At 70.9% G+C, this 57,671-nt stretch carries 48 protein-coding genes and 1 pseudogene (1 of these 49 only partly in view); 20 read left to right on the forward strand and 29 right to left on the reverse strand.

All coding sequences use genetic code 11. The features are described from left to right. From fsxC to Apa02nite_RS04130, 4 genes are all read left to right on the forward strand, one after another. A protein-coding gene (gene fsxC / locus Apa02nite_RS04115) for an FxsC protein (RefSeq protein ID WP_203823901.1) crosses the window boundary here: on the forward strand, positions 1–87 show its 3' portion. 1,104 nt of this gene lie to the left of the window's left edge; the window shows 87 of its 1,191 coding nt (coding positions 1,105–1,191); its start codon lies off the left edge, out of view; the stop codon is at positions 85–87. A gap of 49 nt (positions 88–136) precedes the next feature. Beyond that, positions 137–4,051 (forward strand): FxSxx-COOH system tetratricopeptide repeat protein, encoded by a 3,915-nt coding sequence (fxsT, locus tag Apa02nite_RS04120; protein ID WP_203823902.1) that lies wholly within the window; start codon positions 137–139, stop codon positions 4,049–4,051. Between the two features lie 285 nt (positions 4,052–4,336). Beyond that, positions 4,337–4,492 (forward strand): hypothetical protein, encoded by a 156-nt coding sequence (locus Apa02nite_RS04125; RefSeq protein ID WP_157441073.1) that lies wholly within the window; start codon positions 4,337–4,339, stop codon positions 4,490–4,492. Continuing rightward, a complete protein-coding gene (locus Apa02nite_RS04130) occupies positions 4,493–5,665 on the forward strand; it encodes an FxsB family cyclophane-forming radical SAM/SPASM peptide maturase (protein ID WP_203823903.1) in 1,173 nt (390 codons plus the stop codon). On the opposite strand, the gene fxsT (Apa02nite_RS04135) is transcribed toward Apa02nite_RS04130, so the two are convergent. The 8 genes from fxsT (Apa02nite_RS04135) to Apa02nite_RS04170 all read right to left on the reverse strand — a co-directional run bounded on the left by fxsT (Apa02nite_RS04135) (position 5,660) and on the right by Apa02nite_RS04170 (position 17,201). Further along, positions 5,660–9,604, reverse strand: coding sequence for an FxSxx-COOH system tetratricopeptide repeat protein (gene fxsT, locus Apa02nite_RS04135; protein WP_083970786.1), 3,945 nt, complete (start codon positions 9,602–9,604; stop codon positions 5,660–5,662). The two genes, Apa02nite_RS04130 and fxsT (Apa02nite_RS04135), sit on opposite strands and share 6 nt — an antisense overlap. A gap of 61 nt (positions 9,605–9,665) precedes the next feature. Further along, entirely contained in the window at positions 9,666–10,910 is a 1,245-nt protein-coding gene (locus Apa02nite_RS04140; protein ID WP_203823904.1) for a TIR-like protein FxsC, read from the reverse strand. 184 nt (positions 10,911–11,094) lie between these two features. Continuing rightward, on the reverse strand, positions 11,095–11,787 hold the full coding sequence (gene urtE / locus Apa02nite_RS04145; protein WP_203823905.1) for an urea ABC transporter ATP-binding subunit UrtE: 693 nt from the start codon (positions 11,785–11,787) through the stop codon (positions 11,095–11,097). After that, positions 11,787–12,521: an urea ABC transporter ATP-binding protein UrtD gene (gene urtD / locus Apa02nite_RS04150; RefSeq protein ID WP_203823906.1), complete on the reverse strand. Its 735-nt coding sequence runs from the start codon at positions 12,519–12,521 to the stop codon at positions 11,787–11,789. Before urtD ends, urtE begins: the two co-directional genes overlap by 1 nt. Then, positions 12,518–13,621 (reverse strand): urea ABC transporter permease subunit UrtC, encoded by a 1,104-nt coding sequence (gene urtC, locus Apa02nite_RS04155; RefSeq protein ID WP_239164115.1) that lies wholly within the window; start codon positions 13,619–13,621, stop codon positions 12,518–12,520. The genes urtD and urtC overlap by 4 nt, the downstream gene beginning before the upstream one ends. 55 nt (positions 13,622–13,676) lie before the next feature. Then, entirely contained in the window at positions 13,677–14,564 is an 888-nt protein-coding gene (gene urtB / locus Apa02nite_RS04160) for an urea ABC transporter permease subunit UrtB (RefSeq protein WP_067683802.1), read from the reverse strand. Between the two features lie 54 nt (positions 14,565–14,618). After that, positions 14,619–15,875: an urea ABC transporter substrate-binding protein gene (gene urtA, locus Apa02nite_RS04165; RefSeq protein ID WP_203823907.1), complete on the reverse strand. Its 1,257-nt coding sequence runs from the start codon at positions 15,873–15,875 to the stop codon at positions 14,619–14,621. A gap of 273 nt (positions 15,876–16,148) precedes the next feature. Next, positions 16,149–17,201: a substrate-binding domain-containing protein gene (locus Apa02nite_RS04170; RefSeq protein ID WP_239164116.1), complete on the reverse strand. Its 1,053-nt coding sequence runs from the start codon at positions 17,199–17,201 to the stop codon at positions 16,149–16,151. A gap of 61 nt (positions 17,202–17,262) precedes the next feature. On the opposite strand from Apa02nite_RS04170, the gene Apa02nite_RS04175 reads away from it, so the two are divergent. From Apa02nite_RS04175 to Apa02nite_RS04190, 4 genes are all read left to right on the forward strand, one after another. Next, entirely contained in the window at positions 17,263–17,691 is a 429-nt protein-coding gene (locus Apa02nite_RS04175) for a MarR family winged helix-turn-helix transcriptional regulator (RefSeq protein ID WP_203823909.1), read from the forward strand. A gap of 117 nt (positions 17,692–17,808) precedes the next feature. Next, positions 17,809–20,295, forward strand: a complete 2,487-nt coding sequence (locus Apa02nite_RS04180; protein WP_203823910.1) for a rhamnogalacturonan lyase family protein — start codon at positions 17,809–17,811, stop codon at positions 20,293–20,295. 42 nt (positions 20,296–20,337) lie between these two features. Further along, a complete protein-coding gene (locus Apa02nite_RS04185) occupies positions 20,338–21,537 on the forward strand; it encodes an extracellular solute-binding protein (RefSeq protein ID WP_203823911.1) in 1,200 nt (399 codons plus the stop codon). Next, positions 21,534–21,875: a hypothetical protein gene (locus Apa02nite_RS04190; RefSeq protein WP_067683787.1), complete on the forward strand. Its 342-nt coding sequence runs from the start codon at positions 21,534–21,536 to the stop codon at positions 21,873–21,875. Before Apa02nite_RS04185 ends, Apa02nite_RS04190 begins: the two co-directional genes overlap by 4 nt. Here the strand turns inward: Apa02nite_RS04190 and Apa02nite_RS04195 are convergent. Then, complete coding sequence (locus Apa02nite_RS04195; RefSeq protein WP_203823912.1) at positions 21,872–22,720, reverse strand: hypothetical protein; 849 nt, start codon at positions 22,718–22,720, stop codon at positions 21,872–21,874. The two genes, Apa02nite_RS04190 and Apa02nite_RS04195, sit on opposite strands and share 4 nt — an antisense overlap. Positions 22,721–22,741: 21 nt before the next feature. Beyond that, on the reverse strand, positions 22,742–23,182 hold the full coding sequence (locus Apa02nite_RS04200; protein WP_203823913.1) for a protein-tyrosine phosphatase family protein: 441 nt from the start codon (positions 23,180–23,182) through the stop codon (positions 22,742–22,744). Between the two features lie 37 nt (positions 23,183–23,219). On the opposite strand from Apa02nite_RS04200, the gene Apa02nite_RS04205 reads away from it, so the two are divergent. The 3 genes from Apa02nite_RS04205 (at position 23,220) to Apa02nite_RS04215 (ending at position 28,164) form a co-directional block, all read left to right on the forward strand. Then, positions 23,220–24,437 (forward strand): MFS transporter, encoded by a 1,218-nt coding sequence (locus Apa02nite_RS04205; RefSeq protein ID WP_203824135.1) that lies wholly within the window; start codon positions 23,220–23,222, stop codon positions 24,435–24,437. Between the two features lie 160 nt (positions 24,438–24,597). After that, on the forward strand, positions 24,598–26,241 hold the full coding sequence (gene argS / locus Apa02nite_RS04210) for an arginine--tRNA ligase (protein WP_203823914.1): 1,644 nt from the start codon (positions 24,598–24,600) through the stop codon (positions 26,239–26,241). 120 nt (positions 26,242–26,361) lie between these two features. Then, complete coding sequence (locus Apa02nite_RS04215) at positions 26,362–28,164, forward strand: bifunctional metallophosphatase/5'-nucleotidase (protein ID WP_203823915.1); 1,803 nt, start codon at positions 26,362–26,364, stop codon at positions 28,162–28,164. A 21-nt stretch (positions 28,165–28,185) separates the two neighbouring features. Here the strand turns inward: Apa02nite_RS04215 and Apa02nite_RS04220 are convergent, their stop codons facing one another. From Apa02nite_RS04220 to Apa02nite_RS04235, 4 genes are all read right to left on the reverse strand, one after another. Then, positions 28,186–28,830 carry a hypothetical protein gene (locus tag Apa02nite_RS04220; RefSeq protein WP_203823916.1) on the reverse strand — a complete coding sequence of 215 codons (645 nt, stop codon included), beginning with the start codon at positions 28,828–28,830 and terminating at the stop codon, positions 28,186–28,188. A gap of 83 nt (positions 28,831–28,913) precedes the next feature. Beyond that, a complete protein-coding gene (locus Apa02nite_RS04225; protein ID WP_203823917.1) occupies positions 28,914–29,774 on the reverse strand; it encodes a MerR family transcriptional regulator in 861 nt (286 codons plus the stop codon). A 49-nt stretch (positions 29,775–29,823) separates the two neighbouring features. Then, complete coding sequence (locus tag Apa02nite_RS04230; RefSeq protein WP_203823918.1) at positions 29,824–31,260, reverse strand: protein kinase domain-containing protein; 1,437 nt, start codon at positions 31,258–31,260, stop codon at positions 29,824–29,826. A 207-nt stretch (positions 31,261–31,467) separates the two neighbouring features. After that, on the reverse strand, positions 31,468–31,995 hold the full coding sequence (locus Apa02nite_RS04235; protein WP_203823919.1) for a hypothetical protein: 528 nt from the start codon (positions 31,993–31,995) through the stop codon (positions 31,468–31,470). A 293-nt stretch (positions 31,996–32,288) separates the two neighbouring features. On the opposite strand from Apa02nite_RS04235, the gene Apa02nite_RS04240 reads away from it, so the two are divergent. Further along, positions 32,289–32,639: an STAS domain-containing protein gene (locus Apa02nite_RS04240; RefSeq protein ID WP_067683762.1), complete on the forward strand. Its 351-nt coding sequence runs from the start codon at positions 32,289–32,291 to the stop codon at positions 32,637–32,639. A gap of 34 nt (positions 32,640–32,673) precedes the next feature. Here the strand turns inward: Apa02nite_RS04240 and surE are convergent, their stop codons facing one another. The 4 genes from surE to Apa02nite_RS04260 all read right to left on the reverse strand — a co-directional run bounded on the left by surE (position 32,674) and on the right by Apa02nite_RS04260 (position 38,054). After that, positions 32,674–33,540: a 5'/3'-nucleotidase SurE gene (gene surE / locus Apa02nite_RS04245; RefSeq protein ID WP_067683759.1), complete on the reverse strand. Its 867-nt coding sequence runs from the start codon at positions 33,538–33,540 to the stop codon at positions 32,674–32,676. Further along, a complete protein-coding gene (locus Apa02nite_RS04250) occupies positions 33,537–34,481 on the reverse strand; it encodes a PfkB family carbohydrate kinase (RefSeq protein ID WP_239164117.1) in 945 nt (314 codons plus the stop codon). Before Apa02nite_RS04250 ends, surE begins: the two co-directional genes overlap by 4 nt. A 332-nt stretch (positions 34,482–34,813) precedes the next feature. Continuing rightward, entirely contained in the window at positions 34,814–36,937 is a 2,124-nt protein-coding gene (locus tag Apa02nite_RS04255) for a HelD family protein (RefSeq protein ID WP_203823920.1), read from the reverse strand. A 166-nt stretch (positions 36,938–37,103) separates the two neighbouring features. Beyond that, positions 37,104–38,054, reverse strand: a complete 951-nt coding sequence (locus Apa02nite_RS04260; RefSeq protein ID WP_203823921.1) for an alpha/beta fold hydrolase — start codon at positions 38,052–38,054, stop codon at positions 37,104–37,106. 169 nt (positions 38,055–38,223) lie between these two features. Here Apa02nite_RS04260 and Apa02nite_RS04265 point away from each other — a divergent pair, with 169 nt between their 5' ends. Continuing rightward, complete coding sequence (locus tag Apa02nite_RS04265; RefSeq protein ID WP_203823922.1) at positions 38,224–38,838, forward strand: carbonic anhydrase; 615 nt, start codon at positions 38,224–38,226, stop codon at positions 38,836–38,838. Positions 38,839–38,909: 71 nt separating this feature from the next. Here Apa02nite_RS04265 and Apa02nite_RS04270 read toward each other — a convergent pair whose 3' ends face one another. After that, positions 38,910–39,236 (reverse strand): hypothetical protein, encoded by a 327-nt coding sequence (locus Apa02nite_RS04270; RefSeq protein WP_067683747.1) that lies wholly within the window; start codon positions 39,234–39,236, stop codon positions 38,910–38,912. 243 nt (positions 39,237–39,479) lie between these two features. Here Apa02nite_RS04270 and Apa02nite_RS04275 point away from each other — a divergent pair, with 243 nt between their 5' ends. Both Apa02nite_RS04275 and Apa02nite_RS04280 read left to right on the forward strand, forming a co-directional pair. Beyond that, the gene (locus Apa02nite_RS04275; protein ID WP_067683744.1) at positions 39,480–39,971 is read left to right on the forward strand and encodes a DUF3145 domain-containing protein; all 492 of its coding nucleotides are present in this window, start codon (positions 39,480–39,482) and stop codon (positions 39,969–39,971) included. Positions 39,972–40,008: 37 nt separating this feature from the next. Further along, on the forward strand, positions 40,009–41,754 hold the full coding sequence (locus Apa02nite_RS04280; RefSeq protein ID WP_203823923.1) for a glycoside hydrolase family 3 protein: 1,746 nt from the start codon (positions 40,009–40,011) through the stop codon (positions 41,752–41,754). A gap of 85 nt (positions 41,755–41,839) precedes the next feature. Here Apa02nite_RS04280 and fabF read toward each other — a convergent pair whose 3' ends face one another. The 5 genes from fabF to Apa02nite_RS04305 form a co-directional block, all read right to left on the reverse strand. Next, complete coding sequence (gene fabF / locus Apa02nite_RS04285) at positions 41,840–43,066, reverse strand: beta-ketoacyl-ACP synthase II (protein WP_203823924.1); 1,227 nt, start codon at positions 43,064–43,066, stop codon at positions 41,840–41,842. A 1-nt stretch (position 43,067) separates the two neighbouring features. Beyond that, positions 43,068–43,310, reverse strand: coding sequence for an acyl carrier protein (locus Apa02nite_RS04290; protein ID WP_014441425.1), 243 nt, complete (start codon positions 43,308–43,310; stop codon positions 43,068–43,070). Between the two features lie 65 nt (positions 43,311–43,375). Further along, a complete protein-coding gene (locus Apa02nite_RS04295) occupies positions 43,376–44,326 on the reverse strand; it encodes a beta-ketoacyl-ACP synthase III (protein ID WP_203823925.1) in 951 nt (316 codons plus the stop codon). Positions 44,327–44,357: 31 nt separating this feature from the next. Then, positions 44,358–45,287: an ACP S-malonyltransferase gene (locus Apa02nite_RS04300; RefSeq protein WP_203823926.1), complete on the reverse strand. Its 930-nt coding sequence runs from the start codon at positions 45,285–45,287 to the stop codon at positions 44,358–44,360. A 154-nt stretch (positions 45,288–45,441) separates the two neighbouring features. Then, a complete protein-coding gene (locus Apa02nite_RS04305) occupies positions 45,442–46,650 on the reverse strand; it encodes a PucR family transcriptional regulator (RefSeq protein ID WP_275412428.1) in 1,209 nt (402 codons plus the stop codon). 232 nt (positions 46,651–46,882) lie between these two features. Here Apa02nite_RS04305 and Apa02nite_RS04310 point away from each other — a divergent pair, with 232 nt between their 5' ends. Both Apa02nite_RS04310 and Apa02nite_RS04315 read left to right on the forward strand, forming a co-directional pair. Further along, entirely contained in the window at positions 46,883–47,101 is a 219-nt protein-coding gene (locus Apa02nite_RS04310) for a hypothetical protein (RefSeq protein WP_067683729.1), read from the forward strand. A 124-nt stretch (positions 47,102–47,225) separates the two neighbouring features. Beyond that, positions 47,226–47,831 carry a TetR/AcrR family transcriptional regulator gene (locus tag Apa02nite_RS04315; RefSeq protein ID WP_203823927.1) on the forward strand — a complete coding sequence of 202 codons (606 nt, stop codon included), beginning with the start codon at positions 47,226–47,228 and terminating at the stop codon, positions 47,829–47,831. Positions 47,832–47,891: 60 nt separating this feature from the next. Here the strand turns inward: Apa02nite_RS04315 and Apa02nite_RS04320 are convergent, their stop codons facing one another. Both Apa02nite_RS04320 and gltX read right to left on the reverse strand, forming a co-directional pair. Continuing rightward, positions 47,892–48,536: a hypothetical protein gene (locus Apa02nite_RS04320; protein WP_239164118.1), complete on the reverse strand. Its 645-nt coding sequence runs from the start codon at positions 48,534–48,536 to the stop codon at positions 47,892–47,894. Positions 48,537–48,907: 371 nt separating this feature from the next. Beyond that, positions 48,908–50,317 carry a glutamate--tRNA ligase gene (gene gltX / locus Apa02nite_RS04325; protein ID WP_203823929.1) on the reverse strand — a complete coding sequence of 470 codons (1,410 nt, stop codon included), beginning with the start codon at positions 50,315–50,317 and terminating at the stop codon, positions 48,908–48,910. A gap of 108 nt (positions 50,318–50,425) precedes the next feature. Here gltX and Apa02nite_RS04330 point away from each other — a divergent pair, with 108 nt between their 5' ends. Then, positions 50,426–50,959, forward strand: a complete 534-nt coding sequence (locus tag Apa02nite_RS04330) for a dihydrofolate reductase family protein (protein ID WP_203823930.1) — start codon at positions 50,426–50,428, stop codon at positions 50,957–50,959. A gap of 6 nt (positions 50,960–50,965) precedes the next feature. Here the strand turns inward: Apa02nite_RS04330 and Apa02nite_RS04335 are convergent. Beyond that, positions 50,966–51,426, reverse strand: a pseudogene (locus Apa02nite_RS04335) (methyl-accepting chemotaxis protein); the annotation flags it as partial. Between the two features lie 20 nt (positions 51,427–51,446). On the opposite strand from Apa02nite_RS04335, the gene Apa02nite_RS52580 reads away from it, so the two are divergent. Beyond that, positions 51,447–51,755 (forward strand): hypothetical protein, encoded by a 309-nt coding sequence (locus tag Apa02nite_RS52580; protein ID WP_203823931.1) that lies wholly within the window; start codon positions 51,447–51,449, stop codon positions 51,753–51,755. Between the two features lie 83 nt (positions 51,756–51,838). Here the strand turns inward: Apa02nite_RS52580 and aceE are convergent, their stop codons facing one another. Together aceE and Apa02nite_RS04350 are read right to left on the reverse strand one after the other, a co-directional pair. Continuing rightward, the gene (gene aceE, locus Apa02nite_RS04345; protein ID WP_203823932.1) at positions 51,839–54,577 is read right to left on the reverse strand and encodes a pyruvate dehydrogenase (acetyl-transferring), homodimeric type; all 2,739 of its coding nucleotides are present in this window, start codon (positions 54,575–54,577) and stop codon (positions 51,839–51,841) included. 174 nt (positions 54,578–54,751) lie between these two features. Next, entirely contained in the window at positions 54,752–55,165 is a 414-nt protein-coding gene (locus tag Apa02nite_RS04350) for a YjbQ family protein (RefSeq protein WP_067683707.1), read from the reverse strand. Positions 55,166–55,320: 155 nt separating this feature from the next. Between Apa02nite_RS04350 and Apa02nite_RS04355 the strand changes: the two genes are divergently transcribed. Then, a complete protein-coding gene (locus Apa02nite_RS04355) occupies positions 55,321–57,603 on the forward strand; it encodes a transketolase C-terminal domain-containing protein (protein ID WP_203823933.1) in 2,283 nt (760 codons plus the stop codon). Positions 57,604–57,671: the final 68 nt, after the last annotated feature.

Consider the following 57,671-nt stretch of genomic DNA (forward strand, 5'->3'; position numbering starts at 1 on the left):
CGGCGGGCGTACCGGCGGGGCTGGGGGGAGCAGCGGCCGGACCCGTCCCGGGCCGGGGCGCGACGTCCGGTGCTGGAGGGACCGTGACCAGGGCCCCGGCGAGCTGCGCGGAACACCGAGTTGGGGGAGGGACCACATGACGCTGCGGAACGGCCAGATCATCACGTTCTACTCGTTCAAGGGTGGCGTCGGCCGGACCATGTCGCTGGCCAACGTCGCGTGGATCCTGGCCAGCACCGGTCGGCGGGTGCTCACTGTGGACTGGGACCTCGAGTCGCCCGGCCTGCACCGCTACTACGCGCCGTTCCTGGCCGACCGCGATCTTCGCCAGTCGCCCGGTGTCATCGACGCGATCACCCGGTTCGAGCAGCGGGCCGGTGAGGCGGCGGCCCGCGGCGAGAGCCTGCGGCCGGAGGAGATCCGGCAGCTCGCCCGGATCCAGGAGTACGCGACGTCCCTCGAGCGCTACGAGTTCCCCCGGGGTGGATCGATCGACTTCGTCCCGTCCGGCCAGCAGGTGCCCGAGTACTCGCACACGGTCAGCAACTTCGACTGGGAGACGTTCTACACCCGGCTGAACGGCGAGGAGTTCCTGCACCACCTGGCGGAGAACATGCGCAGCCACTACGACGTGGTGCTGATCGACAGCCGGACCGGGCTGAGCGACAACGCCGGCATCTGCACCGTCACGCTGCCGGACGCCGTGGTCAACTGCTTCGCGTACAACAACCAGAGCATCGAGGGCGCGCTCGCGGTGGCGAACACCATCCGCCGGCTGCGGCCCAGCATCCGGATCTTCCCGGTGCCGAGCCGGGTGGAGGACGGCGAGACCGCCAAGCTCAACCGGCGCCGCGCGCTGGCCCAGCAGCAGTTCCGCGAGTTCGTGGCGACGCTGGGGTACGCCGATCCGAGCAAGTACTGGGGCCAGGTCGAGCAGCCCTACAAGCCGTTCTACGCGTACGAGGAAACGCTCGCCACCTTCGGCGACCGCCCCTACCAGGAGAACGACCTGCTGGCCGCGTACGAACGGCTGGCCGGCGAGCTGGTCGGCGAGAAGTGTGAGCTGGGCGAGATCTCCGAGGCCATCCGGCTCGGCTGGCTCTCCGAGTTCGAGCAGCGCGGCGCGGTGAGCCCCGGCCCCGCCCTGATCTGCTACACCCCGCGTGACCGGATCTGGGCCGAGTGGATCGCCTATCAGCTCCGGCTGGCCGGGCAGCGCAGCGTCCTGCAGGACGTCAACGCGCCGGTGGACGCGGCCGAGGCCCTGGCCCGGGCGGACTGCGCGGTCGTCCTGCTCTCCCAGGAATCGGTCCGGGTGCCGCAGCTGGAGAGCTGGTGGCGGCTGACCGTCCGGCGCGACATCCCCGGTCACGGCCGGTTCCTCGTGCCGGTCCGGGTGGACGGCGTCCGCCCGCCGGAACCGTTCGCCGACCGCGAGCCGGTGGACATGTTCAACGTCCCGGAGCGGGCGGCCCGCGACTCGCTGCTGGCCCGGCTCGACATCCGCGACGCGGGGGTCGGTCATCTCGGCATCTCCGGCGGCCCGCACCCGCGGTTCCCGTTCGAGCCGGCCCGGGTCTGGCGCGCGCCGGCCCGGAACCACGGATTCACCGGGCGGGACGCCACCCTGGAGTCCCTGCGCGAGCAGCTCAACGCGAGCACCGCGCAGACCGGTCCGGTGGTCCTGCAGGGGATCGGCGGCGTCGGGAAGACCCAGATCGCCATCGAGTACGTGCACCGGTTCAACGCCGACTACGACATCGTCTGGTGGATCTCGGCCGACCAGCCGGCGCTCGTCGTCACCGCCCTGGCCGACCTGGCCCGGGAGCTCGGCCTGCCGATCGCCGGGTCCGGCCGGGCCGACGAGGAGGCGGCCGCGGTGCTGGAGGCGCTGCGGCTGGGCAGCCCGTCGTCGAACTGGATCGTCATCTTCGACAACACCGAGGACCCGGAGCAGATCCGGCGGTTCCTGCCGACCGGCGCCGGCGACGTCGTCGTGACGACGCCCGGGCAGGAGTGGTCCCGCACCGCGTGGACCCTGGACATCAACGTCTTCGACCGCTCGGAGAGCCGGGCGCTGCTGACCCGGCGGGTCAAGGGCCTGTCCGGCGCGGACGCCGACGAGATCGCCGGCAAGCTGGGTGATCTCCCGCTGGCGGTGGAGCAGGCGGCCGCCTGGCTGGCCACCACCGGGATGTCCGCGCGGAGATATCTGGATCTTCTCGACGAGCAGCTGCCCCGGATCCTCAACGAGCCACCACCACCGGGCTATCGGCACCCGGCCGCCGAGACCTGGCGGCTGTCACAGGGACGCCTGCGGCAGGCGAACCCGGCCGCGGCCTACCTGGTCGAGCTGCTGGCCGTCCTGGCGCCGGAGCCGATTCCCACGATTCTGCTGGACAGCCCGGGTATGGCGGACGCGCTCGCGGTCTTCGACCCGATGTTCCGCGACCAACTGATGCGCAACTCGTTGGTGCGGGAGGCGAGCCGGTTCGGTCTGGCTCGTGTCGATTCAGCGATTCAGGCACTTCGCATGCACCGGCTGGTGCAAAGTGTCATTATCAGCGACCTCTCCGTTGACGAACAGAGGCGCAGGCGGGAGCAGGTACACGTGATCCTGGCGAAGGCCCAGCGAGGCGATCCTTCCGACCAGCCCAGTTGGCCGACGTACCAGGGGATTCTGACCCACCTGGAACCCTCGGGCGCGCTCGACTCCGAGGATCCGGAGGTGCACCAGCTCACCGTCGACATGGTGCGCTACCTGCGGTACCGCGGCGACCTGACCGGTGCGCGCCGGCTCGCCGACCGGGCGATCGGCACGTGGGAGAGCCGTCTCGGCGCCGAGCACCTCTCGCTGCTGCGGATGCGCAGCGAGCTGGGGAACGTCCTCGAGGCGCACGGCGAGTACCAGGCCGCGCTGGAGGTCCAGGAGGACGCCGCGCGCCGGATGATCGAGCAGCGGGGGCAGACCTATCCGTACGCCCTGATCGCGCTCAGCGGTGCCGCCCAGGCGTACGCGGGCCTGGGGCAGTACCAGCGTGCGGTGGAGATCGGCGAGCAGGTCCTGGTGCACTGGCAGACCACGGTGGGTGACAACCACCGCCGGACCCTCGCGGCCAGGAACAACTTCGCGCTCTGGCTCATGCAGGCCGGTGACTTCGGGCGGTCCCGGGAGATCAGCGAGCAGGTGGCCGCGGCTGCCGAGACGCTGCTCGGCCCGACCGCCCGGTGGACGCTGCTGTGGCGCTGCAACCTGGGCCGGTTCCTGCGCGCGGACGGTGACCTGACCAGGTCGGAGAGCGTGCTGCGGGAGACCCTGGCCACCTGCCGGAACGCGCTCGACGAAGCGGACTCCTATCTGCTGCTGACGCAGAAGGAACTCGCGATCACCCTGCGGCGGCTCGGTCACCTGAGCGAGGCGCGTGAGCTGGCCGAGAGGTCGCTGGCGGCGTTCGGGCGGACGACCGGCGCTGATCATCTGTTCACCCAGTCGTGCAAGCTCGAGATCGCCACCATCCAGTCGGCGCAGGGTGACCACGCCGAGGCCCGGGCCGCCGCCGCCGAGGTGCTGGCCGCGTACAGCCGGATCCTCGGTGCGACGCACCCGGCGAGTCTGATGGTGGCGAACGACCTCGCGGTCCTCGAACTGGCCGACGGCCGGGTGCAGGACGCGACCGAGCCGCTCACCCGGACGTATGCCGCTCTCGAGGGGAAACTGTCCGCGTCGCACCCGTACGTGTCCATCTGTCGGATGAACGTGGCGAGTGCGCTGTTCGCATCCGGTGACATCCAGGGCGCGCTGGAGTTGGATGTCACTTGTCTAGCCGGCTTGCGGGAGAAGCTGCACAGCCGGACCCATCCGGCGGTGCTGGCGGCGACCGCGAACCTGGTGGCCAGCCGGCTGGCCACCGGTGACCGGGTCGGTGGTGAGGCGCTCCGCGAGGAAGCGCTGCGGATCGCCGGTGACATGTTCGACGAGAAGCATCCGCAGGTGATCGCGTTGCGGACCGGCGGCCGGAGCTTCATCGATCTCGAGCCGGCCGACAGCTGAATCATGAGTGGTCACATGACGCGACATCGAAGACGTGAAAGGTGTGAATGGGAATAACTGGAGAAACGCGGATCTATTTTCGCACGCACCGTGATCTCGGGCTCCACAAACCGTTTCCGTGAGCATTCACGACGCGTGATTTAGCGATTACCCAGCGGGGCGCCCCCGGTACTGATGATCTTAGTCGACACGCAGGACCGGGCGATGGTGTCAAGCCTTCGGTGCGCTAGGCTCGGCCCGCGTTTTCGGCTGAGGGTGCAGTGAAGGGCTGGCATGGAACCTGACGTGGATCTGGATGCGCGCGTCATCCCGATCGCTCCCATCCGGTGGGCAGAATTTGATCTTGAGGCCGTGGAGAATCCGGTTCTCATGGCAGTTCTCGTCCAGGCCCGCAGTGGTGAATCGCGTCCGGGACGATCCTTCAACAATTTCGTCAGCTGAATGCCCGTCGCCCCGGATGTGTCGCCGTTCCGGCAGTTTCTCCTGAAGCTACACAGTCGGTGCAATCTGGCCTGCGACTATTGTTACGTCTACGAACACGCTGATCAGTCCTGGCGTGAACGTCCCCGGGTGATGGCACCGGAGACGGTGGCGGCCGCCGCCGCCCGGATCGGCGACCATCTTCGCACCTGGCGCCCCGCCGAGGCGGCCGTCGTCCTGCACGGCGGAGAGCCCTTGCTCGCCGGGGCGGAGGTCGTCCGCGACGTGGTGCGCAGGGTCCGTGCGTCGGCCGGTGGCACCACGCGCCTGGAGTTCGCCGTCCAGACCAACGGTCTGCTGCTGGACCCGCCGATGCTGGACATGCTGGCCGAGGAGCAGGTCGGCGTCGGGGTCAGCCTGGACGGCCCGCGGGCCGTCAACGACCGGCACCGGCGCTTCGCCCACGGCGGCGGCAGCTACGACAGGGTCGCGGCCGGCCTGCACCGGCTGGGCCAGGATCGCTATCGGCACCTGTACCGCGGCCTGCTCTGCACGATCGACGTCCGCGAGGATCCGATCGAGGTCTACGAGGGATTGCTGGCCTTCGACCCGCCCCGGATCGACCTGCTCCTGCCGCACGGCAACTGGACGACGCCGCCACCGCTGCGCACCGCGGACGCCTCGAGCACCCCCTACGCCGACTGGCTCATCCCGATCTTCGACCGCTGGTACCGCTCGCCGTCCTACCGGACCGACGTCCGGCTGTTCAGTTCCATCATGTCCCTGCTGGTCGGAGGCGCGAGCCGGGCCGAGTCGGTCGGGCTGACCCCGATCGACTACGTGACGATCGAGACCGACGGCACGATCGAACAGAGCGACGCGCTGAAGACCGTCGGCGAGGGCGCAGCCGCCACCGGGCTGACCGTTTTCGACAACAGTCTGGACGAGGCGCTCCGGCACCCGGCGATCCGAGCCCAGCGCGACGGCGTCTCCGCGCTCTGCGCCACCTGCCGCGGCTGCCGCCTGGTCCAGGTCTGCGGCGGCGGCCTCTACGCCCACCGCCACCGCGCCGAGAACGGCTTCGCGAACCCCACCGTCTACTGCGCCGACCAGCAAAAACTGATCGACCACATCAGCAGCCAGATCTCCCCGGACCTGAACCGTGCCCGGCTGGCGTCGGCGCGGAGCTCATAGCGACGGCGGGTCGATGTCGCAGTTGAGGCGGCGTTCCTCGATCGGGGCGCCGGTGTTCGGGTGATCGGGTCCGAGCGTCTCGCGGAACAGGTTGTGCGCGTCCTGCCGCAGCCGTCGCGCTTCGACCTGCTCGTCGAGGGCGGCCAGCGTGATCGCCAGATTGCTCATCGCGGCCAGGGTGTCGGGATGTTTCGGCCCGAGCGAGGAGGCGAGGCGTTCGTACACGTCCCGGTCGTTGGCCCGCGCGCCCGGCAGGTCGCCGCCGTCGAACAGCTCGTTGCCCCGGTTGACCAGGCAGGCCAGCGTGTACGGGTGGTCCGGGCCGAGCATGATCCGGAACCGGTCGATGACCTCCTCGCTGATCGCCCGGGCGTGTTCGTGGTTCCCGAGCTTGCGCGTGAAGATCGCGACGTTGTTCCGGCAGGCCAGGGTCGACGGGTGGTCCGGGCCGAACCTCGCGTCGTACTGGCGCAGGGCGCTCTCCGCAGTCGCCTGGGCGGCCCGGTCGTCGCCCAGCGCGGACTGGATGTTGGCCAGGTCGTTCAGGCAGGCGAGCGCCTCGGGGTGGTTGCGGCCCAGACGCCGTTCGAGCTTGGGCTTGATGTCCCGGGTCAGGTCGTGTGACTTGCTCAGCTCGCCGAGTTTGCGCAGGGTCACGGCGAGGATCCGCGCGATGATCAGCGTCAGCTCGTGTGCCGGCCCGTTCACGTCCGTCGACCGGAGCATGACCTGCCGCAGCAGTCGCTGCGCGTCGGTGAACCGGCCCAGGTCCCGATAGTCGCGGCCGAGGCTGGCGCCCACCCGGAGCGCGTACGGCCGGTGCAGCCCGATCTTGCTGGACAGCTGGTAGGCCGTCTCGTCGAGCTCGGTCGCCTGGCGGAAGTCGCCGATGAACCGCAGCGACAGCGCCTTGTTGCTCATCGCGAAGATGGTCCGGGGTGCCTCCGCGCCGAGCACCCGGATCGCCAGCGAGAGCGCCTGGTCGTCGAGGGCCAGCGACTCCTGGTACCGGCCCAGTCCTTTGAGGTCGGCGGCGAGCCCGCTGATGCTCATCACGACGTACGGATGCTCCTGCCCGACCGATCCCAGCAGCAGCTCGTGCACCTCGTTGTCGATCTCGTAGGTCTCGGCGTACCGGGCCTGGGAGCGGATCGCGTTGGCCATGTGCAGGCGGAGCCAGAGTGTGGTGGTGTCGTCCGGCCCGCCGCCGCGCCGCCACGCGATCAGGGCGCGTTCGCCGAGCTCCTGACTGTCCTGCCAGTCACCGATCCGCCAGAGGTAGCGCACCATGTCGATGACCAGCTGCCGGACGGCGGGCACCGGGGAGTTGAGCACCCCGGTCGGCTCCAGGTGCCGGCGGATCAGGCGGTAGTCGGGCCAGGTCTTCGGCTCGTCGGGTTCCTTCGGATTGGCCGCGGCGAGGACGTCGTGCACGCTCCGCTCGGTCGACTCCCGGTCCTCGGGTGTCATCTCCGACCGGACCACGGTCTGCACCAGCCGGTGCATCTCGATGGTGCCCTGACCGGTGTCGGAACGGGCCAGGGCGTACCGCCCGATCTCCTGCACCAGCCGCCCGATCAGCAGCGGGTCCTGCAGGCTCGGATCGAGCCGCTGGAGCAGGGCGATGAACGTGCTGCTGTAGAGCAGGCGCATCGGGATCGGCTCGGGGGCGAAGAACGCGCACACCTCGAGCAGGCGCGCCGCGGCCGGGAGGTCGGCGCGGATGCGTTCCAGCGACAGGCGCCAGGTGCCGGCCGGGGTCTGCTCGTACCCGGGTGGGGGATTCTCCCGGAGCATGCGGGGGAGTTCGGTGTCGAGCAGTTCGGAGTACGCGCTGGCCGGCATGCCGGTCGCCGCCAGCCAGGCGGCGGCCTGCTCGATCACGAGCGGTAGGTCGCCGAGCTTTCCGGCGATCATTTCCGCGTCCGGCTCGGAGATCGCCGGCACCAGCCGGCGGATCAGGCTGACGCTCTCCACCCGGGTGAAGACCGGGACCTCGGTGGCCGTGACGTACCGGCCCCAGGCGAGGTTCCGGGTGGTGAGCAGGATGTGCCCGGCCCCGGCCGGGAGGTACTGCCGGATCTCCTCCGGCTGGTCGGCGTTGTCGAAGACCAGCAGCCAGCGGCGATAGGGCTCACCGCGCCGCAGGGCGTCCAGCACGCCGTCGACCGTCTCGGCGGTGCTCGGCCCGGTCGGCAGGTCCAGTGCCTCGGCGAGCTCCGACAGGGCGGCGCGGACCAGGCTGGGCTGCTCGGCCGGGATCCACCAGACGATGTCGTAGTTGGCGGCGAACCGGTGGACGTACTCCAGCGCGATCTGGGTCTTGCCGGCGCCGCCGAGCCCGTGCAGCGCCTGCGGGGAGGTCGCCGTGACGCTGATCAGCAGCCGGTCGCGCAGCTCTTCCAGCAGCCGGGTCCGGCCGGTGAAGGTCGGGTTGCGCTGCGGGGTGTTCCAGACCGGCGGGATGTTCGCCGGGAACCGCGAGGCGGACCGCTGCGCCTGCCGGTCGACGCCGGTGGGTGGCTCCAGGTGCGGCTGGTCGAAGGCGCTCAGCAGGGCCGGCCGGGCCTGCTCCTCGCTGAGGCCGAAAAGCTCCAGCTCCCGGGCCCGGTGCGGCTCGGTGAAGGGTGCGGACAACCGGCTGTTGTCTATGCGGATCCGCAGCAGGTTGCCGCCGGCCGACTCACGCTCGGCGACCTGGTCCCAGAGCCACGCGGCCTGCGGTGAGCGCAGGTAGTCGTGGGAGATCAGGACGACGAGCCGGGCGGCCGGGCCGTCGGCGGGCATCGGGTCGGTGCCCGGCTCGGACGAGATCGCGGCCAGTTCGATCTCCTGGAGGGTGACCGACTGGCCGATCTGTTCCAGCTCGCCGGCGATCCAGTCGGCCCAGGTGCGGTCGATCGAGGCGTAGCTGATCATCGTGCGGGGGTTGATCGAGGGCTTCTGGCGTTCGAACGTGGACAGCCAGCGGCGCCGTTCGCGCTCGTCCATCGGCGGCAGCTCGGTGACCGCGTTCTCGGTGATGATGCCGGTCAGGCGTTCGAAGGAGGAGAGCAGCGAGTGCTCCTGCCGGGCGCGCTCACCGAAGGTGGCCAGGATTTCCTCGTACGCGAAGAAGGGCTTGTACGGGATCTCGACGTCACCCCAGTACGCGGCCGCGGCATCCGGGTCCAGTCGCAGGAACGGCTCGAACCGCTGCCGCGCGTGGTCCCGGCCGGTCTCGAGCTTGAACAGCTCGGCGTCCTCGACCCGCATCGGCACGGGCAGGATCCGGACCGGGCGGCGACTGCTGAGCCGCACGATGGACTCCGCGACCGCGGCCGCGCCGTCGATGCTCTGCTCGTTGAGGGTGAAGCAGTTGACCACGGTGTCCGGCAGGTTGACCGTGCACATGCCGGCCGAGTCGCTGAGCCCGGTACGGCTGTCGATCAGCACGTAGTCGTACCCCTGGGACATGTTCACCCGGAGGGCGCGGAGGAACTCCTCGCCACCGAGGCGCTCGTAGAACGCCGCCCAGTCGAAGGTGCTCACCGTGCCGGAGTAGGCGGCGTTCTGCTGGCCGGCGGGGAGCAGGTCGATCAGGCCGTGCCCCGGGAAGCTCCAGGTCAGGGACACCGCCTCGCGTTCCACGTCGGCGTAGCGCTGGTACCAGTCCGGTTCGCCGGGATCGGCGGCCGGGTCGACCACCGCCGCCGCGAAGTCCCGGATCATGTCGATCACGCCGCGGGAGTGCCGCAGCTTCTTGTCCGCCAGGAACGGCCGGAAGTAGTGGTGCAGCCCGGGTGACTCCAGGTCCCAGTCGACGGCGAGGACCCGATGCCCGTTGGCGGCCAGGATCCACGCCACGTTGGCCACCGCCATGGTGCGGCCGGTGCCACCCTTGAAGGAGTAGAAAGTCACGATCTGACCTGAGTCGCGGTCGTGCGGCGAGCGCGTCATGGTCGGGACTCCATTCCCTGGTGGTGGCCGTGGCGGCGGTCGGGGGTGGACCTCGCAGCGATCAGGGGCCGCGGAGGATCGGCCGCTGGCCGGACCGGGCCGGGAGCTGATGCTGCACCGTCTTGGTGCGGAACATCCGGTTGCGGGACCGCTCCAGCACGACGCCGAGGTCGGCGTCGAAGGACTGCGGGCTGATGATCACGCTCCGGAACGAGTCGAGCCGGGCGCTCATCCGCCGCCCGAACACCTGGCTGAGCGTCGCGGTCAGCTGACTCAGGTACGTGTTCGTCTGCTCGTCGTCGTGCCCGGCCGGCACCAGCACCGAGGCCGCCGCCGAGGTCGCCGCCACGTCGTCGGCCTCCTCGAACCGGGCCAGCGCGTTCCGGTGCCGGGACAGGCCGGTGACCCACAGGTCGACGAGGAGCACGATGATCCAGTCGGTGGTGTCCTCGTCGCTGTCGAGGTGCTCCCGCAGGCCGTCCAGGTCGGTCACCATCGCGTGGAACTGGTGCTCCAGCGCCACCTGCCGGGCCCGGTCGGCGATCGGCGCATCGAGATGCGGCCGGTACGGCGCCCACTGCTCGGGCAACTCGCCGTAGAACCGCGGGTCACGGTCGACGCCGGGCAGCAGCTGGCCGGCCAGGTCGGCCCGGGACGGCGCGGCGACGATGAACTTCACCAGGTCGGCCGGGCTGACCGCGGGCGCCGGCGCCGCGCCGGTCTCGTGGAAGGCGCTGTGCACCTGCTCGAACGGCAGCGGGTTCGGATGCGTCGGCACCGGCCGGCCGGACGTGGCGACCTCGACGATCTGCTGCGCCAGCCGGGCGAGCATCTCCAGGTAGTCGTCCCGGTACCGGGTGAGCCGGATGATCTGCCGTAGGCCGGTGCGGCCGTACGCCTCCGGCATGCCGTGATTGAGGTACTGCCGGGCCTCGATGGCGGCCGGGAGCCGGGGCGGGGGCAGCCAGAGCAGCGGGATCAGCGGCGGCGGATCGACCGAGGGATCGCCGTCCTCGAGCCGGCTGAGCCGATCCGAGAAGATCGCCCACTCCCGGCCGCAGGGCTCGCTGATCAGGTAGCGCGGGGAGATCAGGGCCACGAAGGTGCGGCAGATGCCGAGCGCGCTCATCAGCGTCCGCGCCCACGACTCGCCGACCTGCATCTCCACGTCGAGGAAACCGACGGTCGAGGTGGGCGGCAGGCCCGCGTAGGAACGGACCTCGGCGGAAAGGTCGTTGAAGAACTGCTTGACCGAATCCCGGTCGTCGCCGCGCGCATAGCTGAGGAAGAAGTAGTAGTCCGGCAAGCGGTGCTCCCAGTCGTGGCGACACTGTTGGCGGTGACGTTCCTAGTTGCACCAAAGCGTGTTTGCACCAGAGCGGTCGACGGCGGGTCGCTCACGAGGAGTATATAGGCGGTTACCTAACTTACACATGCCTCGAACCCGGTCCACCTCTCCGCGAGGCGGGCCGGGTCCGGTGGCTGGTGGATCAGACCGTGAGGGCCTGCCGGACGGTCGGCTCGGCGTCCGTTCCGCCGTCGCCGGTCGAGGTGACCCGGCCGGCTTCCAGGACGTAGTACTGCTGGGCCGCGCGCAGGGCGAAACCGACGTGCTGCTCGACCAGCAGGACCGACAGGCCGCCGCGGGCGGCCAGGGCCAGGATGGTCTGCTCGATCTCGGCGACCACCGACGGCTGGATGCCCTCGGTCGGCTCGTCGAGCAGCAGCAGCCGGGGCCGGGTGATCAGGGCCCGGGCCAGGGCCAGCTGCTGGCGCTGGCCGCCGGAGAGCAGGCCGGCCCGGCGGCCGAGCAGCTCCTTCAGGGCCGGGAACAGGTCCAGCGCCTCGGCGGTGGCCTCCCGGCCGTCCTTGCGGCCGTCCGCGACCAGCTGCAGGTTCTCCAGCGCGGTGAGGTGCGGGAAGCTCTGCTGGCCCTGCGGGACGTACGCCATGCCGCGCGCCACCCGGTCGTGCGGCGCGAGCCTGGTGATGTCCTCGCCGTCCAGCAGGATGGCACCGGAGCGCGGCTTGAGCAGGCCGACCGCGGCGCGCAGCAGGGTGCTCTTGCCGGCGCCGTTGTGGCCCAGGACCGCCGCGACCCCGTCGGACGGCACGGTGAGCGAGACGCCGTGCAGGACGACGCTCCGGCCGTACCCGCAGTGGATGTCCTCGAATCGCAGCATCACGCCTCCACCGGATGTCCGAGATAGACCTCTTGGACCTTCGGGTCTGCCTGCACCTGCGCGACGGTGCCCTCGGAGAGGACCTTCCCGGCGTGCATCACCGTGACGGACCGGGCGAAGCGCCGCAGGAAGTCCATGTCGTGCTCGATCACCACGACGGTGTGCTCCCGGCTGAGTTCGCCGAGCAGTTCGCCGGTGGCGTCGCGTTCCTCGTGGCTCATCCCGGCGACCGGCTCGTCGAGCAGGAACAGCTTGGCGTTCTGCACCAGCAGCATGCCGATCTCCAGCCACTGTTTCTGCCCGTGCGGCAGGGTGCCGGCCAGCTGGTCGCGCACCGCGGTCAGCCGGACCGTCTCCAGGGCGTTCTGCACCTCGGGCGGTACCGACGAGCGGCGGCGCAGCAGGGTGAGCGGGCCGCGGTGCCAGCCGGCCGCGATGTCCAGGTTCTGCAGCACGGTGAGTTCCTCGAAGACCGTGGAGTTCTGGAACGTCCGGCCCACGCCCAGCCTGGCGATCTTGTGCACCTTGCGGCCGAGCAGCTCGTGCTCGTCGAAGGTGACCGCGCCGGTGGCCCGCGCCAGGCCGGTGATCGCGTCGATCAGCGTGGTCTTGCCGGCGCCGTTCGGCCCGATGATGAACCGTACGTCACCGGACGGCACGGTCAGGTCCACGCCGCCGACGGCCACGAAGCCGTCGAACACCACCTGCAGGTCCCGGACGACCAGCCCGCTCATGAGGTCACCTCCGTGCTGGTGGAGCGGCGCCGGCGCAGGTACATGGCGAGGGAGGCGAGCCCGCCGGGCAGGAAGACCACCGGCAGGATGAAGAGCAGGCCCTCGAAGTACGTCCACGCCGACGGGAGCTTCTCGGAGAGCGCCGTCTTCGCCCAGGCCACCGCGATCGCGCCGAGCGCCGGGCCGATCAGGCTGGCCCGGCCGCCGACGGCCACCCCGATCACGAACTCGATCGACGGCACGACACCGATCATCGCGGGGGAGATGATCCCCACCGCCGGGACGAACAGGGCGCCGGCCAGTCCGGCCATGCCGGCCGCGACGACGTACGCGACGAGCTTGACGTTGGCCGGGTCGTAGCCGAGGAAACGGACCCGCTCCTCGCCGTCCCGGACCGCGACCAGCAGCTCGCCGAAGCGGCTGCGCATCAGCTGCCAGGCGACGCCGAGCACCGCGAGCAGGGCCGCCGCCACGATGAAATAGATCATCCGGCGGTTGATCGGGTCGTTCAGGTCGTACCCGAAGAAGCCCTGGATGTCGGTGAGCCCGTTGGTGCCGCCGGTGGTGCCCTGCTGCCCGATCAGGAAGATCGCCAAGGCCGCGCAGAGCGCCTGGGAGAGGATCGCGAAATACGCTCCGCGGACCCGGCGCCGGAAGATCAGCAAGCCCAGGAGGAACGCCACCAGCATCGGCAGCAGCACCGTGGCGGCCAGCGCGAAGGCCGGGTTGGCGAACGGTTTCCACCACCAGGGCAAGGCGTCGAGCTGTCCGTACAATTGCATGAAATCGGGCAGCTCACCGGGACCCGCGTCGGCCAGCTTGAGGTGCATGGCCATCGCGTAGCCGCCGAGCCCGAAGAAGACGCCCTGGCCGAGAGTGAGCATGCCGCCGCGGCCCCAGGCGAGGCCGATGCCGACCGCGACGATGGCCAGGCAGAGGTATTTGGCGAGCAGGCCGAGCCGGAAGTCGCCGAGGGCGACCGGCGCGAGCGCGAACAGCACAACGGCCGCGAGGCCGAAGCCGATCAGGGCGTGGAAGCGACGGGGTGCCTTGGCCGCCGACGCTTCGACGGCCACCGGCGGATCTTGGAGCGTTGTCATGCTGTGCTCCCTTCGGCATGCCCTTCTGGCCCTTGCTTCGCTGCGGTGCAGCCGGTCATGCCAGGCTCCTTGTCCGGAGGGTGAACAGGCCCTGCGGGCGCCACTGCAGGAACGCGACGATCACCACGAAGACGATCACGCTGGCCACGCTGACCGTGGTGGTGTACTCCACCATGGACTGCACGATGCCGAGCACGAACGCCACGATCACGGTGCCCTTGAGCTGGCCGATGCCGCCGACCACGACCACCAGGAACGCGTTCACGATGATGTTGGTGCCCATCGTCGGGCCGATCGGGCCGATCAGGGTGAGCGCGACCCCGGCGATGCCGGCCAGGCCGGAGCCGATGAAGAAGGTCAGCCGGTCGACCCGGCCGGTGGCCAGCCCGGAGACGGCGGCCAGGTCGCGGTTCTGCATCACGGCGCGGATCCGCCGGCCGAGCGGGGTGGTCTTCAGCACGACGGTCACCGCGGCGACCGCGATCAGGGCCAGGGCCAGGATGAACACCCGGCTGCTGGAGATCGCCAGGTCGTCGGTGAGGTGGATGCTGCCGGTCAGGGCGGACGGCGCGCGGGTCTGCACGTTCGGCGCGCCGAACAGGTCCCGGGCCGCCTGCTGGAGCAGCAGCGAGACACCCCAGGTGACCAGCAGGGTGTCCAGCGGCCGCGCGTAGAGCCGGCGGATCAGCAGGACCTCGATCAGGACGCCCATCAGGCCGGCCACCACGAACGCCACCGGCAGGGCCACCAGCAGCGAGAACCCGGCCCCGCCGATCACCTTCTGGAGCATGTAGACGGTGTAGGCGCCGGCCATGATGAGTTCGCCGTGGGCCATGTTGATCACGTTCATCTGGCCGAAGGTCAGCGACAGGCCGAGCGCGATGAGCAGCAGCACCGCGCCGATGCTGATGCCGGTGAAGAGTTGGCTGAGGACGAGAGTCACGGTGAACCCCTTCCAGCGGGCCGCCCCGAACGGAGCGGCCCGCCGTCGCGCAGGTCAGGAGAGGCCGGTCGCCCAGCTGTAGCCCTTGAGGTAGGGGTCCGGCTTGATCGGCTCGCCGGAGTTCCAGACCTCCTTGATCAGGCCGTCGTCGCCGACCTTGCCGATCCGGGCGGTCTTGTAGATGTGCTGCGTCGGGCCGTCCACGGTGACCTTGCCCTCGGGGGCGTCGTAGGTGATCCCGCCGGCCGCCGCGGCCGCCTTGACCTTCTCGACGTCGAACGAGCCGGCCTTCTCGACCATGGCCTTCCACAGGTAGACCGAGGTGTACGCGGCCTCCATCGGGTCACTGGTCGGCTTGTCCGCGCCGTACTTCGCCTTGTAGGCCTTGACGAACTTCTCGTTCGCCGCGCCCTCGGTGGTCTGGTAGTAGTTCCATGCGGTCAGCTGGCCGGCGAGGTACTGCGTACCGATGCTCTTGACCTCTTCCTCGGCGATCGAGACGGAGACCACCGGCATCTTCTCGGCGGTCAGCCCGGCCGACTTGTACTCCTTGAAGAACGCCACGTTGCTGTCGCCGTTGAGGGTGTTGAAGATCGCCGACGCGCCGGCCGCCTTCACCTTGTTGGCGATCGTGGAGAACTCGGTGGAGCCCAGCGGGGCGTAGTCCTCGCCGAGCACCTTCATGCCGTTGGCCTCGGCGTACGCCTTGATGATCTTGTTGGCGGTGCGCGGGAAGACGTAGTCCGAGCCGACCAGGTAGAGCGAGGTCTTGCCCTGCGCCTTCAGGTAGTCGAGGCCCGGCACGATCTGCTGGTTGGTGGTGGCGCCGGTGTAGAAGATGTACGGCGACTGCTCCAGGCCCTCGTACTGCACCGGGTAGAACAGCAGGGACTTGTTCTTCTCGAAGACCGGCTTGACCGCCTTGCGGGAGGCCGAGGTCCAGCAGCCGAAGACGGCCGCGACCTTGTCCTGGCTGATCAGCTTCTGGGACTTCTCGGCGAAGGTCGGCCAGTCCGACGCGCCGTCCTCGCTGACCGGCTCGATCTGCTTGCCGAGCACGCCCCCACCCGCGTTGATCTCCTCGATCGCCAGTTTGAGCGAGTCCCGGACGGTCACCTCGCTGATCGCCATGGTGCCGGAGAGCGAGTTGAGCAGACCGACCTTGATGGACGATCCGGAGGTGTCGATGGTCGCGCCGGCCGCCGAGGCCGAGCTGCTGTCGTCGGTCTTGGCGCCACAGGCGGTGAGCGCCGCGAGGGCCGCCACCGTCGCGACAATGGTCGCCGAACGGCGACCGCGAATCCTGAACATGAATCCTCCAAGGCCCTTTGCGGGCCGGAAATCGCATTGATGTCGCTGGAAGTCATGCCGCCGGGGTGTCCGGTCGTGCGCCGCTCTGGCTGGCCGCGATGCCGCTCAGTGCAGTGTCAGTCTTAAATCTTTCGATTTCCGTGCCGTTTCCCGGAACTTAATACGCGGTTTCTACGGGAACGGGCCGGTAAATAAAAAAGCCCACCACAGAATGGTAGGCAAAGGGAACTTAGTTCCCGCTGGAAGTAACCTTGCCGCCCCCGGGCGACCCTGTCAAGGCAGCTCGGTCAATACGTCGAAGTCGACACCGCGGGCCTCGGCCAGATAGATCCGCTGGTTCACGTGCCGGCTCCGCAGCCGGAGCAGACCACGGGGGCCCTCGTAGGACACCGACTCGGCGTTCGCCCCGATCGCCCGGACGTCCAGCTCGCCGGTCTGCTCGACGAGCGCGGCGAGCAGCAGCACACCCTCGTAACAGGACTCGCCGAGGCTGCCCAGCGGCGGGGCCTCCGGTCCGAACCGGGCCGCGTACCGGCCGTGGAACTCCAGGTTCTCCGGCGTGATCATGTTGGCGAAGAACCCGGCCGTGCTGAACAGGTCGCGGGTCGCCGGCGCGCCGCTGGCCAGCAGCATGTTCTCGTCCATCAGGGTGCTCAGCCGCAGGCAGCGGCCGGGCAGCCCGGAGCGGGCGAACGCTCGGTTGAACCGGACCGCGTCCATCCCGACCAGCAGCATCAGCACCGCGTCGGCGGAGGAGAGCTCGATCCGGCGCAGCGCCTCGGAGAAGTCGTCGGTGGCCAGCGGTACGTAGCTCTCGCCGACGATGTGCAGGCCGTTCGCGGCGGCGTAGCGGTGCGCGGTCCGGGCGGTGCGGCGGGGCCAGACGTAGTCGTTGCCGATCACGTACCAGCGGCGGGCGGTGCGCTCGCGGGCCAGCAGCCGCATCGCCGGGAACAGCTGCACGTCCGGGGTCTCGCTGGTCATGAAGACGCCCTCGGTGCGCTCGCCGCCCTCGTAGAGCGCGGTGTAGACATACGGCACCCGGCCGGCGATCCGGGGCGCCACGGCCTGCCGGACCGAGGAGATGTGCCAGCCGGTCACGCCCTGCACCAGGCCCGCGTGCACCAGCGCGGCGACCTCGGCGGCCACCGCCTGCGGCGCGGCGCCGCCGTCCACCGGGATCAGGCGCAATTCCCGGCCGAGCACCCCGCCGGAACGGTTGACCTCCTCGGCGGCGAGCTGCGCGCAGAGCTCGGCGCTCGGCCCGAAGATGCCGGCCGGGCCGCGCAGCGGCACCACGAGAGCCACATCGAACGACCGGGACATGACCCTCATCGTCCTGGAAGCCGGACTGGATCTGAAGCACGGATTGGGTAACATCCCGACGATGCGGGGACCCACGGATCTTTTGTACCTGCTGACCCGGGCCGAGCGGCTGCTCGCCCGCCGGCTGTCCGCCATCCTGGACGCGGAGGACTGCTCGCTCGACGCGTGGCGGGTGATCGCGCTGCTCGCCGACGGCAAGGGCCGGTTCATGACCGAGCTCTCCGAGCGGGCCTTCCTGCCGCCGGGCAGCCTGACCCGGCTGGCCGACCACCTGGTCGAGGACAACCTGGTCTACCGTCGCGGCGACGACCTGGACCGGCGGCGGATCAAGGTGCACCTGACCGCGCGCGGCCGGCGTCTCTTCCAGCGGGTGGACGAGCGGATCCGGGCCGAGCTGACCGACGTGCCGCTCGGCGACAGCCTCGGCGCGCTGGTGGAGGCGCTGGAGTGTAGTCCGGGTCATACTCTTGCAGCGCGGCAAAGCCGCTAGCAGCCTGAACGGCACTGTTAACACGCATACCTTTAAATGTGCGCAAACGTCGATACACACTGATCTCCTACGGTCCGCCGCACGTCGATCTCCGGCGTACCGGATCTTGGAGTAACGATGAGACGCGCCCTCCTGGCGGCCGGGGCCGGCCTGGCCCTGACCGCAGGCCTGTTCGCCCCACCGGCCTATGCCGGCGGTCGGCCGACCGGAACTGATCAGCCGAAACGCATTGTCGAGTCGCTCGACCGGGGCCTGGTCGCGGTCCCCGCCGAGAAGGGCGGGACGTTCCTGAGCTGGCGCCTGCTCGGCACCGAGTACGGCTCCGGCATCGCCTTCAACGTCTACAAGGGATCACGGCGGCTCAACCAGCGGCCGATCACCAGGTCGACCACCTACACCGACAAGTCCCGGGGCGCGGGCGCCTACACCGTCCGGGCCGTGGTGCACGGCCGGGAGCAGGCGACGAGCCCGGCCGCGGTCACGCCCGGCGACATCCCGCTGGCCGGCGCGCCCGGCTACTACGTGCAGCACGCCTGGCCGGGTGACCTGGACGGGGACGGCCGCTTCGAGATCGTGGTGTCCCGGCTCTCCACCGACCTCGACAAGCCGAACTACCTCGAGGCGTACACCCTCGCGGGCGCGCGGCTGTGGCGGGTCGACCTGGGGCCGGCGTCCTGGACCCGGGCCGGTGGCACCGCCGCCAACGACCCGCCGCTCGCCGCGATCAGCGGGTACGGCGACGTCGCGGGCTACCGCAACGACGACAACGTGACCGTTTATGACCTGGACAGCGACGGTCGCGCCGAGGTCGTCGTCAAGACCGCCAACGGCACGACCTTCGCCGACGGCGCCAAGGTCACCACGGGCAACCCGCTCGACCAGTTCGTCTCGGTTATCGACGGGTACTCCGGCGTCGAGCGCGAGCGTGTCCCGGTCGCCGCCGACTTCCTCGCCGACGGCCCGTCCGGCGGCCAGTACGGCGTCGGCTACCTGGACGGCGTGCACCCCAGCCTGATCACCAAGCAGGTCACCCGGATCGGCGCCAAGCGCGGAGACTTCCGGGTCCTCTTCGCGGCCTGGGACTTCGACGGCCGGGACCTGACCCGGCGCTGGACGTTCGTCCGGGGCGTCGACCAGGGCACCAGCTTCCACCAGCTGCGCGTGGTCGACGTCGACCAGGACGGCCGGGACGAGATCGCCGACGGCAACTACGTGGTCAACAGCGACGGCACGTTCCGCTACGTGGTGCCGGAGTCCGTGCACGGCGACCGCTTCCACATCGGTGACCTCGACCCGAACCGTCCCGGCCTGGAGGGTTACGCCATCCAGCAGACCGAGGGCGGCGTCTTCACCACCTTCCCCTGGTACTACTACGACGCGTCGACCGGTCAGCGGCTGATCACCGGCTCGCACCCGGACGTCCCGCAGGACGCCACCCTCTGGGACGTCCCGCGCGGCACCACGGCGGACATCGACCCGACCCACCCCGGCTACGAGTTCTGGGCCGCGACCGCGAACGCCGACCTGCCCGGCGCCGGCGTCTGGAGCGTCGACGGCACCGAGGTCTCGACCGCTACGCCGAGCGTGAACTTCCGCATCTGGTGGGACGGCGACACCGGCTCCGAGCTGCTGGACAACACGTACGTGGAGAAGTGGGACTGGACGAAGCAGCAGAGCGACAAGATCTTCGAGCCGGCCGGTGTCGTCTCGTCCTGGCGCAACGCGGTCCCGTTCTACGGCGACATCCTCGGCGACTGGCGCGAGGAGTACCTGGCCGAGACGAGTGACCACACCGCGCTGCGGGTCTTCACCACGAACGTGCCGACCAGCACCCGGCTCTACACGCTGGCGCACGACCCGGCCTACCGCCTGGGCTGGACGGTCCGCGGCTACCTGCAGTCCACGCTGACCGATTTCTACCTCGGGTTCGGCGGCAAGGCCCCGGCCCGGCCCAGGATCCAGACGACGGCGCAGGCGGGGAACGCCTGGCAGGTCGTCGCCTATGACAATTTCGTCCAGAACACCGGCAAGTGGCAAGCCGAGCTCCAGACCGGAGGGACGGTGGCCGCCGGCGACGGCGTGCTGGACATCGACGTCCCCGGCGGGGCGAGCGTCTGGTTCACGCAGGAGCTCGAGGGCCCCTACGAGATCGAGTACACCGCCACCCCGGTCGACCAGGGCGGCCCGAACGACCACGTCACCGACCTGAACTCGTTCTGGAGCGCGCGCGACTCCCGCTCGCCGGACGACGTCTTCGCCACCGAGCGGCACGGCGCGCTCGCCGAGTACGACTACCTGAAGACCTACTACGTCGGGCAGGGCGCGAACCTCAACACCACCACCCGGTTCCGCCGCTACGTGGGTGAGGCCGGCAACCGCCCGCTGATCTACGACTACACGTCGCCGCTGATCCGGGCGAACGTGCCGATCCACGTGCGGATCTCGGTGCTCGGCGACCGGATCCGCTACTACAGCGACGACCAGCTGATCTTCGACTGGACCGACGCCGACCCGTACGACAGCGGCTGGTTCGCGTTCCGCACCGTCGCCAGTCACTTCCACATCCAGGACTTCACCGTCTGGAAGCCGCCCACCGTGGCGTGACGATGCGTCCACCCTGGGCGCACATCGAGTAACGTGGATCACATGCCGGACCTGTATTCGCGGCGCTCGTTCATCGCCGGGGTGATCACCGCCGGAATGCTCTCCACGGCCACCGGCTATCTCCTGACGCGTCGTACCCCGGTGACCCTCACCCTGGTCACCGGGGGCGACGCGACCGGCGGGCGGAGCCTGCTGATCAACCTGTGGAACCGGTTCAACCCGGACGTCCGCCTCGACGTGCTGACGGTCAACAGCTCCACCCGGGACCAGTACGACAAGTTCGCCGGCACCCGGGCCGACATCTACAACCTCGACGTCATCCACATCCCGCGGTTCGCGGCCCGGGGCCGGATCGCGCCGATCGACCCGCCGGACGGCATCACCCTGCTCGCGCCGGTGCAGCGGGTCAGCCAGGTCGAGGAGGGTTCGGCCCGGCTCTGGGCGGTCCCGCTCAACACCGACGTCGGCATGCTCTACCGCCGGATCACCGACAAGCGGGCCACGGACGCCGAGCCGGAGATCGGCCGGCTGGTCGCCGACCGCACGCAGGTGCGGCAGCTCGCCGCCCAGCTGGCGACGGAGGGTTCGACCACCGACGAAGCGTTCGTGATCAACGTGCTGGAGCAGGCCCTGGCGCAGGACCGGACGATCCTCGACGAGCGGGGCGTGGTCTCGACGAGCCTCGGCCAGTGGCAGCGGGCCCTCGCACCGCTCGCCGCCGCGCTGCGTGACAACCGGATCGTGGCGGTGGCCGGCGAGGAGAAGACCAACGCGGCGTTCCAGGAGCGGAACCTGCGCTACATGCGGAACTGGCCGGTCTGGTTCCCGGCGATCGACCGCGAGGAGCGGGACAAGAAGCCCGGCACCGCGGCGATCCGGCTGGGCCGGCTCCCGATCGGGGTGCTGGGCGGCCAGGGTCTCGCGGTGGCCGAGGACACCGGGTACCGCGACGAGGCCGAGGCGGTGATCCACTTCCTGACCGGGATGCCGGCGCAGAAACTGCTGGCCACCTACGGGTTCGCGCCGACCGCGTCGGAGGCCTACAACGACCCCGAGGTGAAGGCCGCGATGCCGCACCTGGAGATCGTCCGGTCCGCGGTGGAGGACGCCCACCCGCGTCCGATGAGCGCCGGGTACGCGGACTTCGCCCAGGTGTTCCGCCAGCACACCTACGACTACCTCTACCGCGGTGTGCAGCTCACCGACGGTTTCGTCGAGGGGATGCAGGGAGCGTTGCGATGAGCGAGGAGACCGGTCTGCAGGCCTGGCTCGTCCCGGTCTTCGTGACCGCGGCGATCATCCTGGTCGAGGCCGCCGTCTGGCTGGTGACCAGCCGCCGCCGTCCGGCCCGCCCGGCCGGGAACCTGGCCGACCGGCGCGCGCAGACCATGGCGCTCGGCCTGCTGGTGCTGCTCGCCCTCGCGGTCGCCGGGATGGCCAGCCTGGGTCCGAACCTCGCCGATCAGCTGGCCAGCGTCGTGGCCGCGCTGCTCGGCGGCGTCTCGGCGTTCCTGACCTACCTGTCCTACAAGTCCACCCAGACCGCCCGCAAGGAGAACGGCGGCGACAAGGCCGATTAGCCGGCCCGGCGCAGGCGCACCACGAGGGCGCGGGCCCAGGCGGCCGTCCCGGCGATGACCAGGGCCGGGAACAGCACGTACGGCTCCCAGAGCGCTCCCGGCGGGTCCGGCGGGACCACCACGGCCGGGGCGAACAGCTCGCCGGTCACCGCGAGCGTCGGCAGGGCCAGCAGCGCCGACCCGATCCACGCCGACCGGCGCCACGGCCGGCGGCCGGACTGCCGGGCGGTGACCTTCAGTGCGGCCCAGCCGCCCAGCAGCAGGCCGAGCCCCCAGCCGAGCAGGGCCAGCGGCCGGACCAGGGCCGGTTCCGGGTGCCAGAAGACGATGCCGCTCTCCGCCACCCAGTGATCGTCCTGGTAGAAGCCCAGATCGTCGTGGTAGACGGCGATCTCCACGTCGTCGCGGCGGGCGGTCACGTAGGCCTCCGCTGCCACGCCGGCCAGGTCCCAGCGCCCGGAGTCCGGCAGGATCCGCCAGCCGGTGCGCTCCAGGGTGGCCCGGACCTCGGCGACGTCCGGCACGTCGACCGGCAGCAGCACCGAGCCGCCGGCGTATTCGTCGTCGCCGAGGATCAGCGGCGCGACGCCCGAGGAGTCCGAACCGAAGATCGTGTCCTGCCGCTCGATCCCGCCCACCCGGGCGCCGGGCAGCAGCTCACCGGCGAGCGCGGTGGCCCGCTGGTCGCTCGGCAGTGGACCGGCGTCGCGCCAGCCCAGCCAGGCGCCGCACCCGGCCAGCGCCGCCGCGACGGTGAGCGCCACCACGGCCACCGCGCACCAGCGCAGGATCCGGTGCCCGGCACGGTGCCCGGTGTGCTGCACGTCGGTGGCGAGAATCGACATCCGCGAACCCTAGAACATCGGTCAGAGCGTGTGGAAGCGGTCGACGAAGCGCCGCTGCCACGGCGTCTCCACGGCACGGTGGTGGTAGTGCTCGCGCACGAACCCGACCGCCTCGGCCGCCGGCAGCCCGTCCAGCACGGCCAGGCAGGCCAGCGCGGTTCCGGTCCGGCCCCGGCCGCCCCAGCAGGCGATCTCGACCCGCTCACGGTCCGCGCGGGTCCAGGCTTCTATCAACACCACTTTCGCGTACGCGGGGTCAGCCGGCAGCCAGAAGTCCCGCCAGCGCACCCAGCGCGTCTCCCACCCGACCTCGGGCGGTTCCGCGCCGAGCAGGTACACGCCGAAGCGCGGCGGGTGCCCGGACGGCATCGCCGCACGCAGCCCGCGGCCCCGGACCAGTCGCCCGGACGGCAGTCGCAGCACCCCGGCCGCTCCCGGCTCCCAGCCGGCAAATTGGCTCACGCCGAGAAATGTTATTCCGTAAGGTGCGGTCCTGATGATCGCTCCTTTGGTCCGCACCGTGCTGCCCCCTCGTCTCGGCGCTGATTTCCGCTGGCTGGTCGGCTCGTCCTGGGCGACGAACCTCGGTGACGGCATCTCCGCGGCGGCCGGTCCGCTGCTCGTCGCCTCGCTCACCGACGACCCGTTCCGGATCTCGTTGGCCGCTCTGCTCTCCTGGGCCCCGCCGCTGGTCTGCGGCCTGTACGCCGGGGTGCTCTCGGACCGGCACGACCGCCGCCGGATCCTGCTGCTCGCCAACGCGGTCCGGGTGCTGGTGCTGCTCGCCCTGATCGGCACGCTGGCCACCGGCCGGCTCTCGGTGGAGCTCGCCCTGCTCGGGCTGGGGCTGCTCAGCACGGCCGAGGTGTTCGCCGACAACACCACCGGGACGCTCGCGCCGATGCTGGTGGACCGGGCCGACCTGCCGCTGGCCAACGCCCGGCTGTCGGCCGGGTTCATCACGCTGAACCAGCTGGCCGGCCCGCCGCTGGGCGCCGCGCTGTTCGCCGCCGGCCGGGCCTGGCCGCTGGCCGGCGAGGTGCTGCTGCTGGTGGCCGGCACGCTGCTGGTCTCCCGGGTCCGGCTGCCGGCGCACAGCCGGCCCGCGACGGCCGGGGTGCGCCGCGACGTGGCCGAGGGGGTCCGCTGGGTGGTGCGCCACCCGGCGGTCCGGACCCTCTGCCTGATCGTGCTGATCTTCAACCTGGCGTTCGGGGCGTCCTGGTCGGTGCTGGTGCTCTACGTGAGCGAGCGGCTCGGGCTGGGCTCGATCGGCTTCGGCCTGGTCACCACGGTGATGGCGGCCGGCGGGATCCTCGCCACCGGCGCGTACGGCTGGCTCACCGCCCGGGTCAGCCTGGGCAACCTGATGCGGATCGGCCTGTTCATCGAGACCGGCACCCACGCGGTGCTCGGGTTCACCGCCTCGCCGTGGGTGGCGCTCCCGACGTTCTTCCTGTTCGGCGTGCACGAGTTCGTCTGGCGGACCACGGCGACCACGGTCCGGCAGCGGTCGGTGCCGACGCACCTGCAGGGCCGGGTCGGCGCGGTCAGCGTCATCTGCATCTACGGCGGGCTGGTGGTCGGCGCGGCGGCCGGCGGCGTGCTGGCCTCGCGGTACGGCGTGGCCGCCCCGTTCCAGGTGGCGTTCGTCTGCGCGGCGATCTTCCTGGCCGTGCTGTGGCCGCAGATGAAACACATCGCCCACGACGACTGAGGCCGCTATAGTCGCGGCATGCACAGCACCTTCAGCGAGCGACGCCGGCGACTTCACGGCCGCCGCTGAACTGTGCTTTCCGCCGGCGGGTCGATCCCGCCGGTTGCTGACGTGTCACTCCGGTCGACCCGCTTCGTTCGTACGATGAATGGGGTTGATCGTGAATTTTGAATCTCTCCTGTCGGATCGGCTGGCACCCGCGCTGGAAGCGGTCGCCGGCCATCCGGTCGATCCGGCGGTGCGGGCGTCGCCGCACGCCGACTTCCAGTCCGGTGCGCCGCTGGCCCTGGCCCGGGAGCTGGGCCGGGCGCCCCAGGAGATCGCCGCCGAGGTGGCCACGCGTGCCGACCTGGCCGGGCTCGCCGAGATCACCGTCTCCGGTCCGGGGTTCCTGAACCTGACGATCGGCGACGACCTGCTCGCCGAGAGTCTGCGGCTGACCGGTGCTGATCAGCGGCTCGGTGTGCCCGCGACCGCCGCGCCGGAGCGGATCGTGATCGACTACTCCGGGCCGAACGTGGCCAAGGAGATGCACGTCGGGCACCTGCGGTCGACGATCATCGGGGATGCGCTGGCCCGGACGCTGGAGTGGCTGGGCCACGACGTGGTCCGGGTGAATCACCTGGGCGACTGGGGGACCCCGTTCGGGATGCTCGTCGAGCACCTGGTCGACCTGGGCGGCGCGGCTGATCACTCGATCCGGGATCTGACCGCGTTCTATCAGGACGCCCGGGTCAAGTTCGACACCGACGACGACTTCCGGACCCGGGCCCGGCTGCGGGTGGTGGCGCTGCAGTCCGGCGATCCGCTCTCCCGGGACCTGTGGCAGCGGCTGGTGGCCCAGTCCGAACGCTACTTCCTGGACGTCTACCAGCGGCTCGGCGTCACCCTCGGCCCGGACGACTTCGCCGGTGAGAGCCGTTATCAGGACGACCTTCCGGTGCTGGTGGCCGAGCTGCTGGCGCAGGGTCTGCTGACCGATAGCGACGGCGCGCTGTGCGCGTTCCCGGACGGGTTCACCGGGCGGGACGGCGACGCGCTGCCGCTGATCGTGCGCAAGGCCGACGGCGGTTTCGGGTACGCCGCGACCGACCTGGCCGCGATCCGGCACCGGGTCGGCACGCTCGGCGCGGACCGGTTGCTCTACGTGGTCGGCGCACCGCAGCGCACCCACTTCGAGATGGTCTTCGCGGTGGCCCGGAAGGCCGGCTGGCTGCCCGGCGGGGTGACCGCCGAGCACCTCGGGTTCGGCTCGATCCTGGGCGCGGACGGCAAGATGCTGAAGACCCGGGCCGGCGACACGATCAAGCTGGCCGAGCTGCTGGACGAGGCGGTGGCCCGGGCGACCGCGCCGGCCATCGGGATCGGCGCGATCAAATACGCCGATCTCTCCGGTGACCGGCGGGGCGACTACGTCTTCGACTGGGACCGGATGCTGGCCAGCACCGGCAACACCGGTCCCTACCTGCAGTACGCCTACGCCCGGATCCGGTCGCTGTTCCGCAAGGCCGGCACCGGGCCGGGACCGGTGACGGTGACCGAACCGGCCGAGCGGGCCCTGGCCCTGACCCTGCTCGGTTTCGAGCCGGCGCTCCGGGCCGCCGCCGGTCAGGCCGAGCCGCACCGGCTGGCCGGATACCTGCACGACCTGGCCGTGGCCTTCTCGGTCTTCTACGAGCGGTGCCCGGTGCTGCGGGCCGCCGACGACGTGCGGGCCAGCCGGCTGGGGCTGGCCGAGCTGACCGCCCGCACCCTCCACACCGGAATGTTTCTGCTGGGTATCGAGACGCTCGAGGAGATTTGAGGAAAGTTGATCACCGCGCAACCTTCCGTTGATCGACCGATGACCTGATCCCCCGTTAGGGTGCTTCTTTCGGCGCGCCCACAAGGCGCGCCGCTTGAACTCCCCTGCGAAAGGCTCGCAATGACGCTTCCCAACGGCGTATCGCGGCGTGGCGTGCTGGCGGTCTCGGCCGCCGCCGCTGCGGCACCGCTCGCCTTCCCCGGCTCGGCGCAGGCCGGCGGCAAGGGCGCCCCGAAGCCCCCGAAGACCCCCGAGACGTTCCAGCTGACCGTGCTGGGCACCTCGGACACGCACGGCAACGTGTACAACTGGGACTACTACAAGGACGCCGAGTACGACGACTCCGCGCACAACGACGTCGGTGTCGCCAAGCTGGCCGCGCTCGTGAACAAGCTGCGCGCCGAGGCGACCGGCGCCACGCTGGTGCTCGACGCCGGTGACACGATCCAGGGCACCCCGCTGGCGACCTACTACGCCAAGCAGGAGCCGATCACCGAGACCGGCGCGAAGCACCCGATGGCCAAGGCCATGAACGTGCTGCACTACGACGCGATCACGCTGGGCAACCACGAGTTCAACTACGGCCTGCCGCTGCTGAACCTGTGGATCCGGCAGCTCGGCTTCCCGGCCCTGGCCGCCAACGCGGTCAGCGCGAAGACCGGCAAGCCGGCGTTCACGCCGTACATCATCAAGAAGGTCTCGCTCGGCAAGCACGCGCCCACCCTGCGCGTCGGCATCCTGGGCCTGACCAACCCGGGCGTGGCGATCTGGGACAAGGGCAACGTCGAGGGCAAGCTCAACTTCCTCGACATGGTGGCGACCGCCGCCAAGTGGGTGCCGATCATGCGGCGCAACGGCGCCGACGTCGTGATCATCTCGGCGCACGGTGGCGACAGCGGCACCTCCAGCTACGGCACCGAGCTGCCGAACGAGAACCCGTCCGCGCTGATCGCCGAGCAGGTCCCGGGGATCGACGCGATCCTGTTCGGGCACGCGCACAACGAGGTCGCGCAGCGCTTCGTCACGAACACCAAGACCGGCACCCAGGTGCTGCTCTCCGAGCCGTCGAAGTTCGGCCAGCGGCTCACCAAGATGGACTTCACGCTGGTGCGCGAGCACGGCTGCTGGAAGATCACCACGAAGGCGTCGGCCACGCTGAACACCAACACCGTCGAGGCCGACCCGAAGGTGCTGGCCGCGGTGAAGGGCCAGCACGAGAAGACCGTGGCGTACATCAACCAGGTCGTCGCGGCGTCGACCGCGGAGCTGTCCGCGGCCACCTCGCGGTACGAGGACACCCCGATCCTCGACTACATCAACAAGGTGCAGACCGACACGGTGGTGGCCGCGCTGGCCGGCACCGCGTACGCGGCTCTGCCGGTCCTCTCGATCGCCGCGCCGTTCAGCCGGACCGCGGTGTTCCCGAAGGGCGACGTCAAGATCAAGGACGTCGCGGGGCTGTACATCTACGACAACACCCTGGAAGCCGTCGTGCTGACCGGCGCCGAGGTGCGTGCCTACCTGGAGTACTCGGCGAAGTACTTCAACACGTACGCGGTCGGCGCCGTCGTCGACCCGGCGACCATCAACGTCAGCACGGTGCCGGACTACAACTACGACACCCTCTCCGGCGTCGAGTACGACATCGACATCAGCAAGCCGGTCGGCAGCCGGATCACCAAGCTGCAGCTCAACGGCGTCGACGTGGCCGCCGACGCGCAGTTCGTGATCGCGGTGAACAACTACCGGCGGTCCGGTGGCGGCGCGTTCCCGGGCATCGTGAAGACCCAGGTCTACAACGAGCAGAAGGAGATCCGTCAGCTCCTGATCGACTGGGCGCAGGCCAAGGGCAAGATCGACCCGGCCGACTTCTTCGCGAAGAACTGGCAGCTGGTCCGCGAGGGTGTGCCGGTCACGTTCTGACCAGCACGCACCGGCCGGCCGCTACTTGGTCGTCTCCCAGCTGCCGCGGGCGTCCGCCTCGATGGTCATCAAGGCGGACCGCCCGTCGGTCAGCAGGAACGTGCAGTCGTAACGGCGCAGCCCGTCCGCGCCACGGTCACCGACCGGCACACACGCGCCGGTCTTGACCGTAGTGCCGACGGCGGCCTCCACCCGGCCGTCGCCGAACACCTTCTCCTGCACCGCTTCGGTGGCCTGGTCCTCGACCTGGGTCCGGTGCAGCGGCAGCACCACGTCGACCGCGAGCGCCGTCCAGAACGCCCCGCCGGCCACCGCCGTCACCACGAACGCCACCCAGTACGGCGCGCGCCGCCGGCCGTACGCCCGGGCCTTCCGCGACCGCTGCATCGCCGAGACCACGCCCAGCAGGCTGAACAGGAACGTCCAGGCCACCACCGGCCGCCAGGACGGCGCGTCCGGGCGGGCCGAGCCGGTCATCTCGTGCGGGAAGCGGACCAGCAACTGGCCGTGCTTGTTGCTGGGCGAGCCGTACGGCGGGACCACACCGCCGAACGGCAGCGGCTCCAGTTCCTCCGTCGCCGCCGCCTCGGCCGTGTCGATCCACGGCGGAGAGACCGGGTACGGCAGCGGCTCGTGCGGGGTCTGCGGGGTCTGAACGGTCGTCATCGGTGCGGCCCTTCCGGTAGCGGCCCGGGTGCAGTCTCCGTGCCACCCGCGATCATCGGCCGCTACCGGTCCCAGTTGAGGATTCAGCTCTTCTCGGTTGCATTTCCGGTGCCGTCCAGCGGCACCTGCATCTCGGTGAGCCACTTGTCGAGCTCGCCGTCCGGGCAGTGCAGGTACACCTCACGGGCGAAACCGGGCGGAACCGGCCGGAGCCCGTTGTCCTCGATCCAGGTGGCGATCCGCTCGCCGGTGCGGAACGCCTCCGACATCGGCCCCTCGTGCACCGAGGTGGCCGCGTCGATCGGCGGCAGCACCACCACGTCGAACCCGGCCGAGCCGACCTCGGCGTCACCGATCGGGAACGCCGCGTGCGCGGTGATCGTCTCGTCGCCGGGCCCGGTCGGCGCCGGCCGGTAGTACGCCAGCGACGAACCGGTGATCGCGACCCCGGCCTGCTCCAGCAGCTCCGCCAGGCGGGGGAAGAGCGGCGACAGGTTCTCGGTGATCGACGTGGGGTGGTCGTACCCCAGGGCGGTGGTGGACAGTTCCGCCACCCGCAGTGCCGGGATCCGCTTGAAGAGGACATCTCCGGTGTTCATATGACCCTCCGTCTCGATCATGCGGAGACGCGCGTCGACCAGGGCCAGGCGGGCGTTGTCCCGCTCCACCTGCACGGCCAGCTCGGCCCGCCGCAGTCGCAGCATCCCGCGCAGCTCACCGGTGTCGACCTTCTCCTCGATCATCACCTGCACCTGTTGCAGGCTGAAGCCGAGGTCCTTGAGGGCGAGGATCCGGTTGAGCCGCCGCAGCTGCTCCGCCGTGTAGTAGCGGTAGCCGCTGTGCGGGTCGACGTGGGCGGGGCGGAGCAGGCCGATGGCGTCGTAGTGGCGCAGCATGCGCACCGACACCCGGCTCAGACCGGCGAAGTCTCCGATACTCAACATGGTCGGTCCACCGTCCCGCCTGACACGGTGTGAGGGTCAACCCCGGCTGTTACTGATCGGCAGCGGGGTCCGTCGTGGGCGTCGCGGGCGGGGACGTCGGCGGATCCGGGTCCGGGTCCTCGGTGGGCGGCGACGTGCTGGTGTCGGGGGTCGGCGACGACGACGGGGTGTCGCTCGGGGTCGGCGACGCGGAGGCCGACGCGCTCGGGGACGGCGACTTGCTCGGCTTGCGGGACGACGACGGCTTGCGCGTGGGGGTGTCGTCATCGTCGTCGTTCGAGATCGGCGACTCGCTGAACTGGTCGGTCGCCTCCGGCGCGGGTGTCGTGGTGGTCGTGACCACTGCCGGTTTGTCCTTGCCGTTCGGGCTGGCGTCGGCCGGGTCATCCTTGTTGGTCATCGCGAAGGCGACGCCGAGGCCGCCGGCCAGCACGAACAGCGCGATCACCGCGATCATCAGGCTGCGCTGCACCCGCGGCGCGGCGACCGGCTCGGGCGCGCGCATCGGCGGGGGAGCGGGCGACATCCGCGGGCGGGGCACCGGCTGGGTCATCGGGGCCGGGCTCATCGGCGCCGCGCTGATCGAGGCCGGCACGGTCGGCGCGCCGCTGGTCGGTGCGATCAGCGCGGTGCCGGTCAGCCGCTTCCAGTCCTGCGGGGTGCCGGCCGCGGCATATGCCGCCTCGGCGAACTCGGCCGCGGTGGCGAACCGGTCGGCCGGCTGCTTGGCCATCGCCCGGATGATCAGCTCGCGCACCGCGAGCGGGACGTGGTCGGGCAGCGGGTCGGGCTCGTCCTCCAGGTGACGCAGCGCGACCTGGAGCGCGTTGTCCCCGTCGAACGGGGGCTGGCCGGCGATGCAGTGGTAGGCCACCGCGCCCAGCGCGTAGACGTCGGTGCCGGGGGTCAGATTGCCCTTGGCGACCTGCTCGGGCGCCATGTAGAGCGCGGTGCCGACGATCGAGTTCAGGCCGGTCATGCTGGTCAGCGCGTTGGAGCGGGCGACACCGAAGTCGACCAGGATCACCGCGCCGGTCGGCTTCACGATCAGGTTGCCGGGCTTCACGTCCCGGTGCACGATGCCGGCGTCGTGCGCGGCGTGCAGCGCGTCGGCCGCCTGCGCCACGATCGACATCGTCTCAGCGACCGGGATCGGGCCCTGCTTGACCCGGTTGGACAGCGGCTCGCCCTCGACGAACGCCATCACCAGATAGGCGACCTTCTCCGGGCCGCCGGAGTCGCCGGCCTCGGCGTAGTCGTAGACCTCGACCACGTTCGGGTGCCGGAACGCGGCCATCATCCGGGCCTCGCCGTAGAACCGGGCGGCGAACTCGGGGTCGTCGAGCATCGCCGTGCGCAGCACCTTTACCGCTACGACACGACCCAGCACCACGTCGGTGCCACGCCACACGTCACCCATGCCACCGGTGGCGATCCGGTCGTCCAACCGGTAGCGGTTGTCCAGGAGATGTCCCGCACTGAGCACCAGGTGGACCTTTTCTGATCGGGCGGCCCCGAAGGCCGCGGTAACGAACTGATCGAGGGCAATGCCGGTCAACTGTACAGAGCCGGGCCGATCAACGGGAGATCAGCGGAGGTGCCCTTCGTCCCGTCGTGGATGGGCTCGGACATGCGAACAAGGGTATGGCGGCCCGGCCAGGCCGCCATACCCTTGTTCGGTCTCGTTGCGCCGCTACTGCTGCTTCTCCTCGTACGTGGGGGTGACCACGACAGCCGTTTCGGCCAGTTCCAGCTCTTCGTTCTCGGCCTGCCGCTCCAGCGCCGCGCGGGCGGTGGACGCGGCGACCCAGCCGGCCGCCAGCCCGAGCAGGCCGACCCCGGCGATCAGGCCCCACGGGCGGCCCGGCTTGTTGCCGGCCAGCGCGCCGGCCGCGGCGTTGGCCCGTGCCCAGGCCTCGTCGGCGGCGCCACCGGCCCGGCTGGCGAGCTCGTGACTGGCCTTGCTGGCCTTGCCGGCCAGCTTGTGGCTCTTCTTGTCGACCCGGGTGGCCAGCTTGCGGCTGCGCCGGCTGGTCTTGTCCGCCAGGGTGCTGGTCCGGTCCGCCAGCGCACGGGTGCCCCGGCCGGCCCGGTCGGCAGCGTCCGCGGCCTGCTTGCCGGCGTCCCTGGCAGTCTCACCGGCGGCCGCCATGGCGGCTGACAGGTGATCCCACGCCTGGGCGGCGGTCCGTTCGGCCCGGCTCTTCCTCGTCGTGAACATCGTCGGTTACCCTCCTGCGCTCGCCCTTCACCGGGTTCGTGCCCCGACAAGGGCGTCGGCAAACGTCCGGTATGGACGGCATCACATTTCCAAAACGATTTGACGTCCCGCAGTACTGTTGACCTCGCTCACACGGGCCACTCAGGTGTCTAACAGGTTCGGGGCCTAACCTTTCGGTCAGTTTCACCGAACCTTCCGTGGGTTGGTCCATCCGTCCTGCTCCAGGACGGTCTGACTGACCCGCGTCAAAGAGGAACAACGCCCGGCTCCCCGGGCGGGTGGAGGGAAGAGGCGTGACGCTGTCGATAATGACGTCGACGCTGGCTGACGGTGCTGTCGAGGTCTCGCCACGCGGCGAGATCGACGTCGAGAACGCGTACGAGATCCGTGAGGCCGTCGCGGCCCAGCTCGCCGAGGGCGCCCCGGCGCGCATCGAGCTCAACATGCAGCACGTGACCTTCATCGACTCCGTGGGGATCAGCGCACTCGTGGCCGCGTTCCAGCTCGCCGGGGTGAGCGGTGTCAAGGTGGTCGTGACCCAGCCGAGCCGGTTCGCTCACAAACAGCTCTGGGTGACCGGGCTGCTCGGCCTGTTCGGCAACCCTCAACCCCATCAGGACGACGCGGCGCTCTCCGGCGCCTGACGTCCGCGACTTCCGTGCGAGCCCGGCGTGCTGCTCAGTACGCCGGGCTCTGCACGTGCACGGCCTCGACGTTGATCCGGATGTCCGGATCCTCCATCGGTGCCCGGATCGCCGTGACCACCGCGAAGTTGTCGGCCAGGGCGGCCAGGTCGGTGCCCGGGTCGAGCTCCTCCTCGGCGGCCTGGACGGCGGTGCGGACATAACCGTCACCCGCCTCGGCGATGCTCATCTGCACCTGACCGAAACGGGCCAGCCCGGCCTGCTTGAGCCCCCGGATCCCGTCCACGTGCAGGTCCGGCACGTTCAGGTTGAAGACCGTGCCGGGCGGGGTGTGCAGCAGCGAGGGGAGCAGGCGGACCGCCAGCTCGGCGGCGCTGGCCCAGTGGTGCTGCTCGTCGTCGGCCGCGTGCAGGGCGGCGATGGCGGCGCCCCCGCTGGCCGCGGTGGCCGCCGCCGGGGTGAGCACGTCCAGCGACACGGCCAGGCCGCGCAGACCGGCGTGCGAGGCGGTCAGGGTGGCGCCGACGGTGCCCGAGTGGACCACCGCGGCGCCCGCGTTGGCACCCCGGTTGATCCCGGAGACCACCAGGTCCGGCGCCGGGCCGAAGGCCTCCCGCAGGGCGAGCAGCACGATGTACGCCGGGGAGGCGGCCACTCCGTACGCCGGGATCTGCTTGGCGCCGGCCAGCTCGCGCACCTCTGAGACGATCTTGCCGTCCTGCACCACCGCGGTCATCGAGGCGCTGCTGCCGCTCGACTCGCTCAGCGGCGCGGCGACCACCACGTCGTACTCGGCGTGTGCCAGCGCCCGGGCCAGCCAGCGGATGCCGGGCGCCTCGATGCCGTCGTCGTTGGTGATCAGGATCCGGAGGTGGCGATGGTTACCCGAATTCGCTGTCATGATGCCTTCTTGATCGGGGTCAGCCGGACTCGTTCGGTGAGCACCCGGACGGCGTCGACGTGCCCGGTGCCGAGGCCGTGGCGGGTGACGTTGAGGGCGCCCGCGGCGGCGCCGGTGCGCACCGCGTCGGTCATCGAGCCGCCGTTCGCCAGGGTGGCGGCGACGCCGGCGGTCATCGAGTCGCCGGCGCCGCGGTGCTCGGCTGCGGTCAGCTTGGGCAGCGTGACGGTGTAGATCTCGTCGTCGATCAGGGCCAGGGCGCCCTCCCCGGCGCGCGAGACCAGGACCGCGTCGGCGCCGTCGGTGTTCAGCTTGACCAGTGCGTTCATCAGCTCACGGGTGGAGCCGTCGGCGGCCGCGCCATCCTTGATCAGCTCTTCGTGGCTGATCTTGACGACCGTGCAGCCGGCCTCCATCACGGCGGCGAGGTACCGCCCGCACAGGTCGGCGATCACCCGGCAGCCGTTCGCCTTCAGATCGGCGGAGAGCCGGCCGTAGACCTCCGGCTTGATCACCGAGGGGTGCGCCGGGCCGCTCAGGATCGCGATGCCGGCGGTCAGGCCCTCGGCCAGGGTGAGGTTGTAGAGCTCGTCCAGCTCGTGCCGGGAGAGCGGGGTGCCGGGGCGCTCGGCGATCTCCTCGCGGGTGCCGCTGCGGCGGTCGTGCACGTACCACCCGCTGCCGTGCTCGCGGTTCACCAGACGGAGTGTCACCCCGGGCAGGTCCGCCATCAGCGGGACCAGCACCCGGCCGACCTCGCCCCCGGCGGCCGTGCAGAGCGTCACCTTGGCGCCCAACGACGTGATCATGCGGGTCTGCCAGATGCCCTGGCCACCCGGGTGCACGTGCAGTTCGGGTTCGTCGTGGTGTTGTTCGATGGTCACCGTCAGCTGTGGGGCCGGCGCGAAGACCATGACCCGGCCGTCACTCATGATTCGCATTCTGATCGGTTCCCGCAGCCGCCGTGGCGGTTCGCAGAAAGAACAGAAGCGACGTTCTACAACTCGAGCCTCCCGGGGCTCATCACGCTGGCCACGGGGCCGGTGGGTGGCGCGGGACTGGTGTCGCACGCGCGCCGGCATGGCTCGATCGTGCGCCCTCGATGTGATGATCGCCAGACGAGGGGCCGCGGGCAGGGGGCCCCTGACGGCGCGCGGCGGCCCGGAGCGCTTCCGGTCTCGCGCCGTTTCCGGCGTCGCGCCGCTCCCGGTCTCGCGCTGGTCCCCGCGTCGCGCCGGTCCCGGTCCCGGCGGGGCCGGGACCGGGGAGCGGGCTACGGGTGCCAGTCGGGGTTGGTGCCGACCGTGGTGAGGCGCTGGGTGGCGCGGGAGAGGGCGACGTAGAGCGTGCGGACCCCGGACTTGTCGACCGCGATCTGGCCCGGCTCGACCAGCACCACCGCGTCGTACTCCATGCCCTTGGCCTCCAGCGCGGTGACCACGTGGACACGTTCCGGCAGGCCGGTGACCCACGCGGCCATCTCGTCCCGGCGGGACACCGGGGCGATCACCCCGATCGTCCCGTCCACGTCGGCCAGCTGCTTCTCGGCCAGCTCGCGGACCGTGGCCGGCAGCGCGCCGGCCGTGGTCACCACGTCGACCGGGTCGACGCCGGTGGAGCGCACCGCCGAGGGCAGCGGCAGGTCCGGCAGGATCGCCCGGATCACCGAGGCGGCCACCGCGAAGATCTCCGACGAGTTCCGGTAGTTCGTGGTCAGCGAGTAGCTGTTGCGCTTGCGGGTGCCGAGTGCCTTCTCCCGGGACCGGTCCAGCTCGTCCGGGTCGCCGGACCAGGCGGTCTGCGCCGGGTCGCCGACGATCGTCCAGGACGCGTACGCCCCCCGCCGGCCGATCATCCGCCACTGCATCGGCGAGACGTCCTGCGACTCGTCGACCACCACGTGCGCGTAGTCGCGGTAGTCCTCCTCGCGCTCGACCTGCTGGGCGCGGGCCGCGGCCTGCCGGTCGGCGAACGTGCTGACCTCCTGGACGCCGTCCCGGACGTGGAACGGGTTGCGGGACTTCTTCTGCGCCTTCCGGGGGCGGCCCATCAGCTCGTCCAGCTCGTCGAGCAGCGCCACGTCGGAGATCGTCGGGCCGTGCTCGGCGAGGGCGTCGAAGGAGCCCTGCAGGGTCTCGATCTCGTCGCGGGAGAGCACGCCGTTCGCGTACGCCCGGAGCCGTTTCGGATCGGCCAGCCAGCGCAGCACCCGCAGCGGGGTGAACCGCGGCCACCACGCCTTCAGGAACTCCCGGAAGTCGGTGCGGTCGGCCAGCTCCGACTCGAACTCGCGCTTCTCCGGCAGCCCGCTCAGCTTCGCGTCCCGGGCCTGCGCCCAGAGCGCGTCGAAGACCCGGTCGAAGCCGGTGCCGCGGACCTCGTTGCGGCGCGCGCCACGCTGCAGCACCTTGCGCCGGATCTGCTCCAGCGCCTGGGCGTCCAGCCGGAGCAGGGCGCCCCGGTAGAGCAGGCGCAGCTCGGTCGGCGCGCCCGGCACGGCGTCGTGCGAGGCCCGCTCCAGCACCCGGCGGATCCGCAGCGAGCCCTTGATCGCGGCCACCTCGGTGGAGTCCACCCGGGTCGCGTCCCAGCCCGGCACCAGCGAGCCCAGCGAGCGCAGCGTCGCGGTCTCCTCGCCGAGCGAGGGCAGCACGGTGGCGATGTAGTTGACGAACACCCCGGACGGGCCGACCACCAGGATGCCGCCGCCGGCGAACCGGCTGCGGTCGGAGTAGAGCAGGTACGCCGCGCGGTGCAGGGCGACAGCGGTCTTGCCGGTGCCCGGACCGCCGGTCACGATCGTCACCCCGCCGGCGGGGGAGCGGATCGCCTCGTCCTGCTCGCGCTGGATGGTGGCGACGATGTCGCGCATCCCGGTGCCGGTCGCCTTGGCCAGGCTGGCCAGCAGCGCGCCGTCGCCGACCACGGTCATCCCGGGCGGCGCGGCCTCCGGGTCGAGCAGGTCGTCCTCGATGCCGGTGACCCGCTCACGGGTGGACTGGATCATCCGGCGCCGGATCACGCCCAGCGGTTCGGCCGGGGTGGCCTGGTAGAACGCCGCGGCGGCCGGCGCCCGCCAGTCGACGACGAGCGGTCGTGAGGCGTCGTCGCGGATACCCATCCGGCCGACGTAGTGGGTGGCTCCGGTCAGCAGGTCGAGGCGGCCGAAGACCAGGCCCTCGTGCTCGGTGTCCAGGGTCTGCCGCCGCCGGGCCGCGTGGTACACCATCGCGTCGCGCTCGACCAGCGCGCCGAACGTGCCCACGCCGGCCTGGCGGTAGCCCTCTTTCTCGGCTCGGGATGCGTCCTGGCGCAGCTCGGCGAGCCGGGTGTAGACCCGGTCGACGTGCTGCTGCTCGATCGCGATCTCCTGCTGCAGGACGGTGGCGTCGCTCAAGTCGGTCGTTCTCCCTTTCATGCGCACCGCCAGCGCTCGCGCGAAGGGGGCAATCGAACTTACTCCCGCCCCGCAATCCGCGACCAAGCGGCCCCTGGCCGGCCCTGGCGCTCACCGCATCGTTCGAACCTCTCACAAACGAGCGGGGGTGTGCGGATGTTCCGGCTCAGGCGGCCCGGCGTCGCAGTGGAACGCTCGTCGCCCGCGGATTCTTCCGAGTGGCGCGATTCACCCGGCGGACCACGGTGAGCAGCGCCTCGGTGACCTCCTCCGGGCGTTCCAGCGGCAGCATGTGGCCCGCGCCGGGGCAGACGGTCAGCTGGGCGTGCGGCAGCGCGGCCGCGATCGACTCGGCGCAGGCCGGCGGGGTGAGCCGGTCCCGGTCGCCGACCAGCACCGCGGCCGGCACGTCGGCGAGGGCCGCCAGGGTCGCCAGCCGCTGCTGCGCGCCGATCGAGGCGCGGAACCCGCCGATCGACTGCAGCGGGGCCCGGCCGACGCTGCGCAGGGCCAGGCCCAGGTCGTCGGAGGCGCACCGGTCACCGAAGAGCAGCCAGCGCATCACGGGCGCCAGGACGGGCAGCACGGCCCGATGCGGTCGCCAGGCACCGGACCGGGCCAACAGGCCCGCTCCGAGCGTCTCACCGGCCCGCAGCAGGGTCGCCAGGTGGTCCGGTAGGCCGTACCGGGTGTGGGTGTGTCCCTCGGCGGTGGTGGAGACCAGGACCAGGCCGGCCACCCGGTCGGTGAACTCGGCGAGATGGCGGTGGGCGTACTCCATGATCGTCATGCCGCCCATCGAGTGGCCGACGAGCACCACCGGGCCGGTCGGGGCCAGCCGGCGCAGCACCTCGGCCAGGTCGTCGCCGAGCTGGTCCAGGGTGGCGCCGTGGCGGCCGGTGGCCGACGAGCGGCCGTGCCCGCGGGTGTCGTAGGCGATCACCCGGGGTGCGCGGCGGCCCATCCCGCTGAGCGCGTCCACCTGATGCCGCCAGGTCCGGCGGTCCAGGCACCAGCCGTGCAGCAGCACCACGGTGACCGGGGCGTCGGCCGGGCCGGTGATCTCGACGTGCAGGCGTACTCCGTCGGCCAGGGTGATCTCGGTCCGCTCGGACATGGGCACCTCCGCGTCATCCACGCCCCCGCGTGTACCCACGGGTAATAAGCATCACGCGTGATCGGGACGATTGCCACTGGCGCTCCGGACAGGTCCTGTCGCCCTTTAGTGACCGTGAGCTGCCTCGCAATTACTTTCGCTTGGCGTCCGGACAGCGAGAATCATCGGCATGACAGCCATTCGCGCTGCCCAGGCCATCACGCCCGGCACAGCTCTGGGCATGCTCACCACGGGCAACAAGCGTTTCGTCTACGGCACGCCGCACTACGGGCACAACGTCACCCAGGCCGCGGCGACGGCCGGTGGCCAGCAGCCGCACTCGGTCGTGCTGGGGTGCATCGACTCCCGGGTGCCGCTCGAGGCGATCTTCGACCAGTCGTTCGGCTCGATCTGCGTGGCCCGCTCCGGCGCGCACGTGCTGGACCGGTCGATGGTCGGCTCGGTGGAGTTCGCGGTGTCGTCGCTCGGCGTCTCGCTGGCCCTGGTGGTGGGACACAAGCGGTGCGGCGCGGTGACCGCCACGGTCGACGCGGTGCGCTCCGGCGAGATGCCGGGCGGTGACGTCGGATACCTGGTGGAGGAGATCTCCCCGGCGGTGGACGGGCTGGACCTGGACGATCCGTCGGCGACCGAGCAGGCGATCCGGGCGCACGTGATCCGTACCGTGGAGCGGTTGCGCCGCAGCGACGGCCTGGCGCCGGCGATCGCGGCGGGCCGGATCGACGTGGTCGGCGCGATCTACGACCTGGACACCGGCGGGGTGGAGTTCCTGGAAAACGCTTGATCTTCATCAACCGCGAAAAGGCACCTCCCGGTACGAGACCGGAAGGTGCCTTTTTCCGTGCGTGGGGCTGCTCAGCCCTCGAAGACGCCGGCGTCGACGAGACGCTTCTCGGCGCCGTCCCAGCCGTGCTCCGGGTTGGTGCTGTGCAGGGCCTGCAGCTCGGCGCGGACCTTGGCGCCGTGCCCGGCGGCGGCCAGCACGCGGATCTCCTCGACGAACGCGTCCGAGGTGGTCTGCAGGTGCGTGGTCTTGCCGTTGGTCAGGTTGCGCACGTACGCGAAGCGGCCGTTGGCGAGCGGGATGAGGTACTTGTACTCACCGAGCACGCTGAGGGCGCCACCGGTGCTCTGGCCGGCGCGGACTGATGCGCGGGCGGTCTTCGAGGTGTTGCTCGCCACGGCGGTACTCCTTGGAGGTATTGCATGAGCAGAGAAAAGGCCGTGGCAACGATACACGACGGGCGGTGAACCGTGCCGTCGGAGCAGGTACACGCGTTGGACTCGGTGTGCCACTACGGCTGGTCCCACAGTCGATGTTGCGGATTCTCTGGCGCACCATCCGTAGCAACCGGCATCATGGGACACGATCAACCGCGGTCGAGGTCGTAGGGGAAGACGCACCTCGGTCTCCGGGAGGTCACCGTGCCAACGTGTGGCGTCGTATACGTCCACTCAACCCCGCTCGCCGTGTGCCAACACGTCGAATGGGCGATAGCGCGCGTCCTGACCGCGCCGGTCAATCTGCAATGGACCGTGCAGCCGGTCGATCCGAGCATGCGCCGAGCCGAGTGCAGCTGGACCGGGCGGGCGGGAACGGGCGCCGAGCTGGCTGCTGCCCTACGGCAGTGGTCCATGATCCGTTTTGAGGTGACCGAGGAACCGAGTCCCGGGCTCGACGGCGAGCGGTTCATGCACGTGCCCGGCCGTGGGTTGTTCCACGGCACGATGGGCGCGTCCGGCGACATCCAGGTCGGCGAGGACCGGCTGCGCGCCATCATGGCGCAGGCCAGAGCTCCCGAGGCGTTGGCGCACGCCCTGGAGAAGGCGCTCGGCACGGCGTGGGACGCCGAGCTGGAGCCGTACCGGTACGCCGGCGACGGCGCACCGGTCACGCTGCTCACTCGTGTCGGGTAGGGGGATCGCGTGGCGGGAGTTTCCGCGACCTGATTCGATGACGGGCGTGAAAAAAGTGTCCCGTGTCGCCTTTGTCGCCCCGCTCCTCCTCGTCCTAGGAGCGTGCGGGGACGATGCCACGCCGCAGGGCGCTCCACCGAGTGCCGGCCCGGCCTCCGCGTCGGTGCCCGCGCCCGCGCCGGAGTCCGCGTCCGCCTCCACGCCACCGGCCGACCCGGCCGCGCGGGCGGCGGAGACCGTCGCCCGGCTCAGCGACGAGGACCTGGCCGGTCAGGTGCTGATCCCGTACGCCTACGGGGGCTCGGCCACCCAGGTGGACGCCGGCGCGATCGCCGGGAACCGGTCCCTCGCGGGCGTGGACACCCCGGCCCAGATGATCGCCAAGTACCGGCTGGGCGGCCTGATCCTGGTCTCCTTCACCCAGCAGGACCCGACCGGCAAGACCAACCCGACGTCGAACGTGGAGGACCCGAAACAGGTCCGGGCGCTCACCGCCGGGCTGCAGGAAGCGGCGCGGCAGCTGCCCGCCGCCGCGCCGCTGATGATCGGCACCGACCAGGAGTACGGCATCGTGACCCGGATCACCGACGGCGTCACGCTGCTGCCGTCGGCGATCGCGGTCGGCGCCGCTGCCCAGCCGGTGCTGACCGAGGCGGCCTGGCACGCGGCCGGCCGGGAGCTGGCCGCGATGGGTGTCACCGTCGACTTCGCGCCGGTCGCCGACACCCTCGGGGTGGCCGGCAGCTCGGTGATCGGGTCCCGGTCGTACGGCACCGACGCCAAGGCCAACGCCGGCCAGGTCGGCGCGGCTGTCCGTGGCCTGCAGGCGGCCGGGGTCTCGGCCGCCCTGAAGCACTTCCCCGGGCACGGGCACACCACCGGTGACAGCCACGAGGAGCTGCCCGCGATCAAGCAGAGCCTGGCCGCCTGGAAGGCGCAGGACCTGCCGCCGTTCCAGTCCGGGGTGCAGGCCGGCGCGGGCGTGGTGATGTCCGGCCACCTGGACCTGCAGGCGGTGGACAAGGGCACGGCGGCCACGTTCTCCCACAAGATCATGACGGACGTGCTGCGCGGCCAGCTCAAGTTCACCGGGGTGGCGATCACCGACGCGATGAACATGGCGCCGGCCAAGAAGTGGCCGGCCGGTGAGGCCGCGGTCCGGGCCCTGAACGCGGGCAACGACATGCTGCTGATGCCGCCGGACATCGGCGCGGCCCGGGACGGCATCCTGGCCGGGCTGAAGAGCGGCAGCCTGAAGCGTGAGCGGCTGGTCGAGGCGGTCACCCGGATCCTGACCCTGAAGTTCCGCACCGCGGCCACCCCGCAGCCGGAGCTGTCGGTGGTCGGCTCGGCGGAGAACCAGCAGGCCGTCGCGGCGCTGGACGCCGCCTCGATCACGGTGCTCCGCGGGCGCTGCTCCGGTCCGCTGGTCACCGGTCCGGTCACGGTGACCGCCCCGTCGTCGCGCGGGCTGGCCCGGGCCACGCTGGTCAAGGCGCTGCAGGACGCCGGGGTCGCGGTGCAGGCGGCGGGCGGCGCGGAGATCCGGCTGGTCGGGTACGGCGACAAACCGGTCGACCTGTCCCCGGACGCCGCGGTGACCGTGATGATGGACCTGCCGGGGCTGCTGGCCTACGCGAAGTCGCCGACGCTGCTGGCGACGTACTCGTCGAGCAAGCTGTCGCTGACCGCGCTGGCGGCGGTGATCGCCGGCAAGGCCACCGCGCCGGGCAAGTCACCGATCGCGGTCGCCGGGCTGCCCCGGAGCGCCTGCGCCAAGTGAGGCGGGCCGTGTGAGTCGTGCCACATGAAGAGAGCCGCTCCCCGGCCGGGGAGCGGCTCTCTTCATGTGCGCGTGCGCGTACCCGTCAGGGACGGGTGAAGATCAGCGCCACGTTGTGTCCGCCGAAGCCGAACGAGTTGTTCAGCGCCGCCGGGATGTCCAGCTGACGGGCCTTGTGCGCGGCCACGTCGAGGTCCAGGCGGTCGTCCGGGTCGTCCAGGTTGATGGTGGGGGGAACCACGCTGTCGCGGATCGCCAGGATGGTGGCGATCGACTCCAGCGCGCCGGCGGCACCGAGCAGGTGGCCGGTCATCGACTTGGTCGAGGTGATCACCGAGTGGTCACCGATGGCGGCCCGGATGCCCTTGATCTCGCCCATGTCGCCGGCCGGGGTCGAGGTCGCGTGGGCGTTCACGTGCTTGATGTCGGCGCCGGTCAGACCGGCGTCGCGCAGTGCCATCCGCATGGCGCGGATACCGCCCGCACAATCCGGATCCGGCTGGACGATGTCGTAGCCGTCCGAGGTCACGCCGGCACCGGCGAGCCGGGCGTACACCCGGGCCCCACGGGCCGCCGCGTAGTCGGCGCGCTCCAGGATGATCGCCCCGGAACCCTCACCGAGGACAAAACCGTCCCGGTTCTTGTCCCACGGCCGGGACGCCCGCTCCGGGTCGTCGTTGCGCGTCGACATGGCGCGCATCGAGGCGAAACCGGCGATCGGCAGCGGGTGGATGACGGCCTCGGTGCTGCCGGCCACCACCACGTCGGCCCGGCCGAGCCGGATCAGGTCCAGGCCCAGGGCGATCGCCTCGGCGCCGGTGGCGCACGCGCTGGCCATCGCCCGGACACCGGCCTTGGCACCGAACTCCAGGCCCACGTACGCGGCCGGGCCGTTCGGCATCAGCATCGGCACGGTGTGCGGGCTGACCCGCCGCGGACCGGACTGCTCCAGGATGTCGTCCTGATCGAGCAGCGTGATCGCGCCACCGATGCCGCTGCCGAAGCTGACCGCGAGACGCTCCGGGTCGACCCCGGCGCTCTCCAGCCCGGCGTCCGCCCAGGCCTGCTTCGCGGCGATGATGGCCATCGCCTCGCTGCGGTCCAGACGGCGCATCCGCACCCGTTCGATGATCTCGGACGGGTCGACCGCGACGCGGGCGCCGATACGTACGGGGAGCTGCGCGGCCCACTCCTCGGTGAGCGAACCCACCCCGGAGCGGCCGGCGAGCATGGCGTCCCAGGTGGACGCGACGTCCCCGCCCAGCGGGGTCGTCGCGCCGAGCCCGGTGACGACGACGTCGACAGTGCTCATGTCAGTGGTTCGCCTCGATGTAGGTGACCGCGTCACCGACGGTCTTCAGGTTCTGCACCTCGTTGTCCGGGATCTTGACGCCGAACTTCTCCTCGGCGGCCACCACGACCTCGACCATCGACAGCGAGTCGACGTCCAGGTCGTCGGTGAAGGACTTGCCCTCGGCGACGTCGTCCGGGTTCACCCCGGCGACCTCCTCGAGGATCTCGGCGAGGCCTGAGGTGATCTCTTCGCGAGTAGCCATTGTTTTTGTTTTTCCTCTCGAAACTGACGGGTAGAACGATGGAACAGAAGACGGACGGGTCGCCGCTACGGGCAGCGGACGACCTGGCCGGCGTAGGTGAGGCCACCGCCGAAGCCGAACAGCAGCACCGGCGCCCCGGAGGGCACCTCGCGCCGCTCGACCAGCTTGGACAGGGCCAGCGGCACACTCGCCGCGGAGGTGTTGCCGGACTCGACCAGGTCCTTCGCGATGATCACGTCGGGGCCGAGGCCCAGCCGCTTCACGATGCCGTCGATGATCCGGGTGTTCGCCTGGTGCGGCACGAACGCGGCCAGCTCGGACGGCTCGATGCCGGCCCGCTTGCAGGCCTCGAGCGCGAACGGGGCGAGCGCGGTGGTCGCCCAGCGGAAGACCGACTGGCCGTCCTGCTTGATGTACGGGTGCCAGCCCTCGATCCGCAGCACGTCGCCCCGCTCCGGCGCCGAGCCCCAGAGCACCGGGCCGACGCCGGCCTGCTCGCCGTCCGGCACCGCGGAGACCACCGCGGCGCCCGCGCCGTCACCGAAGAGCACCGCGGTGGTGCGGTCCGACCAGTCGGTGATGTCGGAGAGCTTCTCCGCGCCGATCACCAGGGCGTGGCGGCTGGCGCCGGCCTTGATCGCGTGGTCGGCGCTGCCGAGCGCGTAGGAGAAGCCGGAGCAGGCGGTGTTCAGGTCGTACGCGGCCGGCGCGGCGATGCCGAGCTTGCTGGCGACCCGGGTGGCGACGTTCGGGCAGCGGTCGATCGACGAGCAGGTCGCGACGACCACCAGGTCGATGTCGGCGGCCGACAGTCCCGAGGTGGCGAGCGCCTTCTCGGCTGCGTAGGTGGCCATGTCGGCGACCGACTCACCGTCGGCGACGCGCCGCTCGGCGATGCCGACCCGGCTGCGGATCCACTCGTCGTTGGTGTCCAGATTCCGGGTCAGGTCTTCGTTGGTGACAACGCGCGAGGGCTGGTAATGGCCCATCGCGACGATGCGGGAACCCGCGGTCATGCTGTTCCTCCTTGGGTCGCGACGGCGCGCGTCAGAGCTGGGTCTTGCTGTGCCGGGCGATCAGATCGCGCGCGGCGGGCAGGTCGTCCGGGGTGTTCAGGGTGACGATCTCGGGTGCGCCGTCGCCCTTCAACTCCCGCTTGAGCAGGCCGGCCAGGGTGCCGGCCGGCGGCAGCTCGACGACCCCGGTGACACCGAGGTCCTTGAGTGTGCGCATGCACAGGTCCCACCGGACCGGCGCGGTGACCTGGCGGACCAGGCGGCCCACCATGGCCCGGCCGTCGGTCACCGCGGTCCCGTCCAGGTTCGACAACAGGATCCGGGCCGGGTCGGTCACGGCCACCCGCTCGGCAACCGAGGCCAGCGCGGTCTCGGCGGGCGCCATGAACGGCGTGTGGAACGCGCCGGCCACCGCCAGGGCGATCACCCGGGCCTTGGCCGGCGGTGCGGCCGCGAACTCGGCCAGCGCGCCGAGCGCACCGGCCGCGACGATCTGGCCCGCGCCGTTGCGGTTGGCCGCGTACAGCCCGTGCTTCTCGATGACGGCGACCACCTCGTCCGGGTCGCCGCCGAGCACGGCGGACATCCCGGTCGGCTCGAGCGCGCAGGCCGCGGCCATCTCCCGGCCGCGGACCCCGGCCAGCGTGATGGCGTCCTCGGCGGTCAGCACCCCGGCCGCGGCGGCGGCGCCCAGCTCACCCACGCTGTGGCCGGCGATCACACCGGCCGCGTCGAGTGGCAGCTGCTCGGCGGCGAGCAGGGCGGCGGCGACCAGCAGCGGCTGGGTCCGGGCGGTGTCCTTGATCTCCTCGGCTCCGGCGACGGTGCCGAGGTGCACGAGGTCGACCCCGGCGAGCGCGGACCACGCGGTGAGGCGGGCCTGGGCGCCGGGGAGTTCGAGCCAAGGGGTGAGGAAGCCGGGCTTCTGGGAACCCTGGCCGGGGGAGAGAACGGCGAGCACGTCTTCGACTCTTCCGGATCGGGGGGTGTTCTGCGGGTGCTGGCCCCAACCAAACCCTACGACGAGCCTTGTAGGAACCCTACAAAACAGGGGGGATCTTGTCCGGGTTGCGCACTATTTCGGGGTCTGGTCGTTAGTGCCGGGCTGCTGTGATTCAGGTCGCAGGATCGAGTCTGCCGATACTCAGCGCCATCCGCAGGGCGAAGGCGTCCCGCCCGTCCAACGGGGTCATCCCGGTGACCTCGGCCACCCGACGCAGCCGGTAGCGGACGGTGTTCGGGTGCACGTAGAGCTCGCGGGCCGCACTCTCCAGTACCCCGCCGGCCGCGAAGAACGCGTCGAGGGTCTCCAGCAGTCCGCTGCCCGCCCGGGCCAGCGCGGCGTACACGTCGTTGCGGAGTTTGCGGCGGGCGTCCAGGTCGCCGGCCAGGGCCCGTTCCGGCAGCAGGTCGTCCGCCGCGACCGGGGTGGGCGCGCCCGGCCAGGCCGGCGCGGCGCGGAAGCCGGCCAGTGCGGCCCGGGCCGACTCGGTGGCCTGCTCCAGGGTCGGCACGGACGGGCCGACCACGATCGGCCCGTCGCCGAAGCTCGAGCTCAGCGCGGCCGCGGCGGCCACCGGGTCGGTCGCGCCGCCGACCACCGCGACCAGCCGGTCGCCGTGCACCCCGCCGATCACCTCGAGCCGGGCCCGCCGGGCGGCCCGGTAGACCGCGTGCAGCACGGCGGTGATGTCGCCGCCGGGGGAGCGGCCCACCACCACCACGACCGGCGGGGAGTCCACCCAGCCCAGCGCGGCCGCCCGGCTGGCCAGCACGTCCGAGGAGTCGCCGCGCAGCAGGGCGTCGACCAGCAGCGCCTGCAGCCGGGCGTCCCAGGCGCCGCGGGACTCGGCGGCCCGCGCGTAGACCCGGGCGGCGGAGAACGCGATCTCCCGGGAGAACCGCAGGATGGCCTGCAGCAGCAGGTCGCCCTCGCCCTTCGCGGCGAAGCCGGGCACCTCGGCCTCGGCCACGTCGATGGTCACCTTGATCAGCTGCACGGTCTGGGTCAGCGTGATCGCCCGGGCCAGGGCGCGGGGCGCGGCCGCGAACACCTCGTCGGAGATCTCCTGGGTGCTGGCTGCCACGGTGGCACCGGACCGCAGCCACTCCACAAGTGATCGGACACCGGCCTGTGCGACGAGCATCACCCAGGACCGCTGATCGGCCGGAAGCGCCCGGAACCACGGCAGCGTTTCGTCCATCCGGGCCACCGCGGAGCTCGCGAGCGCGCCGGCGTGCTTCTCGATCCGGCGCAACGTCGCAGGTTGAAGCGGGTTTGCCGGGACCTCCGGCGAGGATTCGAGGATTCGGCTGTCCGCCACGCGCCCAGAGTGACACGCCGTCTTCGGCGGCTGCCAGCCGTGTCTGTTTTAGGGGGTTTTATAACATTTGTGACATGTAGCGGTGCGCCCTCGCCACGATTCCGGTCGGTGACCTGGCATCGTGTCGGACTAGTGCGGCCCGCCCGGCCTTCAACCCGGGCCCGGGCGTGCCGATGAAGAGACGGTGCCGAACAACCGATCGACAGCCGAACCCGCGGATCGAGGAGGCGAGATGATGGACCGGGACGATGTGACACGTACCGAGATCGATGCCGTCCTTGAGGACCTGCCATCGGCGTCCGAAGAAGAACCGATCGTCGTGTCGGAGGAGCCGGGCCGTGTCGGCTGCCGTACCGAGCTGCGCGGCTGGGCCGGTGCTCACCTGCACGGTGCGGTGCGCCCGCGCCGCCGGGCCGCCGGTCGCGGCCGCCCTCCGGGCCGCTGGTGCTGACCGGCGCTCCGCGCGATTTTCTGGTACGACGGGAAAGCCCACGCACACCTCGAACGGGTGAGTGGGAGGGGCGCCCCGGGCGCGTTTCGCGAGCCGGGGCGGTCCGAGTGACCACGGTGAACGGGTGGACGACAAGAGACGGCTGATCCTGGACCAGGCGCTCGCCCTCGTGGACGAGCGCGGTCTGGCCGCCATGTCGATGCGGGCGGTCGCCGAGCGGGTCGGGCTCACCTCGATGGCGCTGTATCCGTACGTCGGAGGCAAGGACGCCTTGCTCGACGGTCTGGTGGATCTGCTGCACCTGGAGTTGGGCACCGCGGTCGGTGACGATCTCGCGGACATCGAGTGGCCGGAGCGTCTGCGGGCCCTGGGCCGCGCGGTCCGGGCGCTCGCGCACGCCCATCCCAGCGCGTTCCCGCTGCTGCTGAACCGTTCCGCGGCAGCGGCCTCGGCCTCCTGGGTGACCGCCGCCCTGCGCGGCATCCTGCACGACGCCGGGGTGGGTGACCGCGACGTGCCGCGGCTGGCCCGGATGATCTGTGCCTTCCTGCTCGGCTACACCACCGGTGAGGTCACCGGTGGCCTGCCGGTCGTGCTGTCACCCGGCGAGGGTGAGCCGGCCGGCGAGCCGTGGGAGCGCGACGGCGATCCGGCGGCCGGTCAGGCCGAGTTCGACGCCGACCTCGAGGACCTGGTGGGCCTGGTCGGGCGGACGGTGCGCGCCCGGTGAGACGCCGACCGCCCCGGTCCCGGCGAGGCCGGTCACGGGGCGGTGCGGTGGTGCGGAGTCTCAGACCCGGCGACGGATCAGGAACGCCATGCCGGCCAGGCCGGTCAGGATGACCAGCAGGACCGCGCCGTTCAGCAGGATCAGCCGGCGCATCTGACCGAACAGCTCGGGCACCCCGGTGGCCGGGTCGAGCTGGTCGGCGCTCAGGTTCTCGCCGACGCCGCCGCCGATGCCGCCGTTGACCACGTCCGGCTTCGCCTTCAGCGGCACGCCGGACAGGCGCAGCGACTCGGACATCGAGAGCCGGCCGTAGAACCAGCCGTCCACCTTCTTGCTGCCCGGCCGGTGTGCCCGCGGACCGCCGACGGCCAGCGGATACAGCTCGTACGTCTGGTTGACGGTCTCTTTGACCAGCAGCTTCACGGTGTACTTCGGGCCCAGCTTGGCGGCCTTCGGTGTCGTGGTCTGCGGTGTCGCCGAGGCCAGCCAGCCGACCTCGTCCATCAGCATCCGGAACAGTTTCGGATCCTCGGACTGCAGGACGGTGATCCCCTCAGCCGCCACGTTCTGCCCGGTGATCTGGACCGTGGTCGGCTGCGGTTTCGGCTTCGGCTTGACGGTCGGCCTCGTCGCCGACGCCGTGCCGATGCCGGTCTGCCCGGCGGGCGTGGCATGTGCCGCCGCCGGAGTCGTGCCGAGTGCCAAAACCGCCGCGATAGCCCATGCGCCGGCCGCCGTAGACACCCGTTTCATAGCTCGTCGAACCACCATCCGACCTCCCCCGCCCGTGGATGACATGGTTGCGTGAACCGCTGCTCGTGCCCGGCGACGACCGGGACACGGCGGCGCCTCCAGCCTTCCCGAGCACCGGCCCGGCCGCATCTCGCAGCAGGGTGAATTGGAGCCATGTGGGGGGACGTGCGCGGAGGGCGTTAGCCGCCGTTGATCAGCGGCCGAATATTAACGTGTCCCCGCAATCCGTGGGGGCGGCGGCCACCCATGTAGCGGACGGTCTCACCGCATTCGACGACCTGCTATGGCGGCAGGCCGTCGAATGCGGTAAAAGGGGTCGTACGTTACGAAAGGCGTGCGCGGGCCGCGGCGATCCGGGCCAGCGCGCGGTCCCGGCCGAGCACCTCGATCGACTCGAAGAGCGGCAGGCCGATCGTCCGGCCGGTGACCGCGACGCGGACCGGCGCCTGGGTCTTGCCCAGCTTCAGCCCGCGCGCCTCGCCGACCTGCTCGAGCGCGGCCTTGAGCGCGTCGGCGCTCCACTCGGTGAGCTCGCCGAAGGCGGCCGCGGCGCCGTCCAGGATGTCGGCCGCGCCCTCCTTCATCGCCTTCGCCCAGGACGCGTCGTCCTGGACCGGCTCGTCGAGGAAGAAGAAGTCGACGTACTCCACGATCTCGGAGAGCACCGCGATCCGGGTCTGTGCCAGCGGGGCGATCGTTGCGAAGACCTCGGAGTCGAACTTCTCCGGGTCCCACGGCGGGGTCGCGATGGTCTCGGTCCCGGACAGCCACGGCGCGCAGACCTGGGTGAACTCCGTCGAGGAGAGCGCCCGGATGTACTCGCCGTTGAACGCGCGCAGCTTCTTCACGTCGAAGAACGCCGGCGCGTGGTTCACCTCTTCGATCTTGTACTCCGCCTCGACCACCGACCACGGGACGATCTCCCGGTCGCCGGTGGGCGCCCAGCCGAGCAGCATCAGGTAGTTGCGCATCGCGGCGGCGAGATAACCCTCGTCCCGGTACGACTCGAGGGCGACCTTGTCGCGCCGCTTCGACAGCTTCTGCCGCTTCTCGTTCACGATCACCGGGACGTGGCCCCAGACCGGCGGGGTGACGCCGAGCGCCTCCCAGAGCAGCTGCTGCTTCGGCGTGTTCGGCAGGTGCTCCTCGGCGCGGATCACGTGGGTGATCCCCATGCTCATGTCGTCGACCACGTTGGCCAGCAGGAACACCGCCGAGCCGTCGCTGCGGGCGATGACGAAGTCCTCGAGCAGCTTGTTCTCGAAGGTGGGCTTGCCGCGGACCAGGTCGACGACCACCGTCTCGCCCTCGTCCGGCGTGCGGAAGCGCAGCGCGCGCCCCTCGCCCGGGCCGAGTGCGCGCTCGCGGCAGAAGCCGTCGTAGCCGATGTGCGTGTTGCCGGTGCGGGCGATCACGTCCTCGCGCTTGCAGTCGCAGTAGTAGGCGCGGCCTTCGCCGTACAGCCGGGTGGCTGCGGCGGTGTGGTCGGCGGCGTAGGACGACTGGAAGTGCGGTCCCTCGTACGTCCCGCGTTCGATGCCGATCCAGTCGAGGGCCGAGATGATGCCCTCGGTCCACTCGGGCCGGTTGCGGGCCGCGTCGGTGTCCTCGATCCGGAGCACGAAGACACCCCCGTGCTGCTGGGCGTAGATCCAGTTCTGCAGCGCCGAGCGGGCGCCGCCGACGTGGAACATGCCGGTGGGTGAGGGTGCGAAACGTACGCGAACAGTCACGCCCCCAGCCTACCGAGGTCCGCGATGGGTATTTGACATGGCGGGGCGGAGGGGCATACGTTACCAACCAGTTAATTAACGCATCGGTTAAATAAGGAGCTGACGGGCATGGGCAAGGTTGTCGCGGTGGAATATGTGACCCTCGACGGCGTCTTCGAGGAGCCGTCCTGGAGCGGGCCGTACTTCAACGAGGAGCTCAGCGCCTGGCAGGCGGAGAACCTGCGCGAGGCCGGCGCGCTGCTGCTCGGCCGGCGTACCTACGAGGGCTTCAAGGCCGCCTGGCCGCAGATGGAGGCGGAGACCGGTGACTTCGGGGCGAAGATGAACGCGATGCCCAAGCACGTGGCGACCACCACGCTGAGCACCCCGGAGTGGAACGCGAGTTTCCTGGCGGGCGAGCCGGCCGAGGCGGTGGCCAAGCTGAAGACCGAGCCGGGGAACCTGCTGATCAACGGCAGCGCCACCCTGGTCAACTACCTGACCCGGCACAACCTGATCGACGAGTACCGGATCATGATCTTCCCGGTGGTGCAGGGCGAGGGCCGCAAGCTCTGGGACGACGGCACCAAGATCGCGCTGTCGCTGACCGGTTCCTGGACGACTGCGACCGGCGTCCAGGTCGTCACGTACGTCCCGGCCTGAGCCCGGTCAGACGGTGAACCGGCCGACCAGCCCGGTCAGCCGCTGCGCGGTGGCGTGCAACTCGTCCGCGGCCCGGTGCGCGACCGCCACCGACTCCCGGGTGCCGTCCACCGCGCCGCTGACCGAGCTGATCCCGTCCGCGATCTCCCGGCTCCCGCCGGCCGCCTCGGCGATGTTGCGGCCATCTCGGCGGTCGTCGCGGCCTGCTCCTCGACCGCCGCGGCGGTCGCCGTCTGATAGTCGTTGACCTGGGCGATCCGAGCCGCGATCGCGTCGATCGAGCTGACCGCGCGGGCGGTGTCGGTCTCGATCGCGGCGACCCGGGCGGTGACGTCCTCGGTCGCCCGGGCGGTCTCCTGGGCCAGCTCCTTGACCTCGCCGGCGACCACCGCGAAGCCCTTGCCGGTCTTGCCGGCCCGGGCCGCCTCGATCGTCGCGTTCAGCGCCAGCAGGTTGGTCTGCTCGGCGGTGCCGCGACACGGTCCGCTTGGCCTGGCTGACCTGGTTCGTCACCGCCCAGGTGACGCGCCGGCCGGACACCCGCAACCCGCCGTGCATGCTGAGCAGCCCGTCGGCGCTGTGCATGCCCAGGTTCACCCCGCGCTGCACCTCGTCGCCGACCGAGGAGACCAGGGTGCTCACGTCCCGGGTGGCCCGGCCCAGCTCGGCGTCGTTCTGCCGGACCACCGCCCGTTCGGTGCTGCTCGCGAACCGGTCGCTCTGCCACGCGCCGACGAGCACCAGGACCAGAGCGGTGCCGAGCACGCTGCCGGGTCCGAGGATCAGAAGTTTGTGACTGATACGCGGCCCAAACCGGCATTCTCGGACAAAAATACGGGGCCCGTCGCGGAAAGCGACGGGCCCCGGGAAATCAGGCGATCAGCTGTCGCCGCCGGTCTCGCCGACCGGCGCCGCGGTGACGTCGTCGATCGCGTACTTCTTGGCGGCCTCGCCCGGCACGTGCATCGGGATCTTGCCGCGCAGCGCGAGCTCGCGCAGCGTGGCGACGGTGACCGACTCGGCGTCCACGTGGAAGTGGCGGCGCAGCGCGTGCCGGGTGTCGCTCATGCCGAACCCGTCGGTGCCCAGCGAGGTGTAGCCGTTCGGCACCCAGCGCGCGATCAGGTCGGGCACCGCCCGCATCCAGTCGCTGACCGCCACCGACGGTCCCTCGGTGCCTTCCAGCTTCTGCTGGATGTGCGGCTTGCGCGGCTGGTCGCTCGGGTGGAGCAGGTTGTGCTCCTCCGCCTCGATGGCGTCGCGGCGCAGCTCGCTCCACGAGGTGACCGACCACACGTCGGCGCTCACGCCCCAGTCCTGTGCGAGCAGGTCCTGCGCCTTGAGTGCCCAGCGCATGCCGGTGCCGGACGCCAGCAGCTGCGCCTTCGGCCCCGTCGTGGCCGGGGCCTCGGCGTACCGGTAGATGCCCTTGAGCAGGCCCTCCACGTCCACGTTCTCGGGCTCGGCGGGCTGCAGCGCCGGCTCGTTGTAGATCGTGAGGTAGTAGAAGATGTTCTCCTGATGCTCGCCGTACATGCGGTGCAGGCCGTTCTCCATGATGTACGCGATCTCGAACGCGAACGCCGGGTCGTACGCCACCACGGCCGGGTTCGTCGCCGCGATCAGCAGCGAGTGCCCGTCCTCGTGCTGCAGGCCCTCACCGTTGAGCGTGGTGCGCCCGGCGGTGGCGCCGAGCAGGAAGCCGCGGGTCATCTGGTCGGCGGCCGCCCAGAGCTCGTCGGCGGTCCGCTGGAACCCGAACATCGAGTAGAAGATGTACAGCGGGATCATCGGCTCGTCGTGCGTCGCGTACGACGTGCCGGCCGCGATGAAGCTCGCGGTCGACCCGGCCTCGTTGATCCCCTCGTGCAGGATCTGGCCGTTCGTCGCCTCCTTGTAGGACAGGAAGAGCTCCCGGTCCACCGAGGTGTACGTCTGGCCGTGCGGCGAGTAGATCTTCTTGGTCGGGAAGAGCGAGTCCATGCCGAACGTGCGGGCCTCGTCCGGGATGATCGGCACCCACCGGGCGCCGAAGTCCTTGTCCCGCATCAGGTCCTTGAGCAGGCGGACGAACGCCATCGTGGTGGCGATCTTCTGCTTGCCGCTGCCCCGCTTGATGTCGCCGAAGACCTTCGACTCCGGGATCTTCAGCGACTTGGCCTTGGTGCGCCGGGACGGGATCGAGCCGCCCAGGTCACGCCGCCGCTCCATCATGTACTGGTACTCGTCGGACTTCTCGCCCGGGTGGAAGTACGGCGGGAGGTAGGGGTTCTCCTCCAGCTGCTTGTCGCTGATCTCCAGGTAGAGCCGGTCCCGGAAGCCCTTGAGGTCGGGCAGCGTCAGCTTCTTCATCTGGTGCGTGGCGTTGCGCGCCTCGAAGTGCGAGCCGAGCGTCCAGCCCTTGATGGTCTTGGCGAGGATCACCGTCGGCTGGCCGGTGTGCTCGGTCGCCGCCTTGTAGGCCGCGTAGAGCTTGCGGTAGTCGTGCCCGCCGCGCTTGAGGTTCCAGACCTCGTCGTCGGACATGCTCTCGACCAGCTTGCGGGTGCGCGGGTCCCGGCCGAAGAAGTGCTCGCGGACATACGCCCCGGACTCGCCCTTGTAGGTCTGGTAGTCACCGTCGGGCGTCGCGTTCATCAGGTTGACCAGCGCGCCGTCGGTGTCCGCGGCGAGCAGCGAGTCCCACTCGCGGCCCCAGACGACCTTGATGACGTTCCACCCGGCGCCGCGGAAGAAGGACTCCAGTTCCTGGATGACCTTGCCGTTGCCGCGGACCGGACCGTCCAGGCGCTGCAGGTTGCAGTTGACCACGAAGGTGAGGTTGTCCAGCTCCTCGCGGGCGGCCACGCCGATCGCGCCGAGCGACTCGACCTCGTCCATCTCGCCGTCGCCGAGGAACGCCCAGACGTGCTGCTGGCTGGTGTCCTTGATGCCGCGGTTCTGCAGGTAGCGGTTGTACCGCGCCTGGTAGATCGCGTTCATCGGACCCAGGCCCATGCTGACCGTCGGGAATTCCCAGAAGTTCGGCATCAGCCGGGGGTGCGGGTACGACGGCAGGCCGCCGCCCGGGTGGCTCAGCTCCTGGCGGAAGCCGTCCAGCTGGTCGGTGCTGAGCCGGCCCTCGAGGTACGCCCGGGCGTACATGCCGGGGGAGGCGTGACCCTGGTAGAAGATCTGGTCGCCACCGCCCGGGTGGTCCTTGCCCTTGAAGAAGTGGTTCATGCCGACCTCGTAGAGGCTGGCACTGGACGCGTACGACGAGATGTGGCCTCCGACGCCGATCTCGGGACGCTGCGCGCGGTGCACCAGCATGGCGGCGTTCCATCGGACGTACGCCCGGATCCGCCGCTCGACGAACTCGTCGCCCGGGAACCACGGCTCGCGCTCCGGCGGGATGGTGTTGATGTAATCCGTGGACGTCAGTGGCGGAACGCCCACCTGTCGTTCGCGAGCGCGCTCCAGTAGGCGCAACATCACGTAACGGGCTCGTTTGGCGCCGCGTTCATCGATGACTCCGTCGAGGGACTCGATCCATTCGTTTGTTTCCGAAGGGTCGATGTCCGGAAGCTGGCTCGGCAGGCCATCGCTGATCACCGGGCGCTTGCGCTCCGTGGCCACAGGCAATCCTCTTGGTGTGAGTGTCGGAACCGGTGCGATCAAGGTGGCGTATCGCCCGGAGGCCTCCATCCTGCCTCTTAACGGTGGGCGTCGTCACGCCTAACGGTCGGCGTAGCGATCCGCGACACATGTACTGATCAGTAACTTTGCGCATTACCCGATTCGGGGCGGAAGTCACCCGGCCAGGAACGAGAAACGGACCTGGCGCACCGGGTTGTCGCCGTTCGGGTCGACCAGGCAGATCGACTGCCAGGTGCCGAGCGCGATCCGGCCGCCGAGCACCGGCAGGCTGGCGTACGGCGGGATCCAGGCGGGCAGCACGTGATCACGGCCGTGCCCGTGCGAGCCGTGCCGGTGCCGCCAGGTGTCCTCGGCCGGCAGCAGCGCGTCGATCGCGGTCAGCAGGTCGTCGTCGGAGCCCGCGCCGGTCTCGATGATCGCCAGCCCGGCCGTCGCGTGCGGCACGAACACGTGCAGCAGGCCGTCCTTCTCGGACGCCACCGCGTCCAGGAACCGCTCGGCCTCGCGGGTCACGTCGACGACGACGGGGGCGTTCCCGGTCCGTACGGTGATCACTTCGGTACGCATCCGGCGAGCCTATGTGTACAGATCGAGCAGCAGGAACACGGTCGCGGCGAAGGTCAGCCAGGCAGCGCAGAGTGCCAGCCGGAGCGCCGCGCACCACATGATCATCCAGGTATCACACCACCACGCCGCCCGGCCCCGCCTGAAGATCGAGATGCGTGATCGGAATCCGGCGGGTGGCAGCACTCGCCCGGGTCCGTAATGCTGGCCTGGTGACCACCCCGCAAAGCCTCGACGAGCGGTTCCGCGAAGCGGTCTCGGCCCTGCGACCACCGGAGCGCCCGCGGGCGCCCGGCGACCCGGTCCGGGACGGCGTGACACTGACCGGCGCCCGTGCCCTGGAACTGTTCGACGCTCAGCTCACCGCCCGCCACCTCGATCTCGCCGCGCGCTGGCTGCGCAGCTTCAACGAGGGTTTCCACACCGTCGCGTCGGCCGGTCACGAGGGCAACGCGGCGGTCGCCGCGGCGCTGCGCGGCGACGATCCGGCCCTGCCGCACGACCGGGCCGCGGCGTTCTACTGCGTCCGGGCGGCGTACCGCGCGGATCCGCCCGGCATCGATCCGGCCAAGCGGATGGAGGACGCCGCCCGGGACATCCTGCGCGGCGTGGTGGCGTCGGTGCGGGACCCGATCAGCGGCGGTCGCGACAAGGTCTTCGGCAACGCCGAACTGCATCTGGTCCCGGTGGTCTCCGCGCCGGCGGGTCACCTGCCGCGCGCGGTCGGCCTGGCGTACGCCCTGGGCCGCTCACCCGACCCGCGCTGGCCCGCCGACGCCATCGTGACGGCCACCTTCGGCGACGACGGGGTCGACCGGCCCGGTGCGGCCGCGGCCCTGCACGCGGCCGGCTGGCACGACCGGGCCGGCCAGCAGATCCCGCTGCTGCTGGTCTGCGAGGACGACGCACCCGGCGGCCCCGCCCCGGACGGCTGGGTGGCGACGGTGCTGCGCGGGCGGCCCGGGGTGCGGTACTCCTACGCCGACGGCGGTGACCTGGCCGCCGTGTTCGACGCCGCGGCCGAGGCCGCCGAGTACGTCCGCCGCGAGCGCCGCCCCGCGGTGCTGCACCTCGGCACGGTGCTGCTGCTGGGCCGTCCCGGCGACCCGGAGCCCGGCGCCGACCTGGACCGCGACCCGCTGGTCGGCACCGCCCGGCTGCTGGTCGAGGCCGGCCTGCTCGGCCCGGACGACGTGATCACCCGGTACGACGAGGTCGGCTGGCAGGTCCGCAAGGCCGCCGAGGAGGTGCTCGGCGAGCCCAAGCTGGCCACCGTCGGCGAGATCGTCGCCTCCCTCGCGCCGCGCCGCCCGCTGCGGGTCGCGCACGCCATCGCCGACGCCGCGAGCCGGGCCACCGGCGCGGGCGGGGCGAACCGGGGCCGGGTCTTCGGCGGGCGGCTGCCCGAGCAGGCCGGGCCGATGACCCTGGCGCAGACCATCAACGCCACCCTCACCGACGCCCTGGCGGCCCGGCCGGGTCTGCTGGTCTTCGGGCCCGGCACCACCCGGGGCGGGCGCCACGGTGTCACCGCGGGGCTGCGCGAGCGGGGCGGCGAGCGGGTCTTCGACACCCCGCCGGACGCCACCAGCGTGATCGGGCTCGCCCTGGGCGCCGGGCTGGCCGGTCTGCTCCCGGTGCCCGAGTTGCCGGATCTGGCCGGTCTGCACAGCGGCGAGGACCAGATCCGGGCCGAGGCGGCCACCATGTCGTTCCTCTCCGCGGGCGCCTATCGCAACCCGCTGGTGCTGCGCGTCCCGGCGCTGGCCGACCCGTACGGGCTCGGTGGTCACCTGGCCAACGACAACTCGGTCGCGGTGCTGCGGGACGTGCCCGGGCTGGTCGTCGCGGCGCCGTCGCGGGCCGAGGACGCCGCGCCGATGCTGCGCACCTGCCTGGCCGCCGCCGAGGTGGACGGGAGCGTCTGCGTGTTCCTGGAACCCGCGTCGCTGTATCAGACGAGGGACCTCTATCAGCAAGGCGACAACGAGTGGCTGGCGCCCTATCCGGGCCCCGATCAGTGGGCCGGTGAGCACGCTCCGATCGGCCGGGCACGCATCTACACCCTGGGCACGGCGCAGGACCTCACCATCGTCACGTACGGTGGCGGGGTGCGGATGTCCCTGCGAGTGGCGGCCCGATTGGCCGCCGACGGCTACGGCACCCGGGTTGTCGATCTTCGGTGGCTGAACCCGCTGCCCGTCGCTGACCTGGTGCGCGAGTCTCTGGCGACCGGCCGGGTGCTGATCGTCGACGAGACCCGCCGCTCCGGCGGGGTCGGCGAGGGCGTGCTCGCGGCGCTCGTCGACGGGGCGTTCGTCGGATCCGCCCGCCGGGTGGCCGCGGCTGACGCTCCGGTTCCGTTGGGCCCGGCGGCACAGCACGTGCTGGTGGGAGAGGATGCCATCACTCAGGGTGCCCATGCTCTGCTGGCGCGGTAAATTGCCACACACCCGGTGCGCCACTTGCGCCTCGGCCCCGGAGTGTGTGGACTACCCCCAGGTTTTCA

Origin of the sequence: Actinoplanes palleronii (genome assembly GCF_016862315.1) — a bacterium.
In the GTDB taxonomy this organism is placed as follows: domain Bacteria; phylum Actinomycetota; class Actinomycetes; order Mycobacteriales; family Micromonosporaceae; genus Actinoplanes; species Actinoplanes palleronii.

Bases quoted from the DNA above. Each gene is read 5' to 3' on its own strand.
- Apa02nite_RS04260 (WP_203823921.1), bottom strand. From the start codon at position 38,054: ATGTCCGAGCGGACCGAGATCACCCTGGCCGACGGAGTACGCCTGCAC.
- Apa02nite_RS04280 (WP_203823923.1), top strand. From the start codon at position 40,009: ATGACGGGCGTGAAAAAAGTGTCCCGTGTCGCCTTTGTCGCCCCGCTC.
- Apa02nite_RS04170 (WP_239164116.1), bottom strand. From the start codon at position 17,201: ATGTCCCGGTCGTTCGATGTGGCTCTCGTGGTGCCGCTGCGCGGCCCG.
- urtD (WP_203823906.1), bottom strand. From the start codon at position 12,521: ATGAGCGGGCTGGTCGTCCGGGACCTGCAGGTGGTGTTCGACGGCTTC.
- Apa02nite_RS04220 (WP_203823916.1), bottom strand. From the start codon at position 28,830: ATGACGACCGTTCAGACCCCGCAGACCCCGCACGAGCCGCTGCCGTAC.
- fxsT (WP_203823902.1), top strand. From the start codon at position 137: ATGACGCTGCGGAACGGCCAGATCATCACGTTCTACTCGTTCAAGGGT.
- Apa02nite_RS04290 (WP_014441425.1), bottom strand. From the start codon at position 43,310: ATGGCTACTCGCGAAGAGATCACCTCAGGCCTCGCCGAGATCCTCGAG.
- Apa02nite_RS04190 (WP_067683787.1), top strand. From the start codon at position 21,534: ATGAGCGAGGAGACCGGTCTGCAGGCCTGGCTCGTCCCGGTCTTCGTG.
- urtA (WP_203823907.1), bottom strand. From the start codon at position 15,875: ATGTTCAGGATTCGCGGTCGCCGTTCGGCGACCATTGTCGCGACGGTG.
- Apa02nite_RS04350 (WP_067683707.1), bottom strand. From the start codon at position 55,165: ATGCGTACCGAAGTGATCACCGTACGGACCGGGAACGCCCCCGTCGTC.
- urtC (WP_239164115.1), bottom strand. From the start codon at position 13,621: ATGACAACGCTCCAAGATCCGCCGGTGGCCGTCGAAGCGTCGGCGGCC.
- Apa02nite_RS04215 (WP_203823915.1), top strand. From the start codon at position 26,362: ATGACGCTTCCCAACGGCGTATCGCGGCGTGGCGTGCTGGCGGTCTCG.
- Apa02nite_RS04130 (WP_203823903.1), top strand. From the start codon at position 4,493: ATGCCCGTCGCCCCGGATGTGTCGCCGTTCCGGCAGTTTCTCCTGAAG.
- fabF (WP_203823924.1), bottom strand. From the start codon at position 43,066: ATGAGCACTGTCGACGTCGTCGTCACCGGGCTCGGCGCGACGACCCCG.
- Apa02nite_RS04195 (WP_203823912.1), bottom strand. From the start codon at position 22,720: ATGTCGATTCTCGCCACCGACGTGCAGCACACCGGGCACCGTGCCGGG.
- Apa02nite_RS04180 (WP_203823910.1), top strand. From the start codon at position 17,809: ATGAGACGCGCCCTCCTGGCGGCCGGGGCCGGCCTGGCCCTGACCGCA.
- Apa02nite_RS04185 (WP_203823911.1), top strand. From the start codon at position 20,338: ATGCCGGACCTGTATTCGCGGCGCTCGTTCATCGCCGGGGTGATCACC.
- Apa02nite_RS04225 (WP_203823917.1), bottom strand. From the start codon at position 29,774: ATGTTGAGTATCGGAGACTTCGCCGGTCTGAGCCGGGTGTCGGTGCGC.
- Apa02nite_RS04235 (WP_203823919.1), bottom strand. From the start codon at position 31,995: ATGTTCACGACGAGGAAGAGCCGGGCCGAACGGACCGCCGCCCAGGCG.
- Apa02nite_RS04295 (WP_203823925.1), bottom strand. From the start codon at position 44,326: ATGACCGCGGGTTCCCGCATCGTCGCGATGGGCCATTACCAGCCCTCG.
- Apa02nite_RS04175 (WP_203823909.1), top strand. From the start codon at position 17,263: ATGCGGGGACCCACGGATCTTTTGTACCTGCTGACCCGGGCCGAGCGG.
- Apa02nite_RS04250 (WP_239164117.1), bottom strand. From the start codon at position 34,481: ATGCGAATCATGAGTGACGGCCGGGTCATGGTCTTCGCGCCGGCCCCA.
- fxsT (WP_083970786.1), bottom strand. From the start codon at position 9,604: ATGACGCGCTCGCCGCACGACCGCGACTCAGGTCAGATCGTGACTTTC.
- Apa02nite_RS04330 (WP_203823930.1), top strand. From the start codon at position 50,426: ATGGGCAAGGTTGTCGCGGTGGAATATGTGACCCTCGACGGCGTCTTC.
- Apa02nite_RS04310 (WP_067683729.1), top strand. From the start codon at position 46,883: ATGATGGACCGGGACGATGTGACACGTACCGAGATCGATGCCGTCCTT.
- Apa02nite_RS04265 (WP_203823922.1), top strand. From the start codon at position 38,224: ATGACAGCCATTCGCGCTGCCCAGGCCATCACGCCCGGCACAGCTCTG.
- urtE (WP_203823905.1), bottom strand. From the start codon at position 11,787: ATGCTGCGATTCGAGGACATCCACTGCGGGTACGGCCGGAGCGTCGTC.
- surE (WP_067683759.1), bottom strand. From the start codon at position 33,540: ATGACAGCGAATTCGGGTAACCATCGCCACCTCCGGATCCTGATCACC.